44 protein-coding genes and 1 tRNA gene (2 of these 45 cut by a window edge) are annotated in these 57,671 nt (G+C 36.0%); 12 read left to right on the forward strand and 33 right to left on the reverse strand.

Annotation, left to right across the window (positions count from 1 at the left end):
• From A3GM_RS0102880 to A3GM_RS0102920, 9 genes are all read left to right on the forward strand, one after another.
• Window positions 1-97 carry the 3' end of a phosphatidylinositol-specific phospholipase C/glycerophosphodiester phosphodiesterase family protein gene (locus tag A3GM_RS0102880; protein ID WP_018361884.1) on the forward strand. Its footprint begins 896 nt before the window's first position, so 97 of the gene's 993 nt are visible here — the last part of the coding sequence; its start codon lies beyond the left edge, outside the window; it ends in the stop codon at window positions 95-97.
• Window positions 98-102: 5 nt separating this feature from the next.
• Window positions 103-543 (forward strand): FAD synthase family protein, encoded by a 441-nt coding sequence (locus A3GM_RS0102885; RefSeq protein ID WP_018361885.1) that lies wholly within the window; start codon window positions 103-105, stop codon window positions 541-543.
• Window positions 540-1,541, forward strand: coding sequence for a glycosyltransferase family 2 protein (locus A3GM_RS0102890; protein WP_018361886.1), 1,002 nt, complete (start codon window positions 540-542; stop codon window positions 1,539-1,541). The genes A3GM_RS0102885 and A3GM_RS0102890 overlap by 4 nt, the downstream gene beginning before the upstream one ends.
• A 72-nt stretch (window positions 1,542-1,613) precedes the next feature.
• Window positions 1,614-2,591, forward strand: a complete 978-nt coding sequence (locus A3GM_RS10915) for a glycosyltransferase family 2 protein (RefSeq protein WP_018361887.1) — start codon at window positions 1,614-1,616, stop codon at window positions 2,589-2,591.
• A 38-nt stretch (window positions 2,592-2,629) separates the two neighbouring features.
• Window positions 2,630-3,688, forward strand: coding sequence for an EpsG family protein (locus A3GM_RS10920; RefSeq protein WP_018361888.1), 1,059 nt, complete (start codon window positions 2,630-2,632; stop codon window positions 3,686-3,688).
• A gap of 31 nt (window positions 3,689-3,719) precedes the next feature.
• The gene (wecB, locus tag A3GM_RS0102905; protein ID WP_018361889.1) at window positions 3,720-4,880 is read left to right on the forward strand and encodes a non-hydrolyzing UDP-N-acetylglucosamine 2-epimerase; all 1,161 of its coding nucleotides are present in this window, start codon (window positions 3,720-3,722) and stop codon (window positions 4,878-4,880) included.
• Entirely contained in the window at window positions 4,877-5,599 is a 723-nt protein-coding gene (locus A3GM_RS0102910; RefSeq protein ID WP_018361890.1) for a glycosyltransferase family 32 protein, read from the forward strand. The genes wecB (A3GM_RS0102905) and A3GM_RS0102910 overlap by 4 nt, the downstream gene beginning before the upstream one ends.
• Window positions 5,600-5,716: 117 nt before the next feature.
• The gene (locus A3GM_RS0102915) at window positions 5,717-6,754 is read left to right on the forward strand and encodes a glycosyltransferase family 4 protein (RefSeq protein WP_018361891.1); all 1,038 of its coding nucleotides are present in this window, start codon (window positions 5,717-5,719) and stop codon (window positions 6,752-6,754) included.
• A gap of 54 nt (window positions 6,755-6,808) precedes the next feature.
• Complete coding sequence (locus A3GM_RS0102920; RefSeq protein ID WP_018361892.1) at window positions 6,809-7,672, forward strand: glycosyltransferase family 2 protein; 864 nt, start codon at window positions 6,809-6,811, stop codon at window positions 7,670-7,672.
• A gap of 521 nt (window positions 7,673-8,193) precedes the next feature.
• On the opposite strand, the gene glmM is transcribed toward A3GM_RS0102920, so the two are convergent.
• The 22 genes from glmM to A3GM_RS0103035 form a co-directional block, all read right to left on the reverse strand.
• Window positions 8,194-9,579, reverse strand: a complete 1,386-nt coding sequence (gene glmM, locus A3GM_RS0102925; protein WP_018361893.1) for a phosphoglucosamine mutase — start codon at window positions 9,577-9,579, stop codon at window positions 8,194-8,196.
• 37 nt (window positions 9,580-9,616) lie between these two features.
• Window positions 9,617-10,261: a BamK family beta-barrel-assembly machinery protein gene (locus A3GM_RS0102930; protein ID WP_018361894.1), complete on the reverse strand. Its 645-nt coding sequence runs from the start codon at window positions 10,259-10,261 to the stop codon at window positions 9,617-9,619.
• A 179-nt stretch (window positions 10,262-10,440) separates the two neighbouring features.
• Complete coding sequence (locus A3GM_RS0102935) at window positions 10,441-10,803, reverse strand: DUF1304 domain-containing protein (RefSeq protein ID WP_018361895.1); 363 nt, start codon at window positions 10,801-10,803, stop codon at window positions 10,441-10,443.
• A 143-nt stretch (window positions 10,804-10,946) separates the two neighbouring features.
• Entirely contained in the window at window positions 10,947-11,984 is a 1,038-nt protein-coding gene (locus A3GM_RS0102945; protein ID WP_018361897.1) for a DHH family phosphoesterase, read from the reverse strand.
• Between the two features lie 85 nt (window positions 11,985-12,069).
• Window positions 12,070-12,981, reverse strand: coding sequence for a glycosyltransferase family protein (locus A3GM_RS0102950; protein ID WP_018361898.1), 912 nt, complete (start codon window positions 12,979-12,981; stop codon window positions 12,070-12,072).
• Window positions 12,982-13,094: 113 nt separating this feature from the next.
• Complete coding sequence (gene tamL / locus A3GM_RS0102955) at window positions 13,095-15,416, reverse strand: translocation and assembly module lipoprotein TamL (RefSeq protein ID WP_018361899.1); 2,322 nt, start codon at window positions 15,414-15,416, stop codon at window positions 13,095-13,097.
• Window positions 15,416-20,050, reverse strand: a complete 4,635-nt coding sequence (locus A3GM_RS0102960; protein WP_018361900.1) for a translocation/assembly module TamB domain-containing protein — start codon at window positions 20,048-20,050, stop codon at window positions 15,416-15,418. The genes tamL and A3GM_RS0102960 overlap by 1 nt, the downstream gene beginning before the upstream one ends.
• Window positions 20,051-20,244: 194 nt before the next feature.
• The gene (locus A3GM_RS0102965) at window positions 20,245-21,915 is read right to left on the reverse strand and encodes a hypothetical protein (protein WP_044124332.1); all 1,671 of its coding nucleotides are present in this window, start codon (window positions 21,913-21,915) and stop codon (window positions 20,245-20,247) included.
• 711 nt (window positions 21,916-22,626) lie between these two features.
• On the reverse strand, window positions 22,627-22,869 hold the full coding sequence (locus A3GM_RS10925; RefSeq protein WP_018361902.1) for a hypothetical protein: 243 nt from the start codon (window positions 22,867-22,869) through the stop codon (window positions 22,627-22,629).
• Window positions 22,870-22,945: 76 nt separating this feature from the next.
• Window positions 22,946-23,614: an RluA family pseudouridine synthase gene (locus A3GM_RS0102975; RefSeq protein WP_018361903.1), complete on the reverse strand. Its 669-nt coding sequence runs from the start codon at window positions 23,612-23,614 to the stop codon at window positions 22,946-22,948.
• A gap of 190 nt (window positions 23,615-23,804) precedes the next feature.
• Window positions 23,805-24,551, reverse strand: a complete 747-nt coding sequence (gene fabG, locus A3GM_RS0102980) for a 3-oxoacyl-[acyl-carrier-protein] reductase (protein ID WP_018361904.1) — start codon at window positions 24,549-24,551, stop codon at window positions 23,805-23,807.
• An 81-nt stretch (window positions 24,552-24,632) separates the two neighbouring features.
• Window positions 24,633-25,229: a TetR/AcrR family transcriptional regulator gene (locus A3GM_RS0102985; RefSeq protein ID WP_025829648.1), complete on the reverse strand. Its 597-nt coding sequence runs from the start codon at window positions 25,227-25,229 to the stop codon at window positions 24,633-24,635.
• A 380-nt stretch (window positions 25,230-25,609) separates the two neighbouring features.
• The gene (gene galK / locus A3GM_RS0102990) at window positions 25,610-26,770 is read right to left on the reverse strand and encodes a galactokinase (RefSeq protein WP_018361906.1); all 1,161 of its coding nucleotides are present in this window, start codon (window positions 26,768-26,770) and stop codon (window positions 25,610-25,612) included.
• Between the two features lie 75 nt (window positions 26,771-26,845).
• On the reverse strand, window positions 26,846-28,159 hold the full coding sequence (locus A3GM_RS0102995; protein ID WP_018361907.1) for an MFS transporter: 1,314 nt from the start codon (window positions 28,157-28,159) through the stop codon (window positions 26,846-26,848).
• Window positions 28,160-28,318: 159 nt separating this feature from the next.
• The gene (locus A3GM_RS0103000) at window positions 28,319-29,410 is read right to left on the reverse strand and encodes an aldose epimerase family protein (protein ID WP_025829647.1); all 1,092 of its coding nucleotides are present in this window, start codon (window positions 29,408-29,410) and stop codon (window positions 28,319-28,321) included.
• A gap of 258 nt (window positions 29,411-29,668) precedes the next feature.
• Window positions 29,669-30,988, reverse strand: a complete 1,320-nt coding sequence (locus A3GM_RS0103005; RefSeq protein ID WP_018361909.1) for a hypothetical protein — start codon at window positions 30,986-30,988, stop codon at window positions 29,669-29,671.
• A gap of 485 nt (window positions 30,989-31,473) precedes the next feature.
• Complete coding sequence (locus A3GM_RS0103010; RefSeq protein WP_018361910.1) at window positions 31,474-32,775, reverse strand: bifunctional folylpolyglutamate synthase/dihydrofolate synthase; 1,302 nt, start codon at window positions 32,773-32,775, stop codon at window positions 31,474-31,476.
• A gap of 149 nt (window positions 32,776-32,924) precedes the next feature.
• Window positions 32,925-34,097 (reverse strand): molecular chaperone DnaJ, encoded by a 1,173-nt coding sequence (dnaJ, locus tag A3GM_RS0103015; protein ID WP_018361911.1) that lies wholly within the window; start codon window positions 34,095-34,097, stop codon window positions 32,925-32,927.
• Between the two features lie 41 nt (window positions 34,098-34,138).
• Complete coding sequence (locus tag A3GM_RS0103020) at window positions 34,139-34,717, reverse strand: nucleotide exchange factor GrpE (RefSeq protein ID WP_018361912.1); 579 nt, start codon at window positions 34,715-34,717, stop codon at window positions 34,139-34,141.
• Window positions 34,718-34,838: 121 nt separating this feature from the next.
• Window positions 34,839-36,452 (reverse strand): ABC-F family ATP-binding cassette domain-containing protein, encoded by a 1,614-nt coding sequence (locus A3GM_RS0103025; RefSeq protein WP_018361913.1) that lies wholly within the window; start codon window positions 36,450-36,452, stop codon window positions 34,839-34,841.
• Window positions 36,453-36,564: 112 nt separating this feature from the next.
• Window positions 36,565-36,981, reverse strand: a complete 417-nt coding sequence (locus tag A3GM_RS10930) for a GNAT family N-acetyltransferase (protein ID WP_018361914.1) — start codon at window positions 36,979-36,981, stop codon at window positions 36,565-36,567.
• Between the two features lie 118 nt (window positions 36,982-37,099).
• Window positions 37,100-39,412: a transglycosylase domain-containing protein gene (locus A3GM_RS0103035; RefSeq protein WP_018361915.1), complete on the reverse strand. Its 2,313-nt coding sequence runs from the start codon at window positions 39,410-39,412 to the stop codon at window positions 37,100-37,102.
• A gap of 118 nt (window positions 39,413-39,530) precedes the next feature.
• Here A3GM_RS0103035 and pyrB point away from each other — a divergent pair, with 118 nt between their 5' ends.
• Together pyrB and pyrI are read left to right on the forward strand one after the other, a co-directional pair.
• On the forward strand, window positions 39,531-40,478 hold the full coding sequence (gene pyrB / locus A3GM_RS0103040; RefSeq protein ID WP_025829644.1) for an aspartate carbamoyltransferase: 948 nt from the start codon (window positions 39,531-39,533) through the stop codon (window positions 40,476-40,478).
• Window positions 40,478-40,936 carry an aspartate carbamoyltransferase regulatory subunit gene (gene pyrI, locus A3GM_RS0103045; RefSeq protein ID WP_018361917.1) on the forward strand — a complete coding sequence of 153 codons (459 nt, stop codon included), beginning with the start codon at window positions 40,478-40,480 and terminating at the stop codon, window positions 40,934-40,936. The genes pyrB and pyrI overlap by 1 nt, the downstream gene beginning before the upstream one ends.
• 125 nt (window positions 40,937-41,061) lie before the next feature.
• Here the strand turns inward: pyrI and A3GM_RS11490 are convergent.
• From A3GM_RS11490 to A3GM_RS0103080, 9 genes are all read right to left on the reverse strand, one after another.
• Window positions 41,062-41,132: transfer RNA gene (locus A3GM_RS11490), tRNA-Cys, on the reverse strand.
• Window positions 41,133-41,190: 58 nt separating this feature from the next.
• Window positions 41,191-41,379, reverse strand: coding sequence for a FeoB-associated Cys-rich membrane protein (locus tag A3GM_RS11865; RefSeq protein WP_025829641.1), 189 nt, complete (start codon window positions 41,377-41,379; stop codon window positions 41,191-41,193).
• A 65-nt stretch (window positions 41,380-41,444) separates the two neighbouring features.
• Window positions 41,445-42,725: a serine hydroxymethyltransferase gene (gene glyA / locus A3GM_RS0103050; RefSeq protein WP_018361918.1), complete on the reverse strand. Its 1,281-nt coding sequence runs from the start codon at window positions 42,723-42,725 to the stop codon at window positions 41,445-41,447.
• Between the two features lie 102 nt (window positions 42,726-42,827).
• Window positions 42,828-44,123 carry an acyloxyacyl hydrolase gene (locus A3GM_RS0103055; RefSeq protein WP_240430783.1) on the reverse strand — a complete coding sequence of 432 codons (1,296 nt, stop codon included), beginning with the start codon at window positions 44,121-44,123 and terminating at the stop codon, window positions 42,828-42,830.
• Window positions 44,124-44,140: 17 nt separating this feature from the next.
• A complete protein-coding gene (locus tag A3GM_RS0103060) occupies window positions 44,141-45,514 on the reverse strand; it encodes an MATE family efflux transporter (protein WP_018361920.1) in 1,374 nt (457 codons plus the stop codon).
• Window positions 45,515-45,635: 121 nt separating this feature from the next.
• A complete protein-coding gene (locus tag A3GM_RS0103065; protein WP_018361921.1) occupies window positions 45,636-46,352 on the reverse strand; it encodes an SIMPL domain-containing protein in 717 nt (238 codons plus the stop codon).
• Window positions 46,353-46,406: 54 nt separating this feature from the next.
• Window positions 46,407-47,504 carry a non-hydrolyzing UDP-N-acetylglucosamine 2-epimerase gene (gene wecB / locus A3GM_RS0103070; protein WP_018361922.1) on the reverse strand — a complete coding sequence of 366 codons (1,098 nt, stop codon included), beginning with the start codon at window positions 47,502-47,504 and terminating at the stop codon, window positions 46,407-46,409.
• A 222-nt stretch (window positions 47,505-47,726) separates the two neighbouring features.
• Window positions 47,727-48,956, reverse strand: coding sequence for an anaerobic sulfatase-maturation protein (locus A3GM_RS0103075; protein WP_025829640.1), 1,230 nt, complete (start codon window positions 48,954-48,956; stop codon window positions 47,727-47,729).
• A 263-nt stretch (window positions 48,957-49,219) separates the two neighbouring features.
• Window positions 49,220-50,776 (reverse strand): sulfatase family protein, encoded by a 1,557-nt coding sequence (locus A3GM_RS0103080; RefSeq protein WP_018361924.1) that lies wholly within the window; start codon window positions 50,774-50,776, stop codon window positions 49,220-49,222.
• A gap of 174 nt (window positions 50,777-50,950) precedes the next feature.
• On the opposite strand from A3GM_RS0103080, the gene A3GM_RS0103085 reads away from it, so the two are divergent.
• On the forward strand, window positions 50,951-51,442 hold the full coding sequence (locus A3GM_RS0103085) for a 3'-5' exonuclease (RefSeq protein ID WP_018361925.1): 492 nt from the start codon (window positions 50,951-50,953) through the stop codon (window positions 51,440-51,442).
• A gap of 320 nt (window positions 51,443-51,762) precedes the next feature.
• Here the strand turns inward: A3GM_RS0103085 and A3GM_RS0103090 are convergent, their stop codons facing one another.
• Together A3GM_RS0103090 and A3GM_RS0103095 are read right to left on the reverse strand one after the other, a co-directional pair.
• Window positions 51,763-53,859 carry a galactose-1-epimerase gene (locus A3GM_RS0103090; RefSeq protein ID WP_018361926.1) on the reverse strand — a complete coding sequence of 699 codons (2,097 nt, stop codon included), beginning with the start codon at window positions 53,857-53,859 and terminating at the stop codon, window positions 51,763-51,765.
• Window positions 53,856-57,671, reverse strand: the 3' portion of a protein-coding gene (locus tag A3GM_RS0103095; RefSeq protein ID WP_018361927.1) for a two-component regulator propeller domain-containing protein. Its footprint extends 138 nt past the window's final position; only the last 3,816 of its 3,954 coding nucleotides appear in the window; its start codon lies beyond the right edge, outside the window — the gene reads right to left on this strand; its stop codon occupies window positions 53,856-53,858. The genes A3GM_RS0103090 and A3GM_RS0103095 overlap by 4 nt, the downstream gene beginning before the upstream one ends.

Here is a 57,671-nt window from a genome sequence, read left to right on the forward strand (position 1 = left end):
GGATTATATATCAGACATGAAAGAATATAAAAAACTCGGATTTTCAGGAGCAGTAACAAACTGGTTAACAGAAGATAAGTGGAACTTGATAGAATAATAATAATGGAAAGAACAGAGAAAAAGATTATAGGATATACAACAGGCGTTTTTGATATGTTCCATATTGGGCATCTCAATATCCTAAAAAGAGCAAAAGAACAATGTGATTATCTCATTGTTGGAGTTTCTACTGATGAGGTTGTTGAGGAATATAAGAAAAAGACACCAATAATAAAATTTGAGGAGCGCATCGCAATTGTAGAAGCTATTAAATATGTTGATGAAGTTGTTCCTCAAACAACAATGGATAAAATGGAAGCCTGGAAGCAACTAAAATTCGATGTTATGTTTCATGGCTCAGATTGGAAAGGAAGTGACATGTATAATCACATCATTGAAAAGTTCAATAATGTTGGGGTTAAGGTTATTTTCTTACCTCACACTGAAGGAGTTTCATCTACTTTATTAACAGAAGTTCTTTACGATAAAAAAAATAGCAAATGAAAAAGCTTTTAACTATAATCATCCCTTTATACAATGTTGAGAAATACATTAGAAAGTGTATTGAATCTATCATTGTACCTCAAGAATATTATAATGATTTAGAAGTTATAATAATAAATGATGGAACTCCAGATAACTCTGCAATCATAGCAAAAGAATACGAATCTAAGTATCCAGAATTCATAAAAGTAATTGACAAAGAAAATGGAGGCCATGGATCTACATGGAATTTAGGACTTCAAATGGCACAAGGAAAATATATTCGTTTCCTTGATAGCGACGATTGGTTTGATAAGGAAAACTTTATTACATTCTTAAATAAGCTAAGATCATCTAATAGTGATCTCATATTTACCAATGCAGTACATTTAAATATAAAAGATTTAAGCGTAATACAAAACATAGATTTCTCACATACCTTAAAAGAAGACACAGAATATGATGCAGAAACAATTGTATGGAATGAGATTAGAGGAAGCGAATCACTAACAAATTTCCATACTTGTACATATAAAACAGAATTATTCAAACCTCTACTACCTCTTTTTTTAGAGAAGCAATCATACGATGATGCGATTCTATTCATCGCCCCTGTTATTGTTTGCAAAACAATTAGCTTTTTTGATCTTTTGATATATAACTATATCTTAGGATATAACAATCAAAGTATGTCTAAAGAGAATCTCAAAAAGAACTATCCTCACTTCGAAAACTTGATTAAGTCTCAAAATAAAATGGTCAAAAAATATGAGCATACTTTATCTAAAACAAAGAAAGAAAAAGTTCATCAAGTACTAAGTACTATGATTATGCAACATTTCGAGCGTCTTTCTTTTCTCCCTTATGATGAAGCTAAAAGTCAATTAAAAGAATGGACAAAGTATCTTAATACTCAAGTTGGTCAATATAAGCAATCAAAGAAGATGAAACTTTATAATTGTCTTCCATTTGCTCTATATAAAGGAATAATAGATATAACAAGCGCTATAAAAGCATAAGTTAAATAAATTATACTCACAATAAAAGATGTATTTATCTTTAAGAAGATATATACCCTCATAACATTATTTATGTCTGTTGCAATATCAATCATCGTACCAATTTACAAGGTCGAAAAAACACTAAGAAGGGCTTTAGATAGCATCTTAGCACAAACCTTCACAAACTACGAATTAATTCTAGTTAATGATGGTTCACCCGATAATTGTCCTGCAATCTGCGAAGAATATGCAGCAAAAGACCCACGCATAAAACTAATCAATAAAGAAAATGGCGGATTAAGTTCTGCACGTAATGCAGGATTAGCTATCGCAGAAGGCGAATATACCATTTTTATCGATTCCGATGATTATGTTGATGCAGAGGGATTAGACAAATTATATGCCACTGCTATAAATGAGAATGCAGACATAACTATTTGCGATTTATACCAAGAAGACGAGTATTCACGTAAATATTTACAACAAAAGCCAACTTCTCTAGAGCCTACACAGATGCTAAAAGATCTATTCCACCACATTGGGGGCTTTACAGTTAATAAGCTTATTCGTCGCTCTTTATATACAGAATTAGGCATTAGTTACCCCAATAACATTTATGGTTGCGAAGATCAGTATGTTATGGCTCAGTTCTTTAAGCACGATTTAAAAATAGCTTATTGTCCTGTTGCATTCTATCATTATATGTATAACGGCAATTCCTTAAGCCGACATTACGATAATAAGACTTATGACATGGACAAAGAGATTCTTACTATGTTCACAACTTTGTTAAAAGACTCTCCCGCTTTGCGGGATGCTTACAATTGCTTATACAGATCAATTTTTACAAGAGCATTTTGGTTAGGAGGGCAATACTTTACGTCTAAGGAATTCAAGCAAGAGTTTAGTAGTTACAAAGCAATTATACCTCAACTCAATGAGCCTCCTATCGTAAAAAAACTAATGTTTCTTGCATGCAATGGACATTATCGATTTGCTCATAAAACACTCAGGATGCTATTTTACGGCAAACGATTTTATAAAAGAATAAAGGCATCTATTTCATAATAGAAAGATTTCATTTAGAACATATAAAAACAAATAAAATGATATATTTATCCATTTTTATACAACAAATACTCTTTTATCTAGATCTGCTCATTCAAAAGAAAAGTAATAAAAAATTAATACTCATAATTTCATTAATTATAATTACACTCCTTATTGCATTAAGACAGAACTTCCCTGATCAAGGGGCTTACGAAGATGCGTTTATTGTATCTCCCCCCATAACATCTTTCTCTATAGAAAATATTGAGATTGGATATGCGGAAACAGGATATTTATTTCTTGCATCTATTGTAAAAGCAATTATGAACAATGTCACATTCTATCTTTTCATGATGGGTGCGTTATCTATGTTTCTATTATATAAATCACTTAACACCTATTGCATTCTACCGCTAATAGGTCTAGCAAATTATGTTGGTCGTTTCCTTATCAATCGTGATTTTATTCAAATGAGATCATCCTTAGCCATTCTTTTAATCATATTTGCATCAAAATACTTATTAAAAAAACAATATATAAAATACTTATTAGTAATTTTACTTGCATACCAATTCCACCACTTGGCATTTATTGCTATTCCATTTATCTTTATATATAGATATCAACCCTCAAATAAAATAATAATTATAAGCTTAATTATTGCAGCTGTCCTATCTCAATTTGCAATGCAATCTATATCATCAATTGTTGAATCGTGGAGCCAAGACTTGAATTATGAAGTTTATACACAACAAGATTATGTAGCTAGTGCTTTAGGTCTTAAGAATCCAATGATTTATTGGCAAGTCTTTATTCTTGGACTTTTTATTTTAAAAGAAAAAGAAATTTCACAGCAAACCCCATATTACCATTTTTTTAAAAGTGGATATTTTTATTCTACTCTTATTCTAATTCTTTTCTGTAATTACACAGCTCTATCAGGTAGAACATCAACTTTGTTTGCAACATTTGAGATTTTTATAATACCTCTCATTATAAATAACAGTAAAAACATAAGCAAAAATCTTTTATCTCTTTTCTTTGCGATAATGTTTAGTTATTTCCTCTATGCCAAATATACAGAAACCATGCAAAGAATTCTATTAGAAATATAATAAAGCCAATCAACATTAAAACATAAAACATATGAAAAAGATTTTATTAGTTTTCGGAACTCGACCAGAAGCCATTAAAATGGCACCTTTAATAAAAGAATTACAAAAATATCCTGAACAAGTTAAGACCATTGTCTGCACAACTGGCCAACACAAACAAATGCTAGAGCAAGTTCTTAACTTATTTGAGATTGAGGCAGATTATGATCTTTCAATAATGAAACAAGGACAAGATTTATACGATGTTACATCTAAAGTTTTATTAGGATTACGAGACATATTAAAAGAAGTAGCTCCAGATATTGTTTTGGTTCATGGAGATACAACAACAAGTACGGCTGCAGCCTTAGCTGCCTTCTATCAACAGATACCTATAGGCCATGTTGAAGCGGGTTTACGAACTTACGATACTTTAAATCCTTTCCCAGAAGAAATGAACCGCCAATTAACTGCTCGTTTAGCAAGTTTACACTTTTCACCAACAGAGAACAGTAAAAATAACCTATTACAAGAAGCTATACCTGCAGAAAATATTTTTATAACAGGAAACACAGGTATAGACTCTTTACATTGGGTTTGTAATAAATTTGCAAATGACACAAATCTAACAACCGATATAAAAAAAGAATTACTAGGTGCAGGTTATGATATCTCACGGTTAAAAGATGGCAAAAAAATGGTATTAATAACAGGCCATAGAAGAGAAAACTTTGGCGAAGGTTTTATTAATATGTGCAAAGCAATCAAAACCCTAACGGAAAAATATCCTGAAATAGATTTTATTTACCCTATGCATTTAAATCCAAATGTACGAAATGCTATCAAAACTGTATTCAATGAAGAACAAACTGTAAAAAATAATATGTTTTTCATTGAACCCCTAGAATACTTTACATTCATTCTACTAATGCAACATAGCTATTTAATACTAACAGATAGTGGTGGCATTCAAGAAGAAGCTCCAGGATTAGGAAAGCCTGTTCTTGTTATGAGAGAAACAACAGAACGTCCAGAGGCTGTAACTGCAGGAACTGTAAAACTCGTTGGAACTGATTACAAAAAAATAATAGACGAGACATCCTTATTAATAGACAGCCCAATAGAATATAAAAAAATGAGTAAAGCAATCAATCCGTATGGAGATGGCAAAGCTTGTAGTAGAATTGTTGAAATATTAAAAGAAAAAAGATGATACCTAAAATTATTCATTACTGTTGGTTTGGACGAGGAGAAAAACCAAAATTAGCTAAAAGATGTATAGAATCATGGAAAGAATATTGTCCTGATTACGAAATAAAAGAATGGAATGAAGATAATTTTGATCTTGATTTATATCCTTACGCACGTGAAGCCTATGATAATAGAAAATATGCATTCGTTACAGATGTAGTTCGGCTTTATGCTTTAGTTACAGAAGGCGGAGTATATATGGATACCGATGTTGAGGTCATAAGACCAATAGATCGTTTCTTAAATCATCATGCTTTCTCTGGTTTTCAAGACTACGTAAGCTTCCCAACGGGAATTATGGCAAGTGAAAAAGGAAGCAAATGGGCACTTGATAATCTTAATTATTATAACAATAGACACTTCATAAAAGAAGATGGAAGCCTTGATATTGAAAATACCAATGTCGAAGCTATAATGGAGGTGATGCAACCCTATAATGTCAAAATAGATAATACATATCAAGATTTCGAGGGGTATTTCACACTCTATCCTAAAGAGTATTTTTGTCCTACAGAACATGTAAATGATATAAAGATCACAAAAAATACATATACAATACATCACTTTGCAGGTTCGTGGAACCCTTGGCATGTTAAATTAAAACGAAAAATTATCAGATTACTAGGAAAAAGATTGTGGAATTTTATCATTGCCATTAGAGACAATAAATCTAGTAAATAGAAAATTACAACTTTAAAATAAAGTTTGAGATATAGAGTCAATTTATAAGAAAAAATCTATAAGAATATTTAGATAGCTTGACTCTATATCTCGTTCTAATTTATAAGAAAAAATACAATGACAATTGCATTCATAACAAACCACTTAGGGCAAACAGGAGTTAATAATGTAATATTAGACCTTGTTAATCAGTTTCTTGAAAATGGGCACCAATGCTGCGTCTATCATCTAAAGACAACAGAAAGCCCTATGTCTTTTCCATGTGATACAAAAAGTATAGATAATAACATTTCTCAATATGATATTATTCACGCACATGGGTTAGGACCTATGTTGTGGGTTATGCGCAATAAGAAAAAGATTAGGAGTAAGAATATCCCAACTCCAAAGTTTGTAACAACACTGCATTGCTATTGCTGGGAAGACTTTACAGATACCTACTCTAGAATCAAAGGCATTATCATGAGTATCATTTTCTTACTCACAGCACGTTCATTTGATAAAATTGTAGCTCTCAGTAAGCATATGATGCATTATTATGAACATTGGCTACCAAAAGAACGACTTACTTATGCTTACAATACTCGTCATATTATTAAGGCAGAATTAAGTGAGACCGAACAACAAGAACTATTAGGATTTAAAGGTAATTCAACACTCATAGGTATGAACTGCGTACTCCTTTATAGAAAAGGAATTGATGTAATGCTTAAAGCAATGACTTTGCTACCACCCCACTTTAAATTATTTATCGCTGGAGATGGCAAAGAAAGAGACACATTTGAATCCCTTACAAAACAATATAAATTAGAGAAACGTGTGTATTTTGCTGGAAATAAGCCCTTAGCTCACCGATATCTACCCTATTATGATATTTATGCACTACCAAGTAGGTCAGAAGGGTTCCCTTTATCACTACTTGAGGCAGGCTTCTATAAATGTAAAACCGTAGCATCTCAGCTCCCAGTTGTTCTGGAATGTTACAATGAAACAGAAATAAAGACCTTTAAAATGCCTTCAGAAGAAGCACTTAAAAATGCCATATTAGAAGCAGACAAGGATGAAAATATTTCTGAAAATATTTATCAATCGTTTATAAATAGATATTCTCCACAAGTATTCTACAATAAATATAATAAAATTTTTACAGAATAAAATGATTAATACTCTATTTTTATTCTTTCATTAAAATAAGAAGAACAATATAATATGATTACAATATTCACCCCAACTTACAATAGAGCTTATTCTTTACCACGTTTATACGAATCATTAAAGAAGCAAACCTATAACAATTTTGAGTGGGTTCTTGTTAATGATGGTAGTACTGATAATACAGATGAGATCGTAAAACCATGGTTAAATGACAATCTTATCACTATAAATTATATCAAACAAGAAAATGGTGGTAAGCATAGGGCTATCAATAAAGGCGTAGAAGTTGCCAAAGGTGATTATTTCTTCATTGTTGACAGTGATGATTTTCTACCAGAGGACAGTTTAGAAATAATTCAACAGTATATTAAAGAGATTAATGATAATCCACTATTTGCTGGAGTTTGTGGAACTAGATGCTATCCTAATAATGAAAGAATCGGCGGTTCTTTTCCTTATGAGGTATTAGATACCGATAGTGTTTCATTTAGAATACATTATAAAATAAAAGGAGATATGGCAGAAGTCTGGAAAACATCCATATTGAAAGAATTTCCTTTTCCAGAGTTTAAAGATGAGAAATTTGTAACAGAAGCTGTTGTCTGGAATGAAATTGCAAAGAAATATAAACTAAGATACTTTAATAAGGGTATTTATAATTGTGAATATCTAGAAGATGGACTGACAAGAAATATACGAAAGCATCATCGCAATTCCCCAAAAGCATCGCAACTTTTCTATTCAGAAATTATAAAAGATAATAGATTTGACAAAATTACTCGTATTAAAAGTGCCATTAATTTCTGGAGATATTCTATTAATACAATAGGAAAAAATTCAATTCCTCTATGGGTCTTTTTATTTTATCCTATAGGACTTCTATTTTATCTTAAAGATATAAGTACAACAAAGAAATAAAAAAGAATATAAGAATTACCTTTTTCTTCATTTTAAGACTTTTATATTGTAAAAATAACTTACTAAAGCCTTATTATTACATGCAAATTCTCAATGCAATTACCTCTCAAAAGCAATACTTTTAGAAGTTAAAAGAGTTGCTTTTAGTAGGAAATAACAATACTATTGAAGGGTAAGGCGATAGTATAACAAAATAAAGGAGCGATGCAAATAATGATTTTGTATTGCTCTTCTTTTTATACTTCAATTAAAGAGGTTCTAAAAGATTGGGAATACGAAGTTCAAAGAAAAATGATTCGTATGAAATAGAGTCAAAACATACTGTAATAGCATACTCAACTCACTTAGGAAAAGAGGAAAAATAAGGAATAAAAGAAAAGCGAATCTAAAACAAAATAATTTTACTTGCTTTAGATTCGCTTTATTATGATGTGTTTTTAAGATCATTCTCAGTGCATCATAATATTACTCATACACTAATTTTAAACGACCTTTAAACCGTGTTACATTCACTTTTGCACTTATTGTGCCATACTTTTCACCACAGCAATAAGCTTTTCACCAAGTTCTTCTGCCTCTTTTAAAGTAGAAGCTTCGCTATAAACACGAATAATTGGCTCAGTGTTACTCTTGCGAAGATGTACCCATGAATTAGCAAAGTTAATCTTTACACCATCAATATCGATGATTTCCTCATTGCTATACACTTCTTTTACCTTTGCAAGGATAGCATCTATATCTGCAGTTGGAGTAAGATCGATTCTGTTTTTCGCCATGAAATACTCAGGATAGCTTGCCTTTAACTCGCTAGCTGTACAGCCTTTATGAGCTAAGTGTGACAAGAAAAGGGCAACACCAACAAGTGCATCACGACCATAATGGCTCTCAGGATAAATAACTCCACCATTACCTTCACCACCAATAACAGCATTTACATTCTTCATTTGAGTGGTAACGTTCACCTCTCCCACAGCTGCTGCGGTGTATTTGCCACCATGTCGTTCAGTAACATCACGCAAAGCACGAGTTGAGCTGAGGTTAGAGACAGTGTTTCCTGGTGTTTTTGACAATACATAATCAGCAACACTAACAAGTGTATACTCTTCTCCAAACATCTCTCCGTCCTCTGAAATAAATACCAAACGATCGACATCTGGGTCTACTACAATACCAAGATCATAGCCACCTTTAGCCATTTCTCCCATAATCTCGCCAAGGTTCTTTGCCAATGGCTCTGGATTGTGAGCAAAATCACCTGTTGGTTCACCATTAAGTACCTTATATTCAACACCTAAAGCATCTAAGAATTGAGGCATAATAATACCTCCAACAGAATTCACTGCATCGACAAGTACTTTAAAATGTGCATTTTTTATAGCCTCACGATCAACAAGTTTCAAATTAAGAACACTGTCGATGTGACGTTGATTGAATGAATTATCTTCTGTATATTTACCCAAGTTGTCTACCGAAGCATATTCAAAGTCTTCTCTTTCAGCAATAGCTAAAACCTCTTCTCCATCTGCTGCGGTTAAGAATTCACCCTTTTCATTTAGCAGTTTCAAAGCGTTCCACTGACGAGGGTTGTGACTTGCTGTAATAATAATACCTCCAGCAGCTTGTTCCATTGTAACTGCAAGCTCGGTAGTTGGGGTGGTTGCCATACCTATGTTTACGACATCATAGCCAATACCCATAAGTGTTCCACACACAATGTTACGAACCATGTCGCCAGAAATACGTCCATCACGTCCAACAACAATGGTATTGCTCTTACTTTTACCGCTTCTACGAATGAAAGTGGCATAAGCTGAGGTAAATTTCACGATATCTAAAGGGTTAAGAGTATCACCTGGCTTTCCTCCGATCGTTCCTCTTATACCCGAAATGGATTTAATAAGTGTCATAAATTATAATAATTGTGTTAGTAATCAATATTAGTTATTATTTACCTCGCTGATAAGTAACGGTATAGAAACAAGGATAAACACGCTGAGATGCGTTTGATTGTCCTTCAGAATGAGGTACAATAAGGTTCACTTTAGCTAAATTATCGCTATCATTAACCAATCTTCCAAGCTTAATATATGCTAAAGGTACAAGCCAACCGTTAGGAACTGATGTACTATTGTATATACGTGCCATTAAACTTGAACCGCTATCGAACGATGCGCTGTATGTAGAATAATAACGACGAACTGTCATTTTATCTACCAATGAAGCAAAAGCCATATCTAAGTTTGAAGATTGTAATGAGTCTGTTAATAGGTTAATCTCCTTATAACGGCACAACACGGTTGCACTTTCGTTATGCTTAAGAATCTCTCCCACTCCTCTATTAACAATTTGCATATATACTCCTGTGTTTTTAAACAACACATATTCATTCTTTGAAACGTCTGTTACTGTGTCATTTGCAAGGAACTCCTCTTCAGAAATAACCTTAATATTGTTATCTCTTATATACTTTGAGATGGCAGAACGCTCACGTTCTTTCTGATCTGCATAAGTGTCAGAGTCTTTACACGAAAAAAGTGTGGCAATGCTACACAACAATACTGCTAATAAAGTGATATTTCTTATTTTCATTAATATATAAATTTAATTGCGTTCTTTATGTTCATTGACGCCATTGCACTGCAAAATGAGTGCAACAACAGCTTTATTTGCAAAGTTAAGAAAAAGAAAAGAGAGTGAGAAAGAATATTTCTCTTTTTACGTTTTTTATGCGCCAATTATTAAATAATGCCCCTCTAAAAGTATAACTTTTATAGAATTAGAAGAGATAAAAATGCCAAGAAGGGCAAAAATCCTTGCTTAATTAATATCTTCCAGCTACTTGTTAGTGCCCCATAAATTGCAACAAGAACACAATATACAAGTAGAATGCAAGATAATTCTTTTCCGTTTTCAGAGCAAAAAGCACTATAAAGTAAGGCAAGGGCAATGAGCCCATTATAGACTCCTTGGTTCTTCATAAGTGTTGTAAAATGCTTTTCTCTCAATACATCTTGAGGAATATTGAACACTTTCGATGTCTTTGCCGATGAAGTTGCAATGGTTTCGAGATACATAATATAAAGAAAGAGTAATGAAACCAAAGCGATTAATACTTGACTTATGATGTGCATAGTGCTGTTTTATTATTTTCTATTTTAATTAGCTACAAGATTGGTTTTTCTTTTACATCAACATTCAACACAAAAGAATTCTCTCTTGCTGCGGTTTATGAAACTAACCAACTTAAAGAAGAGCATTTATGCTCTACAACTGCTTATTTTAAGAGGTGAGCATAATGCTCAATTGCACGACGAGTGATGTCCACCGCCTCTTCAATAGTGCAGTTTAAGCGACCTCCACTTGCATTTAAATGGCCTCCACCATTATAAAATTGTGCTGCCATTTCATTACATGGGAAGTTATCAACAGAACGAAGACTAACTAAAATTGTATTCTCTTTCAAACTATCTTCACGCAAAGCAATAGATAGTTTCATTCCTTTTATCTTCAAAGGCTCGTTCACTAAACCCTCTGCATCACCCTTTGTGAAATGGAAATTATCCATATCTTCTCGAGTAATAGCGAAATATGAGGCATGGAAATCATCTAAAACATTGAGTTTTTGACACATCATATAACCTCTAAAACGTATTGCCCAAGCACTATAATTGTTATAGACGTTGCGATAGATCTTATCTTTATCGAAGCCTTTTGTTAGCAACTGACTGATAATAAAGAATATTTCGGGATAAGAAGAGTTGTAAGTAAATCCTCCTGTGTCTGTCATCATTCCACAATAGATCGCTACGGCACAATGCTTTTCAATGGCATCAAAATAATTCATCTGCCATATCAAGCGGAAAACGATCTCACTTGTACTGCTAATTGCTGGATTAGAGATGCACAATAGAGTATCCATTGAAGGATTTAAATGGTGATCTATCATTATTTTAGGGGCTTTGCATGCCTCTAAAGCATCTTTCATCTCCTCTACTCTACTTGCAGTATTGTAGTCTAAACAGAATACTAAGTTGGCAGAATCAAAGAGTTCGTTTACTTTTTCAGGGTGTTTATCGTGTCTAACAACCTTTTCTACATGAGGAAGCCAACGCAAAAAATCGGGGAAAGCGTCGGGAACAACAACAGAAACATTCTTCTTAAAGCATGTAGTTAAAAAGTCGTACCAAGCCAAAGACGATCCTAAAGCATCCCCATCAGGACTTTTATGGCAGGTAATAACAATATTATCGGCACTTTCTATGGCATTTCTCAGGGTATTAATCTCTATCTCGTTTAGTAAATTTATATTCATATTTTAACCTTATTCTTTTGTACCGAAAGAAGTCTTAGAGATGAATCGTTTATCAACTACTCATCTCTAAGAATCTTATTATCATTTAAAATAACTTGTTAGGATATACTCCTTCGTTAACAAGAGCTTGGATTCTATCAACAGTTGCTTGTCTGTCGGCAGAATAAGTCACTCCAAACCACTTACTTGTAGTGTCTAGTACTTTTACGGTTGAAGTGCCTTTGTTCACCAATTCATTTACCATTAAAGGAATAAAGAATTCTGCTTTAGGGTTAGCTTGGTTCTTTGGATCGCTTAAGAATTGTTTGAAATAAGCATCGCTATGTGCAAAATAATCTGGAGTAAAGCCCCACATGTTCATAGAAACAGGAGTATTATCTTCAATTGCTACCCATTCTCCGTTCTCATCTTTATACGATACTTTTCCATCAACACGCATAATTTCTGTGCGTTCTACAACAGTTGTAAGTAAGTCGTTTTCATCTTTAGAACAAACACCACGTGCAACGGTTCCATTTTCACTAAGAGTGTTACCTACACGGAAGCCAACCATAGCGTAAGTGTTTGTTGAATTGTCTGGAAGATCAGCTAAGAACTTACCGATAACCATAAAAGAGTCACGATTATAGAAGTCATCACAGTTGATAACACAGAATGGTTCATGAATCAAATCCTTAGCCATCATCACTGCATGGTTTGTTCCCCATGGCTTTTCACGGCCTTCTGGCACTGTAAAACCTTCAGGAAGTGCATCTAATGATTGGTAGCATACCTCTGTAGGAATGTGTCCTTCATACTTAGAAAGCACCTTTTCACGGAATTCTTGTTCAAAATCCTTACGAATAACGAATACGATTTTACCGAATCCAGCCTTGATTGCATCATAAATAGAATAGTCCATGATGGTCTCTCCATTAGGACCTAATCCATCAAGTTGCTTCAATCCGCCGTAACGGCTGCCCATACCTGCAGCCAAAAGAACTAATGTTGGTTTCATAAAAATATGATTTAAAGGGTTATTAATTAATTTATTATTGTTTATTTCTTTATCTATACTATTTTATTATATCACTCATTTCGAGTTGAAAGTTCTACTTTAAGCCTCTATTCTTAGAATGGATAACCGATGGCAAAATTCAAATTCTGACCTTCTTTGAAACTCTTTATATTGTAGAAACCCGAAGAATAAGGTGTATGTAACGCCACTCCCCAGTCTACTCGAATAACAAGGAACTGCATATCATACCGAATTCCAAGTCCTGTTCCTAACGCCATCTGTTTAAATACATTCTTTATTTTAAATGTAGAGTTGGTTCTATAATCTTCTGTTAGAGCCCAAACGTTACCTGCATCTAAGAATAATGCGCCATAGAAGTTACCTATAAGATGTCTTCTATACTCTAAATTGGCTAAGAATTTGATATCGCCTGTCTGGTCAAGATATGATGTTTGCGTCTGATCTACATGATAAGCACCTGGTCCTATCGTACGAATATTGAACGCTCTGACGCTATTTGCACCTCCAACATAGAATTGTTCGCTGTATGGAGCGATTGATGAATTACCATAACTCCATATACATCCAGCATTGATATGGCCCACAAGCGAGCTTTTCTCATTGAATTTCCATGTTTTTGTGAAGTCGGTTTCTACCTTAAGGAATTGAGCATAAGGGTTTTTAAACATCTTCTTATTCTTCTTATTCCACTGATATCCACCTGTAAGGTAGCCTAAAGAAATAAGGTTTCCTGCCTCACTAAAAGCCAATTGCCATCGTATAGGATTCTGAAAGAAGCTTGGACTGTTATAAGTATAGGCGAAATACATCTTTGGTATGAACTTATCTTGCATGGTATATTGCAGATATGTGCTCTTACTTACAATATCTTTGAACTTCTGAGTGCTCTTTGCCATATAGTCGAACTGCACAATTAAAGGACTAAACTCGAAAGATGACTTTACAGAAGTTTGCCAATTAAAAGTCAATTCGCCTGAAACGATGTGGCGTTTAAAGTATCCTGCCCTATTAACAATATCCGAAGACATCTTAATTATTGATGTAGGCGGACGATATAGCTTATGTTGTTTCACCAAAGGAAGGAACAATTTGGGTACTCTTAACGACAAATCACCTCCATAACTATAAGAATTGAAGCCCGTTGAGTTTCCTTCTGACGAGTGACCTGTTTGCCATTCATAGTTACCATGTAAGTTAAACTCCACTATTTCACCTCTTCTAAAGGCATTACGCTTAGCAAAACCAAGTACGACAGCAGGGCCTAAACGTCCTGTTGTCTTTCCTTTTACATTGGTTTCAATAAAGAAATCATAGGGTTTATCTAACACTGCTTGAATTAACATGTCCATTGTTTTAGACTTACTAGCTGTATCTAAGGGAGCAAAGTTAATATCAACACTGTTGAATATACCTAAAGATCCAAGGCGATTAAGCGACTCTGTGTAATTACTATCATCGTATTTCTGACCTGGGAAAAGGCGTAATTCACGCAAAATAACCTTTGGACGCACTCTAGGACGATTTCCATTGAAAAACACTTTGTAGTGAGCATAGGTCATTGAATCGGTTAATTGTTCCTCTGCAGAGGTCTTAATAGCTAGCAATGCCTTACCTATGCGCCAAGAATCTAATGTTCCTTTGCTCAAACTATCCACCAATTGCACTCTGGTTAACACCTTTCCTGGTACAGAAACGGTATCAGCAAGGAAAGTTGTGTAATCTTGTTTATAGTAATAAAGACCTTTATAACGGAATGTTTTATAAATCCTTTCTCGTTGTTCTTCTAACTTTGAGACGTCAAAAATATCGCCTTTATGCAAAAGAATAGCTCCATTAAGGCTCTTTAAGTAATTCATTTCTCTCTCAGGAAAGCCTACAAACTCTACTGAATCTATTCTAAATAAAGGTCCAGGTGTGACATTATAAGCCACTTTTGCCTTTTTTACATTCTCTGTTGATTCGATATTATAATCTACTTCACCACGAAGATAACCATGAGAGCGCAACACTTGTTGTGCAACAGAAGCACGCAAAGCAGGGTTTACATTAGCTATTAACACAGGCTTTTTACCAAATGTCTTTGTAATCCACTTACTTAATCCACTCTTCTTTGTACTAAACTCATTCCAAATCCATAGTCCTATGGGGAAAGGAGAACGCAAAGAACTACTTCCAAACAATGCTCCATTAGGCTGAGTAGCTAACGCTTCTTCTATTTCTTCTTGCACTGTTACGAAGTGTTTGGCATCTTCGTTCTTCTCATAGTTTATCTTTGAGATTCCAACAAAAAGTTGTTCATCTTGTGGAATACTTTTAGTTGTAGAACAAGATGTAAGGATTAAGCCCCCTATTAATAATAGGTGGAAACCCAAACGATATGTTTTGAAATATTCTTTTAGTGCTTTATATATCATTATTTTACTTCTTTTGTTGGTTGAGTAACTGCGGGAATACTATCATTCTCTACGACATTATTTTTCTTTTCCTTAGTTTTAAAACGGAAGATGTCTTGGAAATGTTGTAGTTTTCGTCTCCACAAGAAGCCCACTTCATATTCTCCAATATAACCATCAAGCCAATCATACGAGTCACGTTTATAGTAACCTTTAAGGTATTTATTTGAGTTAGGATTCAAACGATATTCTACAGTGATGTTATCTAAGAAGGTATCTTTTGTACCTTCGACGTTTGTTCCACCCGAAGAGAAGCTTCCTCCGACAATCACATTTAATCTATTATCAAGGAATCGTTTTGCAAACTTAACCGAATAATTGGTTCGTGTACTTCCCGAAGCATCATTACTATTATCCATATTGAAGCTCATATCAAAGGTTTTCAATGCACTTCCTGTGATAGCATTAATCTGTGACTGCAAGAAAGAGTTTAAAGATGAACTCATTGAGAAGTTATTTGAGGCTCCACCATATAAGTATTGACCTGTGGTTAGCATTGTTACTGCAATCTTTCCACGCTCTTCTTTACTCATTGCTTGTAGCTGATTAGCGATATCTGTATCCTCTTGACAAGACACAATGAACTCTAATCCCATATTCTTTAGGGTGTTTGTCACCTTCACTCCACAATTAAATAGCACCGCTCTCTTAGCTCCTTCTTGAGTAGTAACAGTAGCTTTGTTTTGCTCTGTCGCTGTAATTTGAATTGTTGGGTTCATTGCTTCTCCTTTAAATTCAACATAACTACCTTCATCAATGATAAAGGTTTTCAAAGGAATTACAGGCAAAGAATATTTCATTTCACCACTTCTAATAGTATAACGGCCATTTAATTGAATTTCATTTGCATTACTATATCTCATTCGAAGCTCTCCACCTCCAATCAAATCTACATAGTTTGAATGGTCAGTATTGAGATCACAACGCACATGAGCATCATTATCTACATTGATTCTAAGATCCATTTCTAATCCATTTACAGTAGGTTTCTTCACCACTTGACCTTTTTTCTCTCTAAAATCAACGAATGTTACGAGTCCTTCAAAGCGGTTATCGTTATTCAATGGAGAATCTAATAGGATGTAAGTCATACTTGTTGAACCTAATACATCTAACGTTCCTCGCATCTTTAATTGCGATAATGGACCTGCAACAGAACCTGCAAAGTTCACCCATGCCTTACCAAATGCAAGTGATTTTCCATTATCTTCAGCATCTATCAATAGATAATTATTGGCTTTCATCTTTAGATTGAGCTTCATATTATCTAGATCTGAGAAATCAAAATAACCCGAAGTTAAGAGCGGTTCTTCGTTATGTGAATAGAAATTGAAATTCTCGAAGAGTAAATTACTTCCCACAATGCGTACTGGGTCATCGTCCATTTTAAGCTCAATACCATAAGGAACACTTACAAGATAAGCGGAATCAAGATATACCTCACCATTTACATTTGGCTTATCAGGCGTTCCTTTCACTGCAAGAGTACCATCTGCATAACCCTTTAGACCTACTATCTGATCTGGAATAAATCCATTTACGATAGATAAAGGTGTGTGTTGCAAAGACAAGTTCACATCTAACGCATCTTTCTTGGTTGGATTATAAGAACCCTCTACAATTGCAATTTCTTGATTATCACGCATCAAGCGGCCATCAACAGCATGACTTCCATCTGACAAAGGCATATAAACTAGCTCTGTAGAAAGATTGCCCAAAGGACTATTTTCATAGACCATTCGATCTATTTTCATAGACGATGACACTGAAATAGATTTATCCTTTTTCATAAAATGCAAGTCGCCATTCAGCATTCCCTGCATCTTTGGCATGAAAGGCATGATGCTTAACATCTGCGCAACATCAAAATCTTGAAGCGAAAGAGTTACGTCTTGCATTCCATCTTCACTTTCATTGTTGCTATATATGTGAATACCTGTTTTGTCTTTAGCCAACAATGCCACATCTGCATATATGGTTTGCGTATCAGATATATAAACATAATTGCTGTCATTCACGGCAAATTCTTTATAACCAAGAATAACATTCTTATCTTTTATACTCGCTCTTACGCCCTTAGGTTCTATCTCTCCTTGCAAACCTAATGCCAAAGCAAGTTTGTTTTTAGAGTCATATAACTTCGTATTGAGCGTTAAATCTTTATTCAACACACTACCATCAAAGAGCGCATTAAATACATATTGAGGGTTTCCAGGAGCATTTCGCACCTGAGCAGTGTACTTCAATTGGTTATCTTGCGACACCATATAAAATCGAACCGTATCGATTTGGTTAGCTTGCGCATAGATATCATATATTTCTGCACTACCATTTAAGCCCATAGAAGGCGATGCCTGCATATCAATATTGGCCGAACCAATCTTATAACCATAACGTTTTAAGATTTTCATAAACATGTTATTCGGTCCTGTGGTAAGGTTGATATGTGCTAAAGGCAGCTTCTTTTGTATCTGAAGATAATCGAACTGCTTATTACGGATCTGCTTTTGAACTATGGATGATAAAGCATTACCTTGTTTCAGTAGATATTTATAGCCTCCTTTTGCATTCAATTGTAACTGAAAATCGCCACAAGAAACATTTGCATAAGTAGAATCACGACGTGTTACAGCATTAAAAACAACGTGTTGAGGGTGATAATCTTTCGTACTATCACGTACAATAATATTATCTACATCACCAAATGCCTTATAATTGTCTTTTAAATCGGTTGTTAATCCCACTCTACCTCTAAATCCAACAGTAAGAGGTTCATTCACAATACGAAGCTTATACAAATCGGCTTTAGAGAGATTGCATACCGCTGTGGCATCAACCAATCGCTTACTCATCAACGCATCTGCATCGATTGTACCAAAAAGCAATTCGTTTTTACTATCAACAAACACCTTTGCCCTACCATTTTTGATAGTTGCATTGGCTTTTACATTATTAAGTTTATAGTGATTATAAGCAAATTGTTCTATTGCCGCACTGAGGTCTAAGCGTGTTTTAGGAGAAAATACATCGGTTCCACTTCCTTTAAAGGCTAGATTTCCGCTAAAAGGTTGAAGTCCTAAGCTTGGCATTAGGCGTTGCAATTGCAATTGATGTGCTTTAACTTGCGCATCATAGGTCATACTTTTGGTATCAACAAACGCCTTACCGCTGATTTGTCCCACTCCTTCCTTCACATAAAAGGTGGTGTTATAGCGTGAACCATTTATCTTAACATGACTATCTAAGGTCATATTCTGAGGCATTCTCACAACGTTTGTAACCGAAGAAGGTAAGAAAGAGGTAATAAAGTCGAGATTATAACTATTGCCACTCAACACAATATCACCCACAAGGTTGTTGGGTTGATTTACATTTGCAAGGAAACCACTTGCTTTCAACTTGAAAGCTGACACCATTTGAGCATTTAATGAAGCAATAGTTACATGCTTCATATTACCTCGCACATTACCTGTTATAACCAAAGGATGGGTTGGAAAGCGTTGAATTGCTGCCGAGTTAGCAGGACCAAGATAGGCAATGAGGTCGGGTTTAGCAATACTTGCATTCAAAGCAAGATTCAACTTACCTGGATTACGCTCATCAAAAGCATTTAAATCCATAGTCATTTGTGCCTTTAACTTTGAATATGGCGTCTCTAAAAAGAAGTTTGGAAGCTGCATGTGCATACTATCCATTGCAAAAGAACCACCCGCACGTTGTATCTTTAAGCCACTTTTATCTTGTAAAGTGCAATAAATGATTTTTAGATTCAATTTCTCTGGGTTATAAGAAAAAGAATCTACACCTATTGCTATTTGTGATAATTGAAGATGATTATAGTCGAATCCTCTTTTAACTGTTTCAAAAGGACGATCGTATTTCACTGCACCTTCTTTCCAATCCAATTGTCTTACTGAATAGCTTTTACGCAAAAGATCGAACAAACCACCTATTACTTCAGCATCAGTTATTTGAGCTTTTACAAATAAACTATCGTGTGGCATACGCAATTGCACATTGGTTCGCTTCATCTTGAGGTTCAACAGCTTTATTTTCCACTCGTTTTTGGTTGTTGAAGTGTCGGGGGGGACACTGTCGTTCATATGCACTTTAACATTTGCATCTTCTAAAACAGCAGTGTTTATCAAGGCAAGTTTATTGCGAAGGTCTATTCCTTTACTTGAAATAAGCAAGTTTTTCACCACTCCACTCACTCTTGCTTCATCTACAAATGTGGTGGTATTAAAGTTTACTCCTTCGAGTTTAAGTTGCTCAACCTCTATATTTTCTTTTAATAATGGCAGTAGTTCTACATCAACCAACATATTTTTAACATTGGCAACGGTATCTTTTCGTGTAGAAATACTATCGTTTTGCTGTAATACCTTTAGGTTTTCTACGCCTAAATGCAATGGGAATACTAGCTTAACACTCTCAACAGAGATGTCTAAGCCTGTTTTTTCAGATGCAACCTGCACCACTTTAGCTACTGCCCAACGCTGTACTGGTGGGCAATATAAAAGGATTGATAATATAAGAAATAGTGCGATGGGAGTTAATAATACAACCAACACCCAACGAATATATTTTTTCATAATAGAATTTCAAAAATAGTTCTGCGCTAGGTCATAGCGAATTTAACTGCAAAGTAAGCTATTTTTTCTGAATTCTGCTATAAAATTATATCTTATTTTTCATTTCTCACCTATTTATATATAAAGAAAAACTCCTTTTACTTCTATCGTTTATTATAGAAATAAAAGGAGTTCTATTTATAAAGATCAAAAAATTACTTGTAAGTAATAAATGCTCTTACTTGTGTTCCTGTGAAAGAATTATTACTTGTTTTCTTTCCTTTTGAGGCACTACCAAAAGTGAATCCACTACTATTTGCTGTTACAGTCCAAGCATTTGCAATTCCAGGATTTTGCTGTTCATCAGAAGTCCAATACCAAGTCTCTAGTGGTGTTCCGCCAGCTTGTGTAAAAGCAGCACGCACGATACTATAAGTCCAACTATAGTTCTTGCCCATTGCATTTGTAACAACAGATTCATTTTGATTGCTTAATGATGTAAGTGCCACTTTCCATTGGCCCACACTAGGTAAGAACCACTTCTTACCTGCAACTCCAGAAGTATAATGTCCTGCTGCATAAAAAGCTGGATAAAGTGATTGAGCATCTCCTTTTACTACCTTTTCATAAGTACTTCCCAAGCTTGATGATAGGTCCCAAGTTTGTGAAGAACCAGTGTATTGATTGATAGCCTGACCTAAACCTGTGTTACTATTTGCATAAATGTATGATGTTTTCTTTCCTCTTGGTAATTCATTCCATGTATAATTTGCACCATTTCCTGCACTTTTCAATGCGATTGCTAAACCTCTAGACTCATCTACAACGATAGCTACAGGGTTCTTTGTGATATTCGCAAGAAGAGTACCTGTTGTTCCATCGCTGAAAAGATAGGTCTTCTTATAGTATAATTTCACTTTAAAGATATAAGAATCACCTGCAGCGAAAGTAATTGCAGAGCTAAAGCTTAAAGGAATTGATACATTTGAAAGATTCTTTTCATATAAGCTACCACTATTGATCTTAACATTTAAATCAGAAGGTGTTGCACCTGGATAGGTGTAAGCATAAGTATTAGCAGTTCCATACCATGTATAGCCCGATTCTATACCTGACTCTAATTGTCCGTTAAGAGTGTTTGACGCACTATAAGATGCATTATCGTGAGTATAAGCTTTTGTTGCTGGATCGTAATAAACCTTGCTTGGCTTTGTTGTTCCAGTCTTAGAAACAACAGAGAAGCTTGTTGTTCCGTTGAATGGAGCCCATGTTTGGAACTTCACTTTAAAGCGTGCACCAAGACGTTTCATTGCAAAGCTTACTGTTTGCTTACGTCCAGTACCAATAGTTTCTGTTTGTGTTGCCATCATTGCAGACTCGGGTTTGCTACTAACAAACTTACCACCAGAATATGATACATCATCATTATGAGCAACAAAATCATAATTTCCAGCATCAAGTAACATATAACCTTGTGATCCTGAAGCTGCAGTAAATCTACCGCCAGAGAACTTTCCTTTGATAGAAGCTTTCAAAACTCCTGATTGGAAAGCATAAATAGTATAGTTTGAGTTGCTAATTGCTCTTGTTGCTTGTGCTTTAGTAACTTGTTCTTTCTCTGCTTCTACAACAGCTTCGATACCATTACCTAAATCAACAATTTTGCTCTTAACTGCTGATTGTACACCACGAGTTGCTACTTCTTTATCTGCTCCGAAATCTTCTGCAGTAAAGTTAAATACAACTCCTTTATCACTATCACCTGAAGCACTTCCATTTGAATTTGAACCGTTATCTAAAACGTCGCTATTGTTACTGCTACATGAGCACAATAGGCCAAATGCAAGCGCAAAAAGAGTGCGGAATGTCATTCTTTTTTTATTCATTGTTGTCTAAAAATTTATTTTTTACTACTGTTAAATCTTTTTTACAGTACTACATAGTTTTCTTTTATTGATTATTTCTTATGTATACTAAATCTAAAAACTATAAAAATTTTAACGGTTTTCACCTAACTTTATTATCCTAATCATTTCAGTTCTTCTTCATTATCTATACAATAAGAGATTGCAAAACTACACATTTATCTTGTAACAACAAAATTTTAGATGTATTTAGATGATAAAAGTCAATCTAAATACACTAATCAATGATATAGATTAATTATTTTCACTTTCTTAAGTAATTTAAAAGCATCTTTTTTCAATGCTTTCTATAACTATTTATAGTATAGTATGAAAAGAATACCACTTTATATCTACCTTTAAGCTCCAATAATATCCCATCCTAATAGCAATGTTTATTCGCCTCATTTTCTATGCTTTTAACATCTAAACACATCGCTATTGTAATGTAATAGCAATACTTTTAAAACAATACTATATAACAATCAGTAAATAAATGCTTTAACATCAAAAGATACAGGCACAAAGAATAAGCCCTGAATCGATAAGAGACAGAGAAAAATGAGATAAAATCAAAGTGAGAGTAGGATTTTACTAAGATATCAACTACATTAAACTAAAAGATTATGAAGTTGATTTCATCATTCTAAACAAACACCTTTTGAGAAGAAAAAGAATAAAAAAGGATTCTGATTAATAGCACTTTTTGCAAGGACGTCGTCCTTTTGCACGTGCTTGCGCCTCTGTTAACGACACGATTGAACCCGAACAACGACTTAAGCCACTACAATTGGTGGTGGCATGAAATACTTGCGCTTTGGGACCTGTACATATATAAACCTTTGTTGCTTGCGCTTTGATGACAGGTTTATGGTGAACTTGAAACCAAGGAGTAGTTAACAATAGAGCCAATGGAATACTTTTGAGTAGTAGCATAGTTTTATTTGATAAATAAGTAATTATAAAAGCAAAGGTATGTGTTAGTGTTTTATACTGAAGGGGCACCGCCCTTTTATGGTGCTATCGCCCTCCATAGGTTATCATCAGGCAAAGGAGCCTCTACAACGATAGGTTCTTTAGATACGGGATGAATAAATTCTATTCGACGTGCTAATAGAGAAATACTTGCATCTGGATTGCTTCTAGGTGCACCATACTTAAGATCTCCTTTAATAACACAGCCCATATGCGCCAATTGGCAACGTATTTGATGATGTCTTCCTGTGAGAAGAGCCACCTCTAACAAGGCATATCGCTCACTTTTAGAAATAAGTTGGTAGTTAAGAATAGCCTTCTTACTATTAGGTTTCTCTTTATCGTAAGCGTAACTCTTGTTTTGTTTCTCGTTACGAACTAACCAATTAACAAGCGTTCCTTGCTCTTCTTTAGGCATATTGGCTGTTATTGCCCAATAGGTTTTATGCACTTCGCCCTTACTAAACATCGTATTAAGACGTGACAAGGCTTTTGAGGTTTTAGCAAAGACCACTATTCCAGCTACAGGACGATCTAAACGATGCACCACTCCTACAAAAACATTGCCTGGCTTAGCATACTTTTCTTTAATATAAGCCTTAACAATATCGCTTAAGGGGGTATCACCTGTCTTGTCGCCTTGCACAATTTCACCACTAGATTTGTGCACAATAATAATGTGATTGTCTTCGTAAAGAACCTGCATAAAATGCTTCTTTGAGTTAAATAACAACGTATTAAGATACTACTCCATTCCACTTGCAAGTAAAAAGGAGCATTATTGATTTGAAAGAATGGTATAAAAACAAAGTGAATTATTAACGCTTACTATCTTAGTTGCTCCCGAGAGGAGTAGATTTGCAAGTATTAAGAATTCACTTTGCTGATTATTATCATTACATATTCATGCCACCATCAACCTGAATCACTTGTCCGCTGATGTAACTAGACATGTCTGAAGCCAAGAATAGAGCACAAGAAGCGATATCTTCTACTGTACCACCACGGCGAAGAGGTATCTTGCTTGTCCATTCTTTACGTACTTCGTCGCTCAATGCTTGTGTCATTGCAGTGTCGATGAAGCCTGGAGCAATTGCATTTGCACGCACTCCCTTAGGTCCCATCTCTTGAGCTACACTCTTAGCAAGTGCAATCATAGCTGCTTTTGATGCTGCATAGTTTGCTTGTCCTGCATTACCATGCACACCAACAACGCTTGCCATGTTGATGATTGAACCACCACGTTGACGCATCATGATTGGAGTACAAGCATGAATGAAGTTAAATGCACTCTTAAGATTCACGCCAATAACGGCATCCCATTGTGCTTCTGTCATACGAAGCATTAATCCGTCTTTTGTGATTCCTGCATTATTAACCAAAATATCGATTGAACCAAATTCTTCTTTCACTTGATTTACAACCTGAGCAGATTGTTCAAAATCGGCAGCATTGCTAGCATAACCCTTAGCTTTTACGCCTAATGCAAGAAGTTCTTCTTCGGTTTGTTTACCATTTTCATCTATTACAAGGTCTGTAAACGCTACATTTGCGCCTTCTGCGGCAAACTTTAAAGCTATTGCCTTACCAATACCACGAGCTGCTCCTGTTACTAAAGCAGTCTTACCTGTTAATAATCCCATGTTTTGATGTTGTTTATTATTAATACTATTATATGTTCTTTATTAAAGAATCAATATTGTTTATTTATTAATTAGCTTGATTTAAAGAATTAATCCCGACTTACCCAAGGCTCCATACACTACCTTAGCAACCAAAGGCTTACTGCTTTCGGCTGTTAATCCATGACCTAATCGCCCGTAAATGAAGGGCACCTCAAGTCCTTTAATACAATAATGAGTGATGTCTGCCACAAGTTCTACGTTTTCAATATCGAACTCTCCTTCGGCTTTTCCTTCGGCATAAACCTTTCGAAATAATTCTATTTCGTCTTCATCAAATTTCTTTCGAACCTTTTCTACCATCCAAATATTTCGAAAGAACTCTGCTCTAAGATTTCCATTGCGCACAACTGTCTCTTTAATCATACTTAAGTGTGTGTAGATAAGCTCAATAATCTTATCTTGAGGACGCATTTTCATTGCTGCCACCTCATCTAATCGGTCAGATAAACGCTCTAACTCTGATTCGATAACAGCGTAGTAAACATCGTCTTTCTTACTAAAATAAGTGTAAAGAGTGCGTCGCCCTTTTCCAGAAGCAACTGCAATATCATTCATTGTGGTGTTGGCTATACCGTTTTTAGCAAACAGCTGTCGGGCAACATCAACCAATTTTTGCCGTGTTTTAGATATTGACATAATACTTTTCTTAATGTTTAATATTGCTTGCACAATGTTCTCTTATGTGCAAAAGTATAATAATTATTTGAACCCCGCAACATGTTTGGGTGTTTTTATTGTAAAGTAACAATTCGAAAACTCCCTTACGAATAAGCATTAAGAATGAAAAGGAGACAGAAAAAGGCAGACTACAACTTTTAAAAGCTATAATCTGCCATTGGTATAAATGCTTTATTATTTGAAAATGACAATTACACTAATGTATAATTGCCATTTTCTTTGTCTATAACCTCGATATATAATTTTGTTATAATGATGCTTTTATATCGCAATAGTAATGCTTTTAGGGCATAACAGCAATACTTTTACATCGTAATTACTACTCTTTTATATCTTGATTATGATATTTTTCTTGAGCCTTCGCTAATTACAACGTCGTAAACACCAGGTGTTTTACCATATTTTGCTTCATATTTTGCTTTAGCATCTGCAATAAACTTGTCGTAAAGTTCTTCCTTTACAAGGTTGATTGTGCAGCCTCCGAAGCCTCCACCCATGATTCTACTACCTGTAACTCCGTTCTCTTTAGCCACTTCATTGAGGTAATCTAGCTCTTCACAAGATACTTCATATTCTTTGCTTAGGCCATGATGAGTTTCATACATCTTAGCTCCTACTGTCTCATAGTCACCTTTTTCAAGTGCATCGCATACTGCAAGAACTCTGTCTTTCTCACCTAATACGAAATGAGCACGTTTATAATCTTCTTCAGAAACATTAGCTTTCACTGATTCAAGCATATCCCAATCAGCGTCACGAAGGGTTTCAATCACCTTATCAGCATATTTCTTTTGAAGCTCTGCCACTACATTTTCACAGCTTTGACGACGCTTGTTGTATGCAGAAGAAGCCAACTCGTGTTTTACTTTTGAATCAACAAGTACTAAACGGTAGCCCTTTGGATCGAATGGGAAATATTCAAATTCTCTTGAACGACAATCTAGTCGCATCAATTTTCCTTCTTTTCCAAATACACTTGCAAACTGATCCATGATTCCGCACTTAACACCTACATAATTATGTTCGGTTGCTTGACCTGCCAAAACCATATCCCACTTAGCAACTTTGTTATCTCCGAAAAGATCATTCAAAGCAAAAGCGAAACAACTTTCAAGTGCTGCAGATGATGACATACCTGCTCCTAAGGGCACATCTCCAGAGAATGCTGTGTTGAAACCTTTTACATCAACACCTAGTTTGCGCATTTCTTGAACAATACCATAGATATATTTTGCCCATGAAGTATGTGGACCTTCAGGATCTGTTACTTTAAATTCAACACGGTCTTTAAGGTCTATTGAGTAACACATTACCGTATCAGTGCCATTGGGGCGCACTTCTGCCATAATACCTTTATCTACTGCACCTGGAAAAACAAATCCTCCGTTATAATCGGTGTGCTCTCCAATAAGGTTAATACGACCTGGTGAAGCATAAATATTACCTGTCTTTCCATCAAAATGTTTGATGAATCTACTTCTTACGTGTTCGATGTCCATACTTACTTGTATTAAAGGGGTTAACGATAATAGTGAACCTTGCCCACAAAAAGGCAAGGTTCATTATATTTTTAATTAAACTGGAATATCTTTATTGATGTTCTTGCTTCCGATGATTGCATAGAAGAAGAGGTAAGCTAAACCTGCTAGAGGTACGATATATGAAATCAAATAGCCTGATTTATCTGCGATGAAAGATTGGATAAGTGGCAAAACTCCTCCACCTACTACCATCATCATGAAGATACCTGATGCAGCTGCTGTATATTTACCTAATCCTTCTGTTGCAAGGTTGAAGATTGAAGACCACATTACTGATGTACACAAACCGCAAAGAACAAGTAGAAGTGCAGCAACAGGAACGGTTGTCATTTGGAATGACTCACCTGTAAACACTGGCATAAGCATTGTTGTAGACTTACCTAAAACGATTGCAGCAACTACAAGAATCATACCTACGCATGATGTTGTAACCATCATAGTCTTACTTGATACAAGGTTTGCAATGAAACCTGCTGTAAAACGACCTACAAGCATCAAGAACCAGTATGTAGCAGCAACGGTTCCTGCGATAGAAGCTGCGTTACCTAAGATACCACCACCCTTTTCTGTTGTATCAGAAAGGTAGAAAATAAGTGTTCCTGGGATACCAACTTCGATACCAACATATAGGAAAATACCAATTGCACCAAGTACAAAGTGGCGGAATGACCATGGACTTGCCTCGAATACTGTTGATTCTGTTACAGAACCACCTTCTGGATCTGAGATAGGAATGAACAAAAGAACAACGAAAGCCAATGCGAATACAGCCATTGCGATGTATAAAACCATGTTAACGTCTGCTATTTGTGTGCTTGCAGTTACTGTACCAATCAATGCTCCTACGAAGATTGGAGTCAAAGTACCTGTCAAAGAGTTAAGTGTACCACCGATAAGGTTAAGTTGGTTACCACGGTTTCCACCACCACCGAGTAGGTTAAGCATTGGGTTTACAACAGTATTAAGGATACATACAGAGAAACCTGCGATGAATGCACCTAATAGATAAATTGTGAAACCTGTGTAGTTAGAAGATGAACCGATAGCTCCTGAAAGGAATTGTACAAACACTCCCACGAAACCAAAAGCGATACCAACTAATGCAGTCTTCTTATAACCAATCTTTGTTAATAGTTTTCCAGCAGGAATACCCATAAAAAGATAAGCCAAGAAGTTCATAGCATTACCTAACATACCTACGACGTTAGCACTTTCTCCTTGGAAAGCACCTTTCCAAATTACACCAATTGGTGCTGCTAAGTTTGTCACAAACGAAATCATTGCATACAAAAACATCATTGTGATAATAGCAATGATGCTTCCTTGTTGCTTCTTTACTTTTTCCATTTTCTAGTTATTTATTTATTATTTTTTATTTCTTAGTTGCTTATTCTACATTATTTATAAGTCGCAAAACACTTTATAGCAGTTGTTTCTGCCAAAAGACTAAGTTCTGCAACATTATATTATAATGAGAACTTTCGATAAAAAGCTTTATATCTCCGTTTATTTCTCTACTCCGAATTTATAGATTGTTTTTTGTTTATATTGCTCTCCTGGACGTAATACAACAGAAGGGAAATATGAATGATTAGGAGTATCGGGGAAATGTTGTGCTTCAAAGCACACTGCACTGCGTCGTGGATAAGTTGCACCATGTTGCCCTGCGAATCCATCTGCCCAGTTATCAGAATAGAACTGCACACCAGGTTCTGTTGTATACACTTCCATTGTGCGTCCTGAAACAGGTTCTTTAATTTTTGCAGCAAAGCTCAACTCGCCTTCTTCCTTTTTGTTTAGAACAAAACAATGGTCGTAACCTGCACCATTCTTTATTTGTTCATGATCTGCATCGATGTCTTTTCCAACTGCCTTTGGCGTTCTAAAGTCAAAAGGAGTTCTCTCAACAAAACGTATTTCACCTGTTGGAATAGATGTTTCATCGATTGGAAGATAATAGTTTGCATTGATTTCGCACTCTAAGGTGTCGATAGTTGGAGTTGGATTTCCAATACCTGTTAATGAAAAGAATCCATGACTTGTAAGGTTAATAATGGTCTTTTTATTGGTAGTTGCCATATATTCAATAACCAATTCATCATCATTTGTGAAGGTATATATCACAGTTATTTTCACTTCACCAGAGTAACCTTCTTCACCATAAGGACTAATATACTTCAATACCAATGTATGATTATTCATTTGAAGTGCGTCCCATACTTTTGCATTAAAGCCAGTTTTTCCTCCGTGTAGAGAGTTAGGACCATTATTAATATGCAAGAAGTATTCCTTTTTATCTAATTGGAAACGACCTTTTGCAATACGATTTCCATATCGTCCAATCAATGTAGACAAATAAGGTTCAGGCGAATTCATTAAACTTTGGATACTATCATGACTCTGAATAACATTGGCATGATTTCCATTTTTATCGGGTACCATAATAGAAACAATTGCACCCCCATAATTGCTTATGGCAACTTCGTTTCCATTCTCATTAGTCAAAAGAAACAAATCAGTCTCTTTGCCGTCAATAGTGGTTTGAAAGTCTGAGCGTTTCAAGCCACAAAGATATTCTTTTGCTGCTGTGTTCATCATCAATTGTTTAGCTTAACATTTATGCAAAGTAAACGAAAAAAAACGAATAGAACAAATGAACACCTAAAAATTTACACTCCCTCAAAGGTTAAAAACATATAAATTAAAGGATAAAAAACCTCTTCTCGTGATTTATGATAAGTTTTTTAACTTATATCTATACAAATTTAATTGGAGGTATACCACATACGTCAGGGCAAAATGGAAACAAGTCTTCATATTTCCACTTCACAAAAGACCTACACAACGATTCATATTTTATTCTGTTACCACCTCTTTGCGCACACTTCCATCGCTATATTTCACGATATTAACTCCCTTTTGAGGTGTTAGAATGCAACATCCATCAATGGTATAGCGTGCAACTTCTATTGTATTGGTCTGCTTTAGGGATAAAGGAGTGATTGAAGTTGCTGTAGCATCATCAATACTACATTTTGCAGCATTCTCTATTTGTCCTGTTTGTAGATTTATCAACAACACACAAACACTCAACTTCGCCTTATCTTGTATGATTGTCTTTCGAGAGATATTACGAAATACATACTCGTGACTTTGTGTTTCATTCGCAATAATTGGAGTTTGAATATAACCTCTTAAAGGATAAGTCACCCCTTCGGCAGCTATTGCAACCGAATTATTCACATAACCTCTTAATTCATAAGGGGAATTGATAAAGAAATCGAGTTCTTTTGTTATCCCACTATCAACAGTTCTACCCGAATAAGCATTGGCTTGTGCCCAAGAAGGGTGCGACATTCCATCTTCTATCAACACATAAGCAAAGCCATAAGGCGCATCTTCACGATCTAAACAAAATGTTACACGAGGAATAACAGTAATATTCTCTTTTTCAGTATCCCACTTTGCCGATATTTCGATATCCATATCTGCCCCTTTTGTCTTTTCTTCCTCGAACTCTGCATTAGCTTTATGATAAGGCAAGAATAGATTTCGATTCATTACAAGTGTGGGTCTACTTGAATAATCTCGTGCTTTACTGGCATAATCTTGGCAATGTAACGCATCACGAGAAGTGTGAACGACAATTCCTATAACGTCATTAGGATAAATATTCAACAGATTTTCCATCAAAGCAAGGCCTCGAGGACAATATTGACACGACATTCGGGTGTATTCTTCTACCACAATTCTGCGGTGAGGGACTTTCTTTACGGTCTGCCTTGGAAAGGTTATAGATTTTATCGAAGCACTATTTGGTTGGCCATTTACTTTCGTAATGGCCAATTCTAACGTTGTTTTAGATATCTCATGATATGGAGGTACGTCTATTTCTACAGTTACTCCCTCCATTTTTTCTAATGATTTGGGAAAGTTGTAAACTTTGGTTTGAATGACTTTTCCGTCAAATGACAAGCTATATTCAAAAGACTGAATGCTAGAAGCACCATGATTGGTTACCAACACTGGGCATTTTGCACTTGTTTCATAGAGTGAAACATATACTTTTCGATCGATAGTAGATGGAGAAAGACTATAATTTTCTGCAGAAAGAGATCCTGCATAACAAACGAGTGCAATGATTGTCAAAAGTTGTATGTAAATTCTTTTTATCATAAAGTGTAAATATCTGTGTTTAGAAGGCATCTATAAATAATACATTTTCTTATCATAAAGCAAGAGCATCAAGTCTCGTCTGTATCTAAGATCCTTATAACAAGGGTACAAAATTATAAAAAAAAGAGAAAACAACAAAGGAGAAACAGAGTAACAGAGTTGCTTTAAAGAATAAAACAACATTATTCTTTAGAGGGACTTGCCTATAAAGGAATAGGATTTCTGCTCCACTCAAGCGCTTTAAATGATCCTTATTCTGTTGATTAACTTGAAAATAGGTTCGGGCTATTCTGTTTATATCATACAGACACGCCTTTTTCCCAAAGAAGAGAAAAGCAATTGAAAACAGAAGAATACTTTCTAGAGAACAAAAGGATTGATTTTACAATTCAAAAGTAATGCTATTACCTTGCAAAAGCATTGCCATTGCAGGGTAATAGCATTGAGTTGAATGAGTAAATAAAACGCAAGTAAAAATGAATTGCTTATTGCTTTAACCATAGTTGAGATATTAATACCTCGGAAATGATGTAATTACTGCCACCAATAAACAAACAATCATCGTTCTTCATAGTAGAGAGTGCTGCGCAACAAGCCTCCTCCACCGTAGGATAAGAAGTGCCTTTAAGTCCTCTCAATTTTGCTTTTTGCTCCACAACATGTTCTGATAATGCCCGTTTACAAGAGGCTTTAGTAAAATAGTAGACGGCTTTTTCTGGTAAAAGTTGTATAACAGCATCGATGTCTTTATCGTCCACCATTCCAAAAACGATGTGTAGTTGACTACAATCTAATTCGTTTAGCTGTTTAGAAAGAGAGTTCCAAGCTGCCTCATTGTGACCAGTATCACAGAGAATGTAAGGAGTTTGCGATAGAGTTTGCCAACGCCCTGCAAGTCCCGTCAATGTTTCGACATGCTTGAATCCCTCTTTCACATGATCAGTAGCTATGTCGAATCCAAGTAATTGCAACTCTTTCACCGCTGTTAAGATGGTGTTTGAGTTCTTCACCTGATAGCTTCCTTTTAGCTGTCCTTCAACTATTCCAAAGTGTTTTGTTGTATATTCCCATGCTTTATCTGCATTTTGAACATAAGAAGTCACTTCGGGTTGATCTTCCGCAAGGATCAATTTGGCATTTTCCTCTAACGCTTTCGCCTTAAATACAGGTAATGTTTCGTCGTTATACTCCCCTATCACAACGGGTGTTTGATGTTTTATCACTCCAGCTTTCTCACTTGCTATCTTCGATAAAGAATCTCCAAGGAGCGCAACATGATCGAGTCCAATATTGGTTATCACCGACAACACGGGCGAAATGATATTGGTGCAGTCGAGTCTTCCACCCAATCCCACTTCAATAACAGCCACGTCCACCTCGCTATCGGCAAAATATTTAAAGGCAAGAGCTGTTGTTAATTCAAAAAAAGAAGGGTGAAGAGGTTCGAAAAAAGAAGCATTTTGATGTACAAAATCCACTACATAATCTTCTGAAATACATTCGCCATTCACTCTTATACGCTCTTTAAAATCAACAAGATGCGGCGAAGTGTAGAGCCCAACACGATATCCTGCGCTCTGTAAGATAGCAGCTAAGGTATGAGAACACGAGCCTTTGCCATTCGTTCCCGCAACATGTATGGTTCGATAGTTACGGTGCGGGTGATTGAAATGCTTATCGAGCGACTCCGAATTAAATAATCCTGGCTTATAAGCACTGTTTCCTACCTTCTCGAAAACAGGCATACTGTTAAACAAATATTCAATTGTTTCTTGATATGTTCTCATTTTTTCGTGCAAAATAATGGGGTATTAGGAATGTCTATTTATCAAAATAAAGGTGTAAAAAGGTCCTATTGCATGCAAACACATACCATTTACACTGCAATGAACTACCTTTCTACACCTTTATCGATTAATAACTTATAGATAAGTGATTAACTAAAATAGTTTTTAAAGCGTTCAAAAATTGACTTTTTTGTATCATCATCGCCTTTAAAATTATCGCTATCCGCAAATTGCTCGATAGCTTTTTTCTCATCTTTTGATAATGTCTTAGGTACGTAAACACTGATGTTTACCACTAAGTCGCCTGTATCGTTGCCATAACCTTGTACTGCGGGCAAACCTTTTCCACGCAAACGAAGGGTCTTTCCTGGCTGTGTTCCTGGCTCAATCTTTATCTTTACCTTTGTATTCTCAATTGTTGGAATTTCTATTTCTCCACCAAGAGCTGCCATTGGGAATGTAAGTAGAAGATTATAGATGATGTCTTGTCCGTCACGCACAAAGGTATTGTTTTGCTCTTCGGCAATATATACCTGAATGTTTCCTGCTACTCCGTTTCTTGGACCAGCGTTTCCTTTTCCAGGAACATTAACAACCATACCTTCTGCAACGCCCTTTGGAATATTGATTTCAACCACTTCTTCGCCTTTCACAACACCCATTCCATGGCATTCGTGACATTTATCCTTGATAACAACACCCTCTCCGTGACATTGAGGACACTCTGCTTGGGTCTGCATCATACCAAACATGGTGCGAGTTGTTTGCATAACAGCTCCACTACCATTACAATTAGGACAAACATCTGCTTCTTTGCCGTTCTCAGTGCCATGTCCATGACAGTGATTACAAACGACATCTTTCTTTACTTTGAACTTCTTGGTAACTCCTTCTGCAACTTCTTGTAGAGAAAGACTCACCTTTAATCTTAAATCTGCGCCTTTATATTGTGGACGTTGTGGACCTCTTGAACCAAAACCACCAAATCCTTCAAAGCCTCCAAAACCCGAATGACCTCCGAAAACATCACCGAACATAGAGAAAATATCGTCCATTGAGAAGCCTTGTCCACCGCCAAAGCCTTCTCCAAAACCACCTCCTGGAGCATTAAAGCCAAACTGATCGTATTGCTTTCTCTTCTGTTCATCGTGCAATACGTCATAAGCCTCAGCAGCTTCTTTAAACTTTTCTTCTGCTTCTGGATTGTCGGGATTTCTATCTGGATGGTATTTTATAGCTAACTTTCTATATGCTTTCTTTATTTCATCAGCCGAAGCGCCTTTATCAACACCAAGAACTTCGTAGTAATCTCTTTTTGCCACAAGTTAATTCTCCTATTTTCTTTAATATAACAATACGTGAATTATTGACCAACCGCCACTTTGGCATGACGAATAACCTTATCATTCAAGGTATAACCTGTTTGAACACAGTCGATAACTTTTCCTTTCTTATCGTCTCCCATACCTGGAACCATCGCAACGGCTTCATGATAATCTACATCAAAATCAGCATCATTGGTTTCAATTTTCTTTACTCCAATGCTGTCTAACTGCTTGATAAACTTGTTATAAATAAGCTCCCAGCCTTCTTCTACCGCTGTAATATCTTTTGCTTTTCCCGCATTTGCGATCGCTCTTTCCATATCATCAAGGATTGGAAGGAATGTTGTTACGGTTTTCTCGCTACCGTTTAAGATAAGTTCTGTCTTCTCTTTTAGAGTACGTTTCTTATAATTATCGAACTCAGCAACGGTTCTTAAGTACTTATCTTTAAGCGTTTCGAGCTCTGCTTTTAATGTGTCTACAGTCTCTACAGACTCTCCCTGAGAGGTAGTTTCATTACATTCATTTTGTGAATCTGCTGTATTTGTAGTTTCTTCAGCATTTAAAGACTCCTTATCAAGAGTCTCTTTTTCTGTATTTTGTCCTTTATTACTCATGTGATTGATTATTTTTATTTAGCTATTCACAAGCAAAAAGCTTGCCAAAAACATAAAAGGAGCCCTTTTACAGGCTCCTTTCATAAAATATTGTATATCTACTATCAAGTTAAGTCACTGATTAAAGATACATCGAAGCACGTTGCTCTTTAAGTTGTTCGTCGTAAATATAATCGTCATAAGTAGAGAGTTTATCGATAGTTCCCTTAGGAGTTAACTCTATAATACGATTAGCTACAGTGTTAATGAATTCGTGGTCGTGACTTGAGAACAAGATATTACCATTAAATCCAATTAAGTTATTATTGAATGCTTGAATACTTTCAAGGTCTAGGTGGTTGGTTGGAGTGTCAAGTATCAAGCAGTTTGCGTTTTTAAGCTGCATTCTTGCAATCATACAACGCATTTTCTCTCCTCCTGAAAGAACGTTCACTTTCTTCAATACTTCTTCTCCTGAGAACAACATTCGACCTAAAAAGCCTTTCATTTGCACCTCATTACCTGGTCCAAACTGGCTTAACCACTCAACTAAGTTCTTATCTGACTCGACGAATTCTGTGTTATCAAGTGGCAAGTAAGCTGTTGTAATGGTCACACCCCATTTATATGTACCTGCATCTGCTGGTCTATTGCCATTGATTATCTCGAATAAAGCAGTCATTGCCTTAGGGTTATGACTCAAGAAAACAACCTTTTGACCCTTTTCAATATTGAAGCTTACATCGTCGAAAAGTACTGTTCCATCTGTATCTACTGCCTTTAGGCCTTCAACTTCAAGAATTTGATTTCCTGGTTCGCGCTCCATTTGGAAGATAATTCCTGGATATTTACGGCTAGAAGGACGAATTTCATCAACAGTAAGCTTCTCTAACATCTTCTTTCTACTTGTTGTTTGCTTACTCTTTGCCACGTTTGCAGAGAAACGACGAATGAATTCTTCTAGCTCTTTACGCTTTTCATCAGCCTTTTGCTTTTGGTTTTGAGCCTGACGAAGTGCTAATTGTGAGCTTTCATACCAGAAACTATAGTTACCGGCGAACATAGTTACCTTGCCAAAGTCGATATCTACGGTTTGAGTTGATACAGAATCGAGGAAGTGACGGTCGTGACTTACAACCAATACGGTTTGTTCTATGTTACCTAAGTACTCTTCTAACCAAGTAACGGTATCGAGGTCAAGGTCATTGGTAGGCTCATCAAGCAACAAGTTGTCTGGATTTCCAAACAAAGCCTTTGCCAACATAACACGTACTTTCTCGTTATTAGAGAGCTCACTCATGAGTTTTGTGTGTAACTCCTCTTTTATTCCAACATTAGAAAGCATTTGTGCGGCATCACTTTCTGCGTTCCAGCCGTCCATTGAAGCAAACTTATCTTCCAAATCAGCAGCTCTATTACCGTCTTCTTCGGTCATTTCAAGCTTAGAATAAAGTGCTTCACGTTCTTTCATGTTCTCCCATAGGGGTTGATGACCCATCAAAACGGTATCAATAACACGATATTCATCAAATTTAAAGTGGTCCTGATCAAGAATAGACATACGCTCTCCAGGTCCAAGTTCTACGGTTCCCTTGTTTGGTTCCAATTCTCCACTGATAGCTTTCAATAGAGTTGACTTGCCAGCACCATTGGCTCCAATGATTCCATAGATATTTCCATTGGTGAATTTTAGATTCACATCTTTATAAAGAACTCTCTTTCCAAATTGAATAGTGAGATTTGTTACTGTTATCATTTGTGTTATTTATCTTATAATATATATTCGGGTGCAAAGGTAATAATTTTTATTGGGATGTCCCAGAGGTAACTATTTTATTTTAAGGGTTTTCCAATTCTGACCTAACAAATTAGCCTTTTATTCGCTGATAAGCTAATCTTGGACTTCCATCTGCTAGAAAAATGATTCCACAATACACAAACCCATTCTTTTCTAACAACCTTTGCATTATTTTATTGTCGTGATGTGTATCGATTCTTATATTAGAATAATGCTCAGAGGCATAAAAAAGTATTTCCTTAAACACTCCTTTTGCCTCGCCATTAGATGCTATTCGATGTAAAACACCATAGGTATCATTGTTCAACCAGCTTCCTTCTGCAATGGAGTTATATGTAGGATCCGGTCCATCTATCATTACAAAATAAGCAACTGCTTTATTTTCTCGAAGTAAGAGATAGCCATTACCACTACGGATGTCAGATAATAACACATCAATAGAAGGATAACCATCTACCCATTGATTAACATTACCCGATGCTTTCATCAGCTCTCAAGCCTTAGTAACAATACTTTTGATTTCTAATAAATCACTTTCTATTGCCTTCCTTATCATTATCTTGGATTAAGCCTCACACCTATTCTATATACTGGGCAAAGCTTTTCTACTCGTACACCTCATCTATTCCAAACTCATCATATCCCTGTTCACTATTATAACACGGGTCAAAATTAGCTGGAAGATCAAAAGTTGCATTAATATCATAGCCCAATGCCTTATCAGCATACACCTTTTTCATGAAGTAGGCCCATATAGGTAGAGCCATAGTAGCACCTTGTCCCATTGAAGTTGAATCGAAGTGGATATCTCTATCATCTCCTCCTACCCAACAACCACTCACCAACTGCGGTGTAAAGCCAATGAACCATGCGTCTGAGTTTCTGTTTGTTGTACCAGTTTTTCCTCCGATTTCGTTCTTCAATCCGAACTTATAACGCAAGCGTCCAGCTGTACCTTCGTTCACTACTGCTTGTAAAAGGACAAGCATTTTATTAGCACTTTCTGCGTTAATTACCTCGTTCATGCGTGGTTGGAAGCGTGCAATGACGTTTCCTTGATTGTCTTCTATACGTGTTACGAATAGTGGAGAAATATGAATTCCATTATTAACGAAGGCTGTGTAAGCACTAACCATTTCACCAACAGAGGCCTCACAAGGACCTAAAGCTAAAGACATAGAAGGGTGAATATCAGGATTATCAATACCAAAGCTATGAAGTATGTCTACAAACTGATTGGGATTGAGTTTACTCATCAAGTAAGCTGATATCCAGTTGTTACTCTGTGCGAGTCCCCACTTTAAGGTAACGAGCTGTCCATAACGGCTTTTACTACCATTTTTTGGCGTCCATGGCTTACCTGCCACCATGTAAGTCTGTTGCACATTCATCACCTTATCACAAGGACTAAAACCATTTTCCATAGCCAAAGCATACAAGAAAGGTTTAATGGTCGAACCAATTTGGCGACGACCACCCATCACCATGTCATACATAAAGTGGTTATAATTCATTCCACCCACGTAAGCTTTCACCTGACCAGTTAATCCGTCCATACTCATAAAGCCTGTTCTTAAGAACGACTTCACGTAACGAATAGAGTCCATAGGCGTCATAACGGTATCGATGTCACCATGATAAGAGAATAAAGTCATATCGACTTTCGTTCTAAAGGATTGTTTGATCTCATCTTCAGATAAGCCTTTAGATTTCAGCACTCGATATCTTTCACTCTGAACCATAGCTCTATGCATAATCTCTCGTACCTGTTTAGATGTAAGATTATCAGAGAAAGGAGCATTGCGCTTTGATTTATTAGCACGATTAAATGCTGGTTGCAAATTCTTGGCTACTTGCGCAAACACCGCTTCTTCTGCATATTTCTGCATGCGGCTATCTATTGTGGTCATGATTTTCAGACCATCTGTATAGATGTTGTATGGTTTTCCATCACGTTTAAAATTCTTATTACACCAACCATACAAGGGATCGTTATTCCAAGCGATTGAATCTATCACATATTGGCGTTTATTCCAAGCTGGATAATCATTCAAATCAGGACGTCGAGCCATCATATATTGTCTCAAGAACTCTCTGAAATAAGTCGCAATACCATCTTTATGGTCTACTCGATGGAAGTCTAACACAAGCTTTTCATCGCACAATTGATTGTATTCTGCAGTAGATAAATAACCCGCTTTTTGCATCTGCGACAACACAACATTGCGTCTATTCAAACATCTTTCGGGATATCTTACAGGATTAAAGAGAGATGGATTCTTACACAAACCAATCAAAGTAGCAGCCTCAACCACCGACAATTCGTTTGGTTCCTTATTAAAATAGGTATTAGAAGCTGTCTTTATACCTACCGAGTTATGCAAGAAATCAAAGTAATTTAAATACAATGCAATGAGTTCCTCTTTGGTATAGTTACGCTCTAACTTCACAGCAATAACCCATTCGATAGGCTTTTGCAACAAACGTTCTAAGCTACTGTGTGCAACATCACTATACAACTGTTTTGCTAACTGCTGAGTTATGGTCGAACCACCACCTGCATTCTCTTGTCCTAGTATTCCTCTCTTCACTATTGCTCGTCCAAGAGCATAGAAATCAATACCCGAATGTTCATAAAAACGGGCATCTTCAGTTGCTACTAGTGCTTTAACAAGATATGGAGACAAGTTAGAATAAGGCACACAGATACGGTTTTCTCTATTGAGATTCCATGTTCCCATAACCTTACCATCTGCGGTATAAACCTGAGTTGCATATCTACTTATTGGATTTTGTAAATCTTCTAGGGGTGGCATGTAGCCAATCCAGCCAAACCAAATAGCTGTAAAGGCCAAAGATGTGACAAGAATTGATCCTACCAACAATGCCCATAATATACGTACAATTGCTTTTCGCATGTTGTTTAATATAAAAAATATGTGCAAAAGTACATATTTCTTTTCAAATAAAGATGCTATCCATAAAATTATGATTACCTTTAGTGCTCAAATAAATATCATCTATTCAAATCGTATTATGGCAAAGAATGATTTTGTTACAATTGCAGATTTATCAAGAGATGAGATCCTTCATCTCATAGAATTAGCCTCTTTGTTCGAGAAACACCCAAACAGAGAGCTTTTAAAAGGTAAAATTGTTGCTACACTTTTCTATGAACCATCAACAAGAACACGCCTTAGTTTCGAAACAGCAGCCAACAGATTAGGCGGAAAGGTAATCGGTTTTTCTGACGCTAAAGCTTCAAGTGTTGCCAAAGGAGAAACCCTTAAAGACACCATTCTTATGGTATCGAACTATGCCGATATCATTGTTATGCGTCACTTCCTAGAAGGTGCAGCACTATATGCAGCCGAAGTAGCTCCTGTTCCTATTGTGAATGCTGGCGATGGCTCGCACATGCATCCCTCACAGTGCCTTCTCGACCTCTACTCTATTTACAAAACGCAAGGCACTCTCGATAATCTCAACATCTATTTAGTAGGAGATTTGAAATATGGAAGAACGGTTCACTCGCTCATCACAGCCATGAAACATTTCAACCCAACCTTTCATTTCATTGCTCCCAAAGAGCTTTCAATGCCTAACGAGTATAAGCTTTATTGCCAAAAGCATAACATTAAGTATTTTGAGTACTACAATTTCGACGAAGATGTCATCGCCAATGCCGACATTATCTATATGACACGAGTTCAGAAGGAACGTTTCTCTGACCTCATGGAATATGAAAAGGTGAAAAACGTGTATATTCTTAAGAATGATATGCTTGGAAAAGCAAAAGAGAACATGAAGATTTTGCATCCACTTCCACGTGTAAACGAAATTGAATATGCGGTAGATGACAACCCTCATGCATATTACATTCAACAAGCTCAGAATGGTCTTTACGCACGAGAAGCTATCTTTGCCCATGTTTTGGGATACACTTTAGAAGATATAAAAAATGACCCTACAATTCTTAAATAATGATTATGAAAAAAGAACGACTTGTTGCCGCTATTGAAAACGGTACTGTTATCGACCATATTCCTGCCGAAAAAACTTATCAAGTGGTTAGTCTTCTAGGCTTAGAGCACACTCTTTCGCCTGTAACTATTGGCTACAACTATCCTTCGAGCAGATTAGGAACAAAAGGAATTGTAAAGATTTCAAATAAATTCTTTACCGATGAAGAAATCAACCGCTTATCGGTTATTGCACCAAAGATTATCCTTAACACCATTCACAACTTTGAAGTTACTCAAAAGAGAATGGTAGAAACACCTGATGTTCTACGTGGAATAATTAAATGTAACAATCCAAAGTGTATCACCAACAATGAACCAATGTCTACAATATTCCACACTACTGGTGAAGATAAGCAGATTTTAAGATGCCATTATTGTGATATGGAACAAAATATCAATGAAGTTGAGTTGGTTTAAACAAACCTTCACAAGGTTATTGTATTATAATATAATAAGGAGAGACGTTGGTTCTCTCCTTTTTTAGGACCAGTATATAACAAAAAAGAGTTACTTCTATGTTAGAAATAACTCTTTTAAAGGAGAGGCATCTAGCAGAGTCGAACTGCTCTACACGGTTTTGCAGACCGTTACCTAACCGATCGGCCAAGATGCCATATCTTTTATGCGAGTGCAAAGATATACTTTTTATCTGACTCTACAAAATTTTCGCTTCATTTTTTAACAGAACAACTACTTTTAGAGTGTTTTATTGCCTTTGCCTGCTCTATTTTATTGTGCAAATCGCAGCCTGTACAACCTTCGCAACCTGTTTTTTTTCTTGTAAAACTCTTGTAAAGATGCACCACAACATAGCCTAACGCTATGGCAACAACTATAAAAACAATTACATATTGTATCATATAAAAGAAATATAGGGGCTGTAAAACCGCCCCTATACCATATCTATTATTATGCGATTTCTATATTAATAAGCGAATAAAGGATAATCTTTCATTGTAGCATTAACCTTTTCTCTCACCATCTTAATCACTCTTTCGTCTTCAGGATTATTCAATACTTGCTCAATTAATTCAGCAATAAGCACCATTAAATCCTCTTTTGCACCACGTGTTGTGATAGCTGGAGTACCTAAACGAATTCCCGATGTTTGGAAAGCAGAACGAGAATCGAATGGAACCATATTCTTATTAGCAGTGATATCAGCCTCAACAAGTGCCTTTTCTGCTACCTTTCCTGTTAAATCAGGATATTTAGAACGAAGATCAACCAACATAGAGTGGTTATCTGTACCACCACTTATGATACCAAATCCACGTCCAATAAGCTCATCAGCTAATACCTTTGCATTCTTTTTCACTTGCAAAGCATATTCTTTCCATGATGGTTGAAGGTTCTCATAGAATCCAACAGCCTTAGCACCGATAACGTGTTCAAGTGGTCCACCTTGTATTCCAGGGAATACAGACGAGTTAATGATTTGGCTCATCATCTTCACTTCACCCTTAGGAGTAGTTAATCCCCAAGGATTCTCAAAGTCTTTACCCATCAAAATAACACCTCCACGTGGTCCACGCAGTGTCTTATGAGTTGTTGAAGTTACGATGTGTGCATATTGAACAGGATTATCTAGCAAACCTGCAGCAATTAAACCAGCTGGGTGAGCCATATCTACTACAAGGATTGCACCTACTGCATCGGCAATCTCACGCATGCGTTTGTAATCCCATTCACGACTATAAGCCGAACCACCACCTATAATTAACTTTGGTTTATGTTGATGAGCAAGACGCTCCATTTCATCATAATCAACACGTCCAGTTTCTTCATTTACATTATAACCAATAGGATTATAAAGCAAACCAGATGTGTTTACAGCACTTCCGTGGCTCAAGTGACCTCCATGTGCAAGGTTTAAACCCATAAAGGTGTCACCTGGTTTAAGAACAGAAAGGAACACTGCTTGGTTAGCTTGCGCTCCTGAGTGAGGTTGAACATTAGCAAACTCGGCACCAAAAAGTTGTTTAACTCGTTCAATTGCAAGTGTTTCAACTTGGTCTACTACTTCACAACCACCATAATAACGGCGTCCTGGTAGTCCTTCGGCATACTTATTAGTTAAATAAGAGCCCATTGCTGCCATCACTTCGTCACTAACAAAGTTTTCTGAAGCAATAAGTTCAACTCCTTTTAATTGTCTTTGATGCTCTAATTTGATAAGATCGAAAATCTGATTATCTCTTTCCATTGTGCTGATATATTAAAATAAGACTGATAATTCATTTGAATTACGTTGCAAATGTAATCAAAAAAAGTGAGAATTATGCCACTTCAACTTTTAATTTCTCTATTATATTTTTATAGGGATAGCCAAAATAAACTCCGTTAAATCGGCTTTGGTTGCATGAGCCTTTACTTGTGCACCAAGAGTGAGGTTCTTTAACTTATTGAAAGTGTAGTAAATACCCACATGTTCGTAGTAGGGTTTCTCTATAATTGAGGCATTTTCTCCCATTGCTCGATAGAGATAATAGCCCAATGCTACAGACAATGAGAGATTATTATAGAAAACTTGATGCTTTGCTGCTATACCAACCGACCATCGACTATGCTTCATTGCTATGCCATGACTTTGATCTAACTCTCTCACTCTATTGGCATAAGTACCATAAAATACATCAACTCCCACTCCAGAAGCCCATCTTTGCGCATAACGATACATCAAATCGCTACGAAACGAACAAGCTGTATAAAACTTAAAGTTTCCTGTTCGATATTCAGGGTCAGTGGGTTGTGTTCCGAATTGTGTTCTCTGCCATTCTTCATTAAGTGTCTTTCCACCTAAGCCAAAGGTAAACTGAGTGTAGAAATAGGGCTTAAAACGCTTTTGAATGGTATCTTTTGAATGATTGAGAATGACTTTTCGCTCGGGAGAATACACTAATCCGAGCATTGGACCGAAATAGTTTGCGCCCTTATTAGGGCGATTAAGTGCGCCATTACTATGGTGAAAGAAATCCAAGCCTGCTCTTATTCCCCATTTATCATCAAGATAATAGGTTGCTTTTAGAGCCGAGCCAAAATAGATAAGCAAGTGAGAACCAATAAATTCATTATCTGCATTGGTTAGTTTGTCGTATTTTTTTAGTGCATAAGCCACTCCAAAATTCAACTGATAAGCAAAATCCCAATGCTTTGTTCGATAAATAGGACGATAGAAAAAGCCATAAACACTGGCTATACTACCTAACTTTGAGTGGTAATTCACAGGCTCTAACAATCCCCAGTCGCTATCTTTTTCACGGTGCATGGTTACATTCGACATCGTATAGCGCATGGCAACACCCAGTGTTGGATAGTTATAATCACTCGAATAGCTATTGCTATCTTTAGGAAGTGCGGTATAATGATAAGCCATTTCGACAGACATGGTATTGCGCTTTTTTAGCCATTTGCGCACATACTCATCTAAAACCAATACTTTTGCAGGTTCTACCGACACCGAAAAGCCATGATTAGAAGCCACACTATCTTTATTTTCCGCTTTTAAATATAAAGGAATTACGAAGAGAGATATACATAATAATAGAACAAGTTGATATCTCTTACGACATAACGGGAAATAAAGGAGTGAGCTATTCATCATACTTTTGAAATCAAATACTAAGATGTGGTGGTGTTATGGTGCATATTTTGAGTTTGAATGTCCATTTCTTTAAAGGTCATTCGCACCACTGGAACTGATATTAAGAATGCCAACAGGTCGCTAATAGCCTGACACATCTCTACTCCTTGTAGCTGAAAGAGACGTGGAAGAATTAATATCAAAGGAATAAAGAACAATCCACTTCGTGCAGACGCCAACAAATTAGCTCTCCACGGCTTACGAATTGTTTGTAAAAGCATATTACTAACAATAGTAAAACTTAAAAGGGGCAACACCGAAAGCTGCCATTTCAATGCCTCACACCCTATTGCAACCACTTCAGCATCACGTCTAAACAGGTCTATAATCTCAACAGGAAAACACCAACCTGCACACGACAATAATAAAAGGAAGATGAAACAAACTTTCATCGAGAACCAAAACCCTTGTTTTACTCGTTGATATTGTTGTGCTCCATAGTTGAAACCACAGAAAGGTTGAAAGCCTTGTCCAAAGCCAATAACGGCTGCAAGTACCATCATTGTACATCTACTTACAATAGACATTGCTGCAATTGCAACGTCTCCATACGCACTTGCGGCAGTATTGAGTAATATCATTGCAATACAAGCCAAGCCTTGACGTGACAAAGAGGGTGTTCCTCCTGCAATAATTTCTTTAAAGAGGGCTACTTTGGGGGTAAAATTGCGCCACGAGTATCTTATATTTCCCCCTAAATAGGTCATTCTTAATAAGATAAGGAAACTAACAAACTGACCTATTACTGTTGCAAGTGCAGCACCTGCAACGCCCATATCAAAAACAAAAATAAACAAAGGATCGAGCAACACATTCACTATTGCGCCTGAAAGAATGCCCCATAAAGCCAAACGTGCATTGCCCTGAAAACGCATTTGGTTGTTCATTGTTAACGAAGAGGTGAAGAAAGGCGTTCCAAGTAACGATATTCCAAGATATTGTTCGGTGTAAGGTAGAATGGTTGGAGTACTTCCTAACCACAAAGACAGGGGTGTTATGCACGCTTCTCCAATCAAAAGAACAGCTATACCCAATGTAAATGAGAGGAAAAAGCCCGTAGATGCCATACGTTGTGCATTATCATGGCGTTGCGCTCCCAATTCTCTTGAGATATAATTTCCTGATCCATGCCCAAAGAAAAAGCCTATTGCCTGCACAAAAAACATAACAGAAAACACTACACCCACAGCTGCTGTGGCTTGAGTGCTGAGCTTTCCGACAAAGAAAGTATCGGCAATATTATAAAATCCTGTTATGAGCATAATCACAATAGAGGGCAATGCCATCTTGATTATTGCACGAGAAACAGGTGCTTGCGTTAATAACTGATAGTTGTTACTTTCTTTTTTCAATGGTGCTAAAATCTTATCATATAATAAGGCGAACCCAACTAAGTGGTATTTCGCCTTATTTTATATTTCCATATTAATCTTTTATCTTACTTAAAAGATGTTGTTTAGTCTTTTATTTCTCTTAATCTTTAAGTGAATAAGTGATGGTTGTAACCACTCTTACCTTCTTTATTTCTGGTGTATTCTCATCTCTGTCTTCGATTGAGAATTGACCTTGGTCAGCAGAAACAATCTTATTCAACTTACTCTTACTATTCTTTGCAAACTGATCTGCAGCCAATTGCGCATTAGCAATAGCCTCCTCGAGCATTTTGGGCTTCATATCTTTGAAAGAAATATACTCGTATGAGATACTATTTTCATAATCATCGCTAAGTACTGCAATTCCTTCTTGAAGCAATTTACCACGTGCTTTCAAAGCTGCTTGAACCACTTTTACATTGCGAGAGATAACTGTTACAACCGAAGTCATATTATATCTATTTACAATTCGAGATGGATCGTAAGCATCTACCACATTATCATCTACCTTTGGAGCATTGATAGTGATTTCATTTTCTTTTATTCCATGTTGCATAAGGAATTGCTTAATCTTTTGTTGTGTACGTTCTACCCTCTCATAAAGATCACTTAAATCGTTTCCTGCATCCTTTGTTACAATGGGCCAAGTCACTTTATCTGCCTCAACTTCACGTTCAGAAAGTCCCTTAACGGTTACTCTTCTATCACGATTTGTAAAATTGTCGATGCCAGCTTTTAAGCTCAAGCCCAAGACAATAATAGCAATTGCAAGTATTGCAGGCCCTGCAACACCTAAAATTAAACGCTGTCTGTTCATAATTTTCTACTTAATTAATTGGTTAACTATTCTGTTTTTCTATGTATATACACTTTAGGCAGTGGTTAAAAGAATACGAACGATGCGATCGGCACTACGTCCGTCCCATCGATCAGGAATACCACTGTGTTTCCATTTATCGCTAACCATATCGTTTAGATATTGGTTTAATAATTCTACATCATCACCCACAAGGACGTTTGTACCCACTTTCACGGTTTCGATGTGTTCGGTATAGCTGTTAAGAGTGATACAAGGAACACCATTAAAGGTTGCTTCTTCTGCCACATTACCTGAGTCTGTAATCACACCACACGCATTTTTTGCCAAGAAAGCAAATGAAAGATAAGACAAAGGCTCAACAACTCGAATAGAATCAGCGCATGAATGTTCGCTAATCCATTTGTTTACAACCTTTGCAGCATCGTCTCTGAGAGGAGCAATGACTGTCTTCTTATCTGCAACTTTCAACAAAGCAGTTAGTACTTCGTCTACTTTCTTCTCGTCTTTGATAAGCGCTTTGCGGTTAAGAGTGAATAAAAGATAGTTCTTTTCTTTCAAATTCAATTCTTCTAAAAGATGAGATGTAGATGTTCTTGTGTGATTAAAGCGAAGAGTGTCCATCAAAATATTACCTACCATGTAGATATTTGATGAGTCTACTCCCTCTTTAATAGCAACACTATTACCGCCAATACCAGCTGTAAACAAGTAATCGCTCAAACCATCGATAACCAATCGGTTGATTTCCTTAGGCATATTGATATCGAAACTGCGTGTTCCTGCAACCAAATGTGCAAGTTTAATGCCTTGTTTTTTGGTGACAATTGCAGCAGCAAGTGTTGAAGCAAGGTCGTCAACAACAATCACTACATCGGTTTTATGCTGTGTTAAATAAGTTTCGAAAGCAGACATTACACGGCCTGTAAGCTCATTTAAGTTCTCACAAACAACATCAAGATACACGTTGGGCTGTTCTATTTGAAGGTCATCAAATAGAGTTGGCTCTAAAGTTTCATCGCTTTTAGAACCTGTGTATACTAATTCGAAAGCTACTTGCTCTCCGTTTTCCTGGAATCTCTTTATAGAATGAATGATAGGTGCTACCTTTATAAAATTAGGACGAGCGCCTGCCACAATGCAAATATTCATCTTTTATTCTTTTATTGTATTTCGATATACAGGCAAAGTAACAAAAATAAATTGAAACTTCAAAACTTTTAAGTTGATGTTTTTTATTTATCACATCAAATTTTGATGCGCCTTAAATAAGATGAATAATGTATTGCGTTTACAAAGGAATTGTGAGGTGATTATAAAAGGAATGCTTTTAGGGTGTAAAAGGATTGATATTACACTCTAAAAGCATTGTAATTATAGCTCAATAGCATTGTTTTTAGCCCACTCCATCACATTACTTGGTGGGCGACCTGCTTCATATTCGGCTTTCATAAAGTCCATATAAGGTGCAACATGCGCAAAGAAACGCTTATAGCCCTTACACAAATAGTTGAGACCTGGCATGCCATAGCAATCGGTTATGAATCTATTTTTAGGACATTCGCCATTACATGCAAACATATAGGGGCACTCTTTGCATTGTTTAGGCAACAAATTGTGTTTGTTTTTACCAAAGGTTAGTTGCTGAGGACTATACATCATTTCTGTAAGCGTTTTGTCTTTGATGTTTCCTAACTTATATTCTGGAAACACAAAGTGGTCGCATGCATACACATCTCCATTGTGTTCCATCACTCCTGCGTGTCCACATGTGCGTGCAAGGGTGCATATACTTGGAGTAACTCCTACCCAATTGGCTAACGTTGCATCGAAAAGTTGAACATAATAGTCGCCTACATCTTCTTTAATCCACTCATCAAAAATAGCGCAAAGGAAGGCTCCCCACTGCTCGGCACTAACCGAATAAGACGTAACCCGTAGATCTTTATCTTTTAAAGAGGCAAGATGTCTGCCATCTGTGTGTTGTATTTGGCGTTCAACAATTGGAGTGAACTGAATGAAATGACAACCAATGTTTTTAAAGAAGTTGTAGAATTCGATGGGATGATCGGCATTTTGATTGTTAACAACAGCCATTGCATTCCATTCTACACCATGTTTGTTAAGCAATTCTATTCCTCTCATCACCTCATCAAAGGTATCCTTGCCACGAGGTGTGGTGCGATAGAGGTTGTGCATGGCTGCTGTTCCATCAATAGAAAGCCCAATTAAAAAGTCATTATCTTTAAAGAAACGACACCAGTCATCAGTTATAAGGGTTCCATTGGTTTGTAAGCTATTTTGAATATCATATCCTTTGCCATACTTTTGTTGTAACTTCAGTGCCTTTTCGTAGAATGATATAGGACGAAGAAGGGGTTCACCGCCATGCCAAGTGAAGGACACTTGGGGCTGAGTTTGCGACAAGAGATATTGTTGAATAAACTTTTCGAGGAGCGTTTCGTCCATCCACATACTCTTATTACTTGCATATAAGAACTGCTTTTCTAAGTAATAACAATATTTACACGATAAATTACAGCTACTGCCAACAGGCTTTAGCATCACATAAAGTGGTTTGGCGAAGGGTGCGTATGTATTCAAAACGTATGGTTTTACGTTATATCACAAAGAGAGGTCAAGATGTTTATAAAACAAACCCTACTCTTTGGGAATATAAAGGGTATTTATTTTTAATGTTTTTGTTAAATAGAAGCAACTGAAATGCCTTATAATGTGGAGCACTTCTTATTACTTCACTATGCAAAGATAATAAGAAGTGCCGTTGATGCCATAGAAAATAATAAGTAATTTACGTCATCTTATTATATAAGAGCACCCCACTCTATTTGTTTTTACATTCTTTTTTATTTCTTACTACGTTCTCTTCGTAAGATGTTTTGCATATCGTAAACCACTTGTGGGTGGTCTTTTGCTACGTTCTTTTCTTCGAAATTAGATGCTTGCATATCGAAAAGCTGTGGCTGAGCGTTATTACCTGTTTCGATTTTAGGTCCCCATTGAATCATCTTTGGCCCATCACTTGGTTCGATATACTTCCATTTTTGAGTTCTAACTGATAATACTCGGGTATTACTTTGCTCTAGAACCCACTCACGAGCATTTGTTTTTTCACCTAAAAGATTAGACAAGTGGTTTTCACTATCAAAGGCACTTCCCTTTGGTAGACGTGCTCCTACAAGATGAGCAAATGATGCAAGCCAATCAATCTGCGACAAAAGAACATCTGACTCTTGATTCTTTGCAACCTTATTCTTCCATGAAACAATTACAGGAACGGCTGTTCCGCCTTCAAAAGAGCTGTATTTATTGCCTCTGAAAGGTCCTGCTGGGCTATGTCCGTTAAGCAATTCTTCTGCTCTATCTTGATAACCATCATCTACAACGGGTCCATTGTCACTACTAATAACGATGAGTGTGTTATCTAAAAGATGATATTTCTCTAGTGCTTTCACGATTTCTCCTACCGACCAGTCGAACTGTGCAATAGCATCTCCACGCACTCCCATTTTGTTTTTGCCTCTAAATCGATCGTGAGGGAAGCGTGGAACGTGTACATCATTGGTAGCAAAATACATAAAGAAGGGCTTTTCTCTATTTTCAGAGATAAACTTAATGGCATGGGTTGTTATGCTATCGGCAATGTTTTCGTCTTTCCAAAGAGCCTTTCCACCGCCTTTCATGTAACCAATTCGACCGATACCATTCACAATACTCATATCGTGTCCGTGACTAGACTTTTGATTATACAACAATTCAGGATTATCTTTTCCTGTTGGTTCGCCCTCGAAATTACGATAATAGTTCACCTCTATAGGCGCATTTTCATCATAATTTGCTACTTTTCCATTCTCTATAAAAACGCAAGGAACACGATCGGCAGTGGCTGCCATAATGTAATGATAATCGAAACCGATATCACCTAGAGCCGAAGGAAGTGGCGCATTCCAATCTTGTTGACCTGTTTTATCTCCTAAACCCAAATGCCATTTGCCTATTGCGCATGTTGTATAACCTGCACTTTTAAACATATCGGCCATTGTAAACTGCTCTGGTCGAATAATCATACCTGCATTTCCTGGCGCAACATCGGTGTCTTTACGTCGCCAAGCATATTCGCCTGTGAGTAAAGAATAACGAGATGGGGTACTTGTTGACGCTGTTGCATGGGCATTTGTAAAACGAATACCATTTTTTGCTAGCTTATTTACATTGGGAGTTTGTATATTTTTGGCTCCATAACACTCTAAATCACCATATCCAAGGTCGTCTGCATAAATCAAAATAACATTGGGTTTACTGGTATTTTTGTTCTTTTGCTCTTTAGATTCTTTTGCTTGTGCTGTTAAAGCCACTAAAAGTGCGGGAGAAAGAGCATAGGTTATTTGGGCTATTTTCTTCATTGTATAGGATTTTTCTTTATTAAAACAATGCCAATGTTTTATTATTAATGTAGTAATACTATCTGTATTTCTCTACTAAAGGAATACATTGCAAAGATAATAAATCTTTTCTTTAGAAGGCATTCTAACGTAAAAATTCATAACTTTGTAGATTATAATTGCATTTTACACGTCATGAAAGATTTTGTAGCGATAGATTTTGAAACTGCTAACAGTGAAAGAAGCAGCGTTTGTTCGATTGGAATTGTGATTGTTAGAGATGGAGTAATTACTGATTCGTTCTATTCTACTATTCAACCTGAACCCAACTATTATTCATATTGGTGCACTAAAGTGCATGGACTCACTAAAAGTGACACGGAAGAGTCGCCTTGCTTTCACGAGATTTGGAAGCAAATTGAACCTAAGATTGGCGATTTGCCCTTTGTTGCACACAATAGTAGATTTGATGAGAGCTGTCTTAAAGCGGTATTTAAGGTGTATCAAATGGATTATCCCGATTACACTTTCTTCGATACACTTAGTGCTGCACGTCGAATACTCCCCCATTTACCTAACCATCAGTTGCATACTGTTGCTCAAGAATGTGGCTATTGCTTAGATAATCACCATCATGCTCTTGCCGACGCCGAAGCTTGTGCCCACATCGCCCTGCAAATTCTGTAAGGGAAAGGTATGATAGTTGTCGGAAGGAAGGTAGAATTAAGTAACAAATTCAGCTACTAATGTATTTCTTTTTTCAGCTTTCACAGTTTATTTTCATTATTTATAAATACAGGAAATTCTACCCAAGAAAGCTAACATAGCCCTACTTGAGTAGAATTATCCACTAAACACTTAAACACATACAATAGTTATAACCTTATTTGAATATCACTTTGTATCAAAAAATCTAATTCGTTATCACTACGATTCTCTTTATTCTAAGTCTTTTCAATAAATTAAAACTTTCGATTTGCTTTTTACATTATATCTATAAAACGTTATCAGCGTGTTGAAAATTTATATATTGTATGACTTTTATATACTTCTCCAGGACTAAGCCAAGTACTTGGCCAGTTATTATGATTAGGACTATCAGGATAATGTTGTGTTTCTAAGCACACTGCAGAATGTTTTGGATAGCGATAACCATGCTTTCCTGCAAAAGATGCATCAAGAAAGTTACCTGTGTAGACCTGTATTCCAGGTTCATTGGTAAATACTTGCAACATGATTCCTGTCTGAGGGCTATATAATGAAGCTGCAACCTTATGCTCATCAGGTCGTCCGTTATTCCAAGTATTTAAGCACCAGTTATGATCAAAGCCATGTGCATTACGTGTCATAGCAAAAGATTGGTTATTGATATCTTTACTTAATGGTGTTGGTTTACGAAAATCCATAGGTGTACCATTTACCTTTAGTATTTTACCCGTAGGCATATAGGTCGTATCTGCGGGTGTATAATAATTAGAATTGATATAAAGGAATTGATTTTCTCCATGCAAAGAAGGATTTCCATTAAGATTAAAATATGAGTGATTTGTCATATTTATAACCGTTTTCTTATCTGTGGTTGCCTCATAACGAATATCAATTGCATTATTTGCTGTAAGTGTATAAAACACTTTTGCAGAGATTGTACCAGGGAAACTATTATCCCCATCGGGAGAAACAAGACTCATTTCTATTGTAGAATCATTCAATTGCTTACCATCATACACTTGGTATTGCCATCCTTTAAATCCTCCATGTAGACAATGTCCAAAATTATTCTGAGGTAATTGTATTGTTTTTCCATCTATAGTAATGCGACCTTGATTGATTCGATTGGCATAACGTCCGATAGCTGCACCAAAATCAGAACCAAAATTTTGATAATCTGCATATTGCATAATATTATCATAGCCTAAAACAACATCTTGTAGAACTCCCTTTCTATCTGGAACCATAATTGAAACTATACGAGCACCAAAATTTGTAATACATACTTCCATACCATTACGATTCACTAGTGTATAAAGCCGTGTTTCTTTTCCATCTACACTAGCATTAAAGTTATTAGGATTTAAGCCTGAGCGTGTTATAACACTATTGTTTTTTGTACTGATTGAAGGAAGAATATCTGCATTAGAATTTGAATTATCTACGACCAAAGGCCATCCATCAGCCCAAACAATATGACTAAGCCATACCATACGACCAGCATCTGGATCTGTACTTTTAAATCCATGATAAATCATATAGTCATTCCCTTTATCATCTGTAACCAATGATGAGTTGTGTCCAGGACCAATAATACTATTATTTTTATTTAATAACACCTCATAATGGTTATCAAGTAAACTCTTACCTGATTTATCAACATATGGTCCAAAGAGATTTTTTGAACGTCCAACAGTTACTTTATATGTACTACGTACTCCTTCACAGCATGTTCCTGATGAACCAAATAAATAATAAAATCCTCCTTTTCGTTTGATATTAGTAGCCTCCATAAATGTTCCTGCAATCTTTTGAGGCTTACTTCCTTGCTTTATATGTAAACCATCATTTGTTAGTTCAACACCATAAATACCACGGAAAGATCCAAAGAAAAGATATTTCTTTCCCCCTTCCTCTATATAAAAAGGATCAATACAATTTTGGATTCCTATTTGTTTACTTGTAAATAAACATCCTTGATCGGTAAATGGTCCAGAAGGAGAATTACTTATAGCAAGTCCAATACCTGCATCCCATTCTCCACCCCATACTGATTTAGAATAGTATAAATAATACTTTCCATTCACTCGTTGTATATCAGGAGCCCAGATTCCTCCTTTAGGGAGCCATTTGGGTCTTGAGGTATCTGTAAAAGCAGTTCCGACTTGTTTCCAATCCACTAAATTCAAAGAATGAAATATGGGAACATTATGGATATCTTCTGTTGCATAGAGATAAAAGCTTCCATCTTCAGCACGTATTACTGTAGGATCTGGCGCACTAGTTTCTATCACAGGATTTTTATAAGTCACAGTTTGCGAATATAAAACCTGAGGTAATAGCGGCAAGAATGTACTCATTGCCGTTGTCAAGATTGTTTTTGTTAATTTTTTCATTGTTCTTTATTAAATTCTTTAGGTAATATTCCAAATTGTTCATAGAAGCACTTTGTGAAATAACTAGGGCTTGAAAATCCTACACTATAGCAGATCTCATTTACTTTCAACTCTCCCTCTTTTAGCATTTCAGCAGCGGCTTTAAGTCTTTCTATTCGTATATAATTATTGGGTGATTGGTCTAATGTACCACGAACCTTGCGATTTAAGCTCGTACGACTCATGTTCATTTCCGCTGCCAACAGATCTACATTAAAGTCACAATTGCCAATATTGCGTCTAACAGCATCTTTTAATTTCTTCAAGAACTCTACATCCGCAGGACTAATAGAAGTTGAAGAGGCTAAAACAAAAGGCGATGTGGCATACATTCTTTTTATTTCTTCACGCTGACGTAATAAATTTTGTGTTGTTTCCAACAAGTTATTCATGGAGAAAGGTTTCACGATATAGGCATCTGCACCACTTTCCATTCCTTTCATCTTGCCTTGTTCAGAAGTAACTGCAGTTAAAATAATAACTGGTATATGCGAAAGTTCTACATTATATTTAATACTACGACACAATTCTATACCATCCATCGGTTCCATCATCACATCAGTAATTACAAGATTTACATTATTTTGCTGCATCTTTAATAATGCTTCCTCTCCATCAGTTGCAGTTATTATATTGTATGCTTTTTCCAAACAACGTTTCTCATACTCCAACATTTGAACATTATCTTCTACTAACAAAAGTGTATAAGGATGTATTAAGTTATCTTGAGTACTTATTTGATTGTCTTTATTTTGCGTTGTTTCTTCTATTCCATTGTCACTTAGCTTGACAGAAACTTTTTGTTGCAGTGGCAAAGTAAGCACAAACACATTTAAATTTGTGTCTTCACCCATATATAAATGTCCACTATGTAGCTCTGCCAACGAACGAGCTAGAGCTAAACCAATGCCCGTTCCTGAAACAGAATGCTCGGAAGAATCAATATGAAAGAATGGTTCAAATATTTTCTCACGCAAATTTACAGGTATGATATTTCCATCATTTGTAATAGTAAGACTAAATTCTCTCTCATTAGCCTTCAATGTTACTGATATATAAGATTGACAATACTTTACAGCATTATTAATAAGATTACTAATTATCTTAGTAAAGCTTTCATGATCCACATATCCATACAAACTTTCGCATTGAAAAGAAAGAGTTGATGTAATATTTTTCTCACGCATTACAGAATGAAAACGATGATATACGTTCGTAACTAGCTTTGTTATATTACAATATTCAAAATTTAATCGTAAACCATCAATCTCTGTTTTTCGAAAATCTAATAACTGATTTATCAAATTTGTTAGTCTACGTGTATTCTCATACATGATGTCAAGATCCTCTTTTACATCACCATTTTGTATCTGTCCTTCTGCAAGTATATTTTCTAACGGGCCTAAAATAAGTGTAAGAGGTGTACGTATCTCATGTGCCACATTAGTAAAGAAGTGTATCTTACTTCTATATAACTCTTGCTCTTTACTTGTTTCAAAAGCTTGCATAGCCAAAACACGACGTTTTTCTGTACGATTATTCCAATAACGCATCATCCACCAAATCAAAATCGCAATCAAAATAACGTACAACATCTTTGCCCAGAAAGAAAGTAAGAAGAAAGGATGCACTTTAATTTCTAAGTTATATCCACCTGGATACGGCTTTCCATGTTGATCTTTCATTCGAACTATTAACTTATAGGACCCCGCAGGTAAATTAGAATAAGTGACAAAGAAGTCCGAACCCATTGCTTGCCACTCTTTATCGAATCCTTCAAGTTTATATTCTAATGAAATTAAATCTTGCTTTGAATAACTTAAAGGTACAACATGTAACTTAAATGAGTTTTGATTATAACCTAAAGACAAATTACGAGTAAATACAATATTCTCTTTCAAGGGGGTATTCACACTAAAGTTGTCAACATATTCATTATTGATATATAAGTCTGTCGCTATCAATCGAGGTACGCCTTGAATCTTTTTTAATGAAGAAGGTGAGAAACGTACAATGCCATTAAGACTTCCAAAATAGATACATCCATGCTTATCTATAAGAGAAGAACTATAGTTAAATTGATTATCAAGAAGCATCATACGATTTGTATAGGTGCTTATATCATTACATTGAGGATCATAACGCACAATTCCATTGTAACCAGAGAACCAAAGAACTCCATTTTCATCTTCTACCATTCGAAAATAGGTCGCAGTTTTATTGAGTACTCCTTGGTTTAAAGAAACAAACTGCCCATTTGAGAAGTTAAAACGACATGCTCCTCCACCCTGTGTGGTCACCCAAATAATTCCTTTATGATCTTCAAATATACTTAATATCTTATCTGTAGTAAGTCCAGAATTACCTACTTTAAAGTTTATCCATCTACCATTATTATACCTAAATACTCCATTTGTTTGTGTGGCTAGCCATAAGTTTCCATGTGAATCAAAGTGAACATCATTTACTAACACTGGCGGTATGTGTTTATCATATGTAAAAGTATTAGTAGTTGGATTATAAGTACATAATCCTCGTATTGTTCCTAAATAGATTTTACCTTGTGGCGAACGTGCAATACTAAAGATAGTATTATCATGAAGCGCCCCAGGTTGTCCATCAGCCTTAAATTCTTTTACTATTTGAAGTGTATGAGTGTTTATGATTTTTATTCCAGAAGCGAATGTACCTACCCATAATTCATTTCCATCCATACATAAACTCTGTACGTTAGGAAATAATTTACTAGCAGTAATGTGAGTAAAAGTCTCTCCAGTAGAATTCATATAGCTAAGTCCTCCGTCCTCAGTTCCTATCCATATTTTACCCTCTTGATCCATCACCATCTCCCTTGTACGTCGTCCATACAAACCATTTCCTTTACCTTGTGGTACAAAACGTTCAAAGAAAGGACGAGTTGTGGGTAGATAATTCAATCCTCCGAAATAAGATCCTGCCCACAAACCACCTTCACGATCTTTGTATAAACAATAAAGAGGATTATCAGAAATAGAAAAAGGGTCGATTGGATTATAGGTATAATGTCGTAAAGAATGGTTCTTCTCATTATAAGCTAACATACCTTGCTCTGTTGCTGCCCATATTTCATTACCATGCAGAATGATATTACGCACAAAAAGATCTTTACCTTCTACTGTAGTAATTATCGGATCTAAGCTTAATTTCTCAGAATTAATAATGGATAATCCTTGTCTATCAGATCCTATAACATATCGATTGTTCCCTAAAGGATATATTGCAGACACAATATTGCCAGTAAATGGTAATTTACCATCTTGCGTTTGAAAAGGTTTTAGAATATGAAACGTTAAGTTTGTAACATATAATCCTCCTCCAAAAAAACCAAGCCATACCCTTCCAGTGCCATCAATGCACATTCCTGAAACATTAGGATAGTTCTTCAAAGCAAAATGCGATAACGTCTTTTTCTGAATGTCGTAACAAAAAACTCCTTGTTCATTTGCAGTTATGTATATTTTATCTTGGTAAGCTTTAATTACATTTACCATATTTGCAATACTTTCACCATCTGAGCTACGCAGATTAAAGCGTGTAAAAGAATCATTCTGTGGGTTATAAATCCAAACTCCACAATCTGTTCCCACCCATATACAGCCATTTAAATCTTCAAAAAGAACATTTATATAACTACTTCCTAAGCCATGTGCATCCGAACTACCATAATAAGTTTTAAAAGAAGAACCATCATAACGATTAAGACCAGATTTGGTTCCAATCCACATAAATCCCAT

This window comes from Hoylesella nanceiensis DSM 19126 = JCM 15639 (assembly GCF_000379965.1).
Lineage (GTDB): Bacteria > Bacteroidota > Bacteroidia > Bacteroidales > Bacteroidaceae > Prevotella > Prevotella nanceiensis.

Coding starts and splice junctions, on each gene's coding strand:
- A3GM_RS0102885 (WP_018361885.1), top strand. CDS start 103: ATGGAAAGAACAGAGAAAAAGATTATAGGATATACAACAGGCGTTTTT.
- A3GM_RS0102890 (WP_018361886.1), top strand. CDS start 540: ATGAAAAAGCTTTTAACTATAATCATCCCTTTATACAATGTTGAGAAA.
- A3GM_RS10915 (WP_018361887.1), top strand. CDS start 1,614: ATGTCTGTTGCAATATCAATCATCGTACCAATTTACAAGGTCGAAAAA.
- A3GM_RS10920 (WP_018361888.1), top strand. CDS start 2,630: ATGATATATTTATCCATTTTTATACAACAAATACTCTTTTATCTAGAT.
- wecB (WP_018361889.1), top strand. CDS start 3,720: ATGAAAAAGATTTTATTAGTTTTCGGAACTCGACCAGAAGCCATTAAA.
- A3GM_RS0102910 (WP_018361890.1), top strand. CDS start 4,877: ATGATACCTAAAATTATTCATTACTGTTGGTTTGGACGAGGAGAAAAA.
- A3GM_RS0102915 (WP_018361891.1), top strand. CDS start 5,717: ATGACAATTGCATTCATAACAAACCACTTAGGGCAAACAGGAGTTAAT.
- A3GM_RS0102920 (WP_018361892.1), top strand. CDS start 6,809: ATGATTACAATATTCACCCCAACTTACAATAGAGCTTATTCTTTACCA.
- glmM (WP_018361893.1), bottom strand. CDS start 9,579: ATGACACTTATTAAATCCATTTCGGGTATAAGAGGAACGATCGGAGGA.
- A3GM_RS0102930 (WP_018361894.1), bottom strand. CDS start 10,261: ATGAAAATAAGAAATATCACTTTATTAGCAGTATTGTTGTGTAGCATT.
- A3GM_RS0102935 (WP_018361895.1), bottom strand. CDS start 10,803: ATGCACATCATAAGTCAAGTATTAATCGCTTTGGTTTCATTACTCTTT.
- A3GM_RS0102945 (WP_018361897.1), bottom strand. CDS start 11,984: ATGAATATAAATTTACTAAACGAGATAGAGATTAATACCCTGAGAAAT.
- A3GM_RS0102950 (WP_018361898.1), bottom strand. CDS start 12,981: ATGAAACCAACATTAGTTCTTTTGGCTGCAGGTATGGGCAGCCGTTAC.
- tamL (WP_018361899.1), bottom strand. CDS start 15,416: ATGATATATAAAGCACTAAAAGAATATTTCAAAACATATCGTTTGGGT.
- A3GM_RS0102960 (WP_018361900.1), bottom strand. CDS start 20,050: ATGAAAAAATATATTCGTTGGGTGTTGGTTGTATTATTAACTCCCATC.
- A3GM_RS0102965 (WP_044124332.1), bottom strand. CDS start 21,915: ATGAATAAAAAAAGAATGACATTCCGCACTCTTTTTGCGCTTGCATTT.
- A3GM_RS10925 (WP_018361902.1), bottom strand. CDS start 22,869: ATGCTACTACTCAAAAGTATTCCATTGGCTCTATTGTTAACTACTCCT.
- A3GM_RS0102975 (WP_018361903.1), bottom strand. CDS start 23,614: ATGCAGGTTCTTTACGAAGACAATCACATTATTATTGTGCACAAATCT.
- fabG (WP_018361904.1), bottom strand. CDS start 24,551: ATGGGATTATTAACAGGTAAGACTGCTTTAGTAACAGGAGCAGCTCGT.
- A3GM_RS0102985 (WP_025829648.1), bottom strand. CDS start 25,229: ATGTCAATATCTAAAACACGGCAAAAATTGGTTGATGTTGCCCGACAG.
- galK (WP_018361906.1), bottom strand. CDS start 26,770: ATGGACATCGAACACGTAAGAAGTAGATTCATCAAACATTTTGATGGA.
- A3GM_RS0102995 (WP_018361907.1), bottom strand. CDS start 28,159: ATGGAAAAAGTAAAGAAGCAACAAGGAAGCATCATTGCTATTATCACA.
- A3GM_RS0103000 (WP_025829647.1), bottom strand. CDS start 29,410: ATGATGAACACAGCAGCAAAAGAATATCTTTGTGGCTTGAAACGCTCA.
- A3GM_RS0103005 (WP_018361909.1), bottom strand. CDS start 30,988: ATGATAAAAAGAATTTACATACAACTTTTGACAATCATTGCACTCGTT.
- A3GM_RS0103010 (WP_018361910.1), bottom strand. CDS start 32,775: ATGAGAACATATCAAGAAACAATTGAATATTTGTTTAACAGTATGCCT.
- A3GM_RS0103020 (WP_018361912.1), bottom strand. CDS start 34,717: ATGAGTAATAAAGGACAAAATACAGAAAAAGAGACTCTTGATAAGGAG.
- A3GM_RS0103025 (WP_018361913.1), bottom strand. CDS start 36,452: ATGATAACAGTAACAAATCTCACTATTCAATTTGGAAAGAGAGTTCTT.
- A3GM_RS10930 (WP_018361914.1), bottom strand. CDS start 36,981: ATGAAAGCATCGGGTAATGTTAATCAATGGGTAGATGGTTATCCTTCT.
- A3GM_RS0103035 (WP_018361915.1), bottom strand. CDS start 39,412: ATGCGAAAAGCAATTGTACGTATATTATGGGCATTGTTGGTAGGATCA.
- pyrB (WP_025829644.1), top strand. CDS start 39,531: ATGGCAAAGAATGATTTTGTTACAATTGCAGATTTATCAAGAGATGAG.
- pyrI (WP_018361917.1), top strand. CDS start 40,478: ATGATTATGAAAAAAGAACGACTTGTTGCCGCTATTGAAAACGGTACT.
- A3GM_RS11865 (WP_025829641.1), bottom strand. CDS start 41,379: ATGATACAATATGTAATTGTTTTTATAGTTGTTGCCATAGCGTTAGGC.
- glyA (WP_018361918.1), bottom strand. CDS start 42,725: ATGGAAAGAGATAATCAGATTTTCGATCTTATCAAATTAGAGCATCAA.
- A3GM_RS0103055 (WP_240430783.1), bottom strand. CDS start 44,123: ATGATGAATAGCTCACTCCTTTATTTCCCGTTATGTCGTAAGAGATAT.
- A3GM_RS0103065 (WP_018361921.1), bottom strand. CDS start 46,352: ATGAACAGACAGCGTTTAATTTTAGGTGTTGCAGGGCCTGCAATACTT.
- wecB (WP_018361922.1), bottom strand. CDS start 47,504: ATGAATATTTGCATTGTGGCAGGCGCTCGTCCTAATTTTATAAAGGTA.
- A3GM_RS0103080 (WP_018361924.1), bottom strand. CDS start 50,776: ATGAAGAAAATAGCCCAAATAACCTATGCTCTTTCTCCCGCACTTTTA.
- A3GM_RS0103085 (WP_018361925.1), top strand. CDS start 50,951: ATGAAAGATTTTGTAGCGATAGATTTTGAAACTGCTAACAGTGAAAGA.
- A3GM_RS0103090 (WP_018361926.1), bottom strand. CDS start 53,859: ATGAAAAAATTAACAAAAACAATCTTGACAACGGCAATGAGTACATTC.